We start from the raw sequence: 56,299 nt of genomic DNA on the forward strand, positions 1-56,299 counted from the left end.
GTGCGTGCCGGTCGGGGGTGGTTACGTGTTTATCCAAAGACAGGGCGGTTGTCATTATTCCTGGGCATACTCCATTCCCCGCACGGGAAACAAACCCCCTTCCAATCCACAAACCACCCTTTTTTTTCTTGGAACAAACGGTTAATTTTGCCCCCCCCCCCCCCCCCCTGCCAGAAGCCATCTAAACTCACACCGCATATTTTCCGCCGGCATTAACCAGCCGTACGCTCCCTCGCCGAGACTCCATACCGTGCCTAGCCTCTACCAGCTCAAACCTGCGTTTCAGAACCTCTTGCGACCGCTGGTCCGGCGCCTGTTCGATAACGGCACCACGGCCAATCAGATCACCCTACTGGCAGGCCTCGGTTCGGTGCTGGTAGGTGTAGCGATCAGCGCTTTTGCCCAACACGCCTGGTTGTTCGCCCTGGTTCCCCTGTGGATGCTGCTGCGCATGGCCCTCAACGCCATCGACGGCATGCTCGCCCGCGAGTTCGACCAGCAATCGGCCCTGGGGGCCTACCTCAATGAGTTGTGCGACGTGGTCGCCGACTGCGCGCTGATTCTGCCCTTCGCCCTGATCGCCGACGTCAGCCTGCTGCTGGTGCTGCTGGTGACCCTGCTTGCGGTGTTCAGTGAATACGCCGGTGTATTGGGCCCGATGATCGGTGCATCGCGCCGTTATGACGGGCCGATGGGCAAGAGCGATCGGGCGTTGGTGCTGGGGCTCCTGGCCATGGTTATCGCACTGGGCTGGGCCAGCGCTCCGTGGATCAACGGGGTGTTCGCGCTGATCGCAGTCCTGCTGGCCTGCACCTTGGTCAACCGGGTCCGCCAGGGTCTCAAGGAAGTCCAGGAAAACGCCCCTTCAGCCTAAGGAAGTCGTCATGCGCCAAGCCCAGCACCAGACATTCACTACCCACGACGGCGTGCAACTGTTCTATCGCTACTGGCCAGGCACCCCGGCCCCGGGCGAACCGCGCAACGCCGTGCTGCTGTTCCACCGTGGCCACGAACATTCCGGGCGCATCGCCCATCTGGTGGACGAACTGGACCTGCCCGAAGTGGATTTCTTTGCCTGGGATTCACGGGGCCACGGGCTGTCCCCGGGCGAGCGTGGCGACAGCCCGAGCTTTGCTACCAGCGTGCGTGACGTGCAGACGTTCTGCGATCACCTGCAGGCGACCTACCAGATTGCCGAGTCGAACATGGCCGTGATTGCCCAGAGCGTCGGGGCGGTGATCGTCGCGACCTGGGTCCACGACTACGCCCCCAACATCCGCGCACTGGTGTTGGCGTCGCCGGCGTTCAACGTGAAGCTCTACGTACCGTTCGCCCGTCAGGGGCTGGCCCTGATGCGGCGGTTTCGCGGTAACTTTTTCGTCAACAGCTATGTCAAGGCGCGCTTTCTCAGCCATGACCCGGAACGGGTGGCGTCCTACGACAACGACCCGCTGATCACCAAAGCCATTTCGGTAAATGTACTGCTCGGTCTGTATAACGCCGCCGAGCGAGTGGTCGCCGATGCCCAGGCCATGCAGGTACCCACCCAGCTCCTGATCTCCGGTGCCGACTTCGTGGTGCATCGCCGACCGCAAGAGCAGTTCTTCGAGCGCCTGGGCAGCCTGCACAAGGAAAAACACATCCTGCCAGGCTTCTTCCACGACACCCTCGGCGAGCAGCGTCGCGGTATCGCCGTCGCCAGTGCCCGGCGCTTCATTGTGCAGAACTTCCAGCAACCGCTCGAGCGCCCTTCGCTGTTGGCCGCCGACCGCCTGGGCCTGACGTGCGCCGAATCGGAAGCCCTGGCCGCGCCCTTGCCACACAACTCCCTGGGCGACCGCTACTGGCGCATGACCCGCGCCAGCATGCGCCTGGGCAGTCGACTGTCGAGCGGACTCAAGCTGGGTTTCGACACAGGTTTCGACTCCGGCAGCACCCTGGACTACGTCTACCGCAACACCCCCACCGGCACCTCCGCCGTCGGGCGGATGATCGACCGTAACTACCTGGACTCGATCGGCTGGCGCGGTATTCGCCAGCGCAAACTGCATGTCGAGGAACTGCTGCGCCTGGCGATCGTACAGTTGCGCGAGCAAGGCAGCGCGGTGCGGATCGTCGACATCGCCGCCGGCCACGGACGCTACATTCTCGAAGCCTTGCAGGGGGTTGCCCCGCTGCCCGAGTCAATCGTGTTGCGTGACTACAGCGACATCAATGTGCGCGACGGCGGTGCCTTGATTCGCGAGAAGGGCCTGGAAAACATCGCCCGCTTCGTCAAGGGCGATGCCTTCGACCGCGCCGACCTGGCGGCCCTCGACCCGCAACCGACCCTCGCCGTGGTGTCCGGTCTGTACGAACTGTTCGCCGACAACCAGAGGGTTGGCGACTCCCTCGCGGGCCTGGCGGACGCGGTGCCAGTCGGCGGTTACCTGGTCTACACCGGCCAACCCTGGCACCCGCAGCTGGAGCTGATTGCCCGTGCCCTGACCAGCCACCGGGAAGGCCAGGCCTGGGTCATGCGCCGGCGCAGCCAGGCAGAGATGGACCAGTTGGTCGCGGCTGCCGGTTTTCGCAAAATCACCCAGCGGGTCGATGAATGGGGCATTTTCAGCGTCGCCCTCGCCCAACGCGTGCAGGCATGAGCCACGCCACCACCGGGCAGCGTGAACCCGGCTTGTTGAAGCCCGCGGTGCTCTGGCTGCTGGTGTTGGCACCGTTGTTTTTTGCCACTTACGGCTTTGCCACCTGGGTCACTACCCAGCGCGCCGAGGTCGGCAGCCTGGTATTTGACTGGGAAAACCACGTGCCGTTCTGGGCGTGGAGCATCGTGCCCTATTGGTCGATCGACCTGCTGTATGGCCTGTCGTTGCTGCTACCCGACACTCGCCAGGAGCTCAAGCGTCATGCGTTGCGCCTGCTGACCGCGCAACTGATCGCGGTCAGTTGTTTTCTGCTGTGGCCATTACGCTTCACCTTCGAACGGCCCGAACTCGATGGGGTTTTCGGCTGGCTGTTCGAGGTCCTGGCCGGCTTCGACAAACCATTCAATCAGGCACCCTCCCTGCACATTGCCCTGCTGGTGGTGTTGTGGACCTGCTACCAGCGACATCTATCGGGTCTCTGGCGCGGGTTGATGCATGTCTGGTTTGGCCTGATCGGAGTGTCGGTACTGACCACCTACCAGCATCACTTCATCGATTTGCCCACGGGCGCCTTGCTCGGCTGGCTGTGTGTCTGGCTGTGGCCGCTGGATCGCCCGAGTCCGCTGTGCAGTGCCCGGCTGGCCCGCGACAGCAAGCGCTGGACACTGAGCCTGGGCTATCTGATAGGCGCCGGGGTCTTGTGCCTCCTGGCCTGGCGCATCGGGGGTGGCGGGTTGTGGTTGCTCTGGCCGACGCTGGCCTTGCTGTTGGTCGCGTTGAATTACGCGGTACTGGACGCCAGTGGTTTTCAAAAGCGCGCCGACGGGCGCCTGAGCTGGGCCGCACGCTGGTTGTTGGCGCCCTACCTGGCCGCGGCGTGGCTCAACTCACGCGGGTGGACACGCCGCCATCCGCAGCCCGATCGGGTGCTCGATGGTGTGTGGCTGGGGCGGATTCCGACCCGCCGGGAACTGCAGGACAGCCCGTTCAAGGCAGTGCTCGACCTGTGTGCCGAGTTGTCGCTGGACCCGGGAAACCTGGCCTATCGCTCGCTGCCCGTGCTCGATCTGACCGCCCCCACCACTGCGCAATGCCTGGAAGCTGCGCAGGCCATCGAAGACCTGCGCCAGCACGGTCCGCTGCTGGTCTGTTGCGCCCTCGGTTATTCACGCAGTGCCACTGCGGTAGCCGCCTGGCTGCTGCACAGCGGCAGGGCTGCCACCCTCGACCAAGCGATCCTGCAACTGCAACGGGCCCGCCCGGGCATCGTCCTGCGCCAGGCCCACCGAGTCGCCCTGACACCCTTGTGCTTGAGCACGGAGCCTGCCCATGACCACTGACATGGAACTGCACACGACCGCCAGCCTGCTGCGCCGCGGGGCCTCCCTGGATCAACTGTCCACCGGCCTCGCGCTGGTCGGCGCCTTGCTTGGCTTGAGCCAGTATCTGTTGGCCAGCCCCGGCGCCTGGGCGCTGCTGTGCAGCGCCGCCCTGCTGGTGCTGGGCCTGTTGCAAAAATACTGGGCCCTGCGGGTCGCGTTCGACGCGGAACTGTTCCAGCGCATAGCCGACGGCAATCAACCCCTGGCCTTGCGTACCGAGGCCCTGGATCACGCCCTCGCCGCCCTCGGCCTGCAACCTGCCGCACGGGGTGGCCGCCTGTGGAGCGAACGTACAGGCGGCGCCCTCAACCTGCTACGGCGCCAGGCCCTGCTGGTGGCGGTGCAGGTGCTGCTGACACTGGGTTTCATCCTGGCCGGCCCCTGGCTGGCCTTCGCTGAATAAGGAACTTTCATGCTCGAACCCCTGGTCGCCACCCTCATCACCTCCGCGGCACGCACCATTACTGGCGCCCGTAGCCTGTGGCTCGGTTGCGCGCCGCAAGCGGTGCAGCGCATCTACTTCGCCAACCACAGCAGCCATGGTGACTTCGTGTTGCTCTGGGCCTCGCTGCCACCGGCCCTGCGAAAAATGACCCGCCCCGTGGCGGGTGCCGATTACTGGCAAACCACCCCGCTGCGCCGCTACATCATCAACCGAGTATTCAACGGTGTGCTGGTCGACCGCGAACGCAAGGAGCCGACTGACAACCCCTTGCTGCCGATACTCGACGCCCTGGCCAACGGCGACTCACTGATCATCTTCCCCGAAGGCACCCGCAACCTCGAGGAGGGTCTGCTGCCATTCAAAAGCGGGATCTATCACCTGGCCAAAGCATACCCGGAGGTCGAACTGGTCCCGGTATGGATCGCCAACCTCAACCGCGTCATGCCCAAGGGTCGTTTCCTGCCGCTCCCGTTGTTATGCACCACCCGTTTTGGCGCGGCGTTTACCCTGGAGGCCGATGAAAGCAAAGAGCAATTTCTCCAGCGCAGCCGTGCAGCGCTGCTGGACCTGGCAGAGGAACTGGCCTGACATGGATAGACAAACCCTGATGCTGTTTGGCGGGATTGGCGCTTTCCTGCTGCTCGCCTCACTGATCGGCTGGACCCTCAAGCTGCGCAAGCGCGGCACGCCTGACCCGGTGATCGATAACCTCAACGCGCGGATCAACGCCTGGTGGGTAATGGTGGCAGTGATCGGCATCGCTTTCTGGCTCGGCACCAGTGCGGTCATCCTGCTGTTTTACGCCGTATCCTTCTACGCCCTGCGCGAGTTCATGACCCTCACCCCGACCCGGCGCAGCGACTACCCGGCCCTGGTGGCGGCCTTCTACCTGGCGCTGCCACTGCAGTACCTGCTGATTTACTTCGACTGGTACGGGCTGTTCTCGATCTTCATTCCGGTCTACGTATTCCTGTTGCTGCCGATCCTCGCGTCACTGGGCGGGGACAGCACGCACTTTCTCGAGCGCGCCTCCAAGGTCCAGTGGGGGCTGATGATCGCGGTGTTCTGCGTGTCGCACGTACCGGCCCTGCTGACCCTGGACATTGGTGGTTATGAGGGGCGCAACCTGCTGCTGATCGCCTACCTGGTGATAGTGGTGCAGATGTCGGACGTCCTGCAGTACGTCTGCGGCAAACTGTTTGGCAAACACAAGATCGCGCCCAACCTGTCCCCGTCCAAGACTGTCGAAGGTTTTGTCGGCGGCATCCTCCTGGCTTCCGTGATTGGGGCCGCGCTGTGCTGGATTACCCCGTTCACTGTATGGCAGTCATTCCTGATCGCCCTGCTGATCAATCTGCTGGGGTTTGCCGGCGGCATCGTGATGTCGGCCATCAAGCGCGACCGCGGCGTCAAGGACTGGGGGCACATGATCGAAGGCCACGGCGGCATGCTCGACCGCCTGGACTCGGTGTGTTTCGCCGCGCCGATCTTCTTTCACCTGGTGCGGTATGGATGGACGTGAGTCCGGCGACTCCTACAGACAGCCGATAAAAAAGGGCGCCATCGGCGCCCTTCTTCATTGCGGTGACTCAGTGCTGCAGTGCAGGTTTTTGCTCGCCGTTGATCGGGATGCGTTTGGCTTTCGCCTCTTCCGGCACGATGCGCAGCAGGTCGATGCTCAACAGGCCATTGCGCAGGTCCGCGGCCTTGATCTCGATGTGATCGGCCAGGCGGAACGACAGTTTGAACGCGCGCTGGGCGATGCCCTGGTGCAGGAAGGTCACGCTGTCATTGCTGTCGCGTTTGCCGCCACTGATGGTCAATACGCCTTTTTCGACTTGCAGCTCCAGGTCTTCTTCCTGGAAGCCGGCTGCCGCCACGACAATGCGGTACTGGTCATCACCGTGTTTTTCAACGTTGTAGGGTGGGTAGCTGCTGCCGGGCTCGTTGCGCAGCGCAGACTCGAACAGATCGTTGAAACGATCGAAACCTACCGAAGAACGGAACAGTGGAGCCAGGGAAAATGCGGTACTCATGGTTCAAATCTCCTGAAAACAATCAGCAAGGTTTTTTGTCTCCGCGACCCGAATTCGGCATCGCGTAACCCTTAGATAAGGACCGCTGATTGCATTTCAAGAGGTTTTTTGCAGTTTTTTTCAGGCCGCTTCAGCGACCTGCAAACCCAGCAAACGGGAAACCTGGTCCAGCTCCGTCTCCCGGCGCATGAGGGTAAACAGCTCCACCGCCTCCGGATAATTGCGGGTCAACATCGCCAGCCATTGCTTCAAGCGACCCGGCGATTGACGCGCTGTCATCTGCGCCTTGGCCTGCAGCCAGAACGCCTGGATCAACGGCAACAGCTCGGCCCAGGTCATCTCGACCACCTCTTCACCCGCCCGGGCGGCAGCGATCTGTCGCGCCAGGTCAGGGCGCGACACCAGGCCGCGACCCAGCATGATGTCTTCCACCCCGCTGATCTCGCGGCATCGGCGCCAGTCGTCGACGCTCCAGATATCGCCATTGGCGAACACCGGCACCTTGACCACTTCCTGCACCCGCGGGATCCACTCCCAATGCGCCGGCGGCTTGTAACCGTCCATCTTGGTCCGCGCATGCACCACGATGTGCTCCGCGCCGCCTTCGGCCAGCGCGGTGGCACACACCAGCGAACCGTCCGGGCTATCAAAGCCCAGGCGCATCTTGGCGGTCACCGGGATGTGCGCCGGAACGGCGCGCCGGACATGCTCGACGATCTGGTTGAGCAGCTCGGGCTCCTTGAGCAGCACCGCACCGCCACGGGACTTGTTGACGGTCTTGGCCGGGCAGCCGAAGTTCAGGTCGATCACCTGCGAGCCCAGCTCACAGGCCAACGCCGCGTTTTCCGCCAGGCACACCGGATCGGAACCGAGCAATTGCACACGCAGCGGCACGCCGGCAGCGGTCTTGGCACCGTTGAGCAATTCAGGACCGAACTTGTGGAAATAGGCAGGGGTGAGCAGTTGATCGTTGATCCGGATGAACTCGGTCACGCACCAATCGATACCGCCAACCCGGGTCAGCACGTCCCGCAGGATGTTGTCGACCAACCCCTCCATGGGCGCCAAGGCAATTTGCATGGAAAACACTCAACAAAAATCGTGCGGCAGTTTAGCCGGTTTCGCCGATCAGGGCATGCCGTACCGGTGGACGGTTGTTTCAGACAGACGATTACAGAATCAACCTACATCATTCGAAGAAGCGTCTGATTTAACCCCATCATATCCTCATCTAGCGTGCGTCCTCTCGAGCAAACAAGGACGCATCCGCATGAGGCGCTACAACATCACCGTGGGGGCAAAAACCACAGTCAACGGTACGGTACGGACGGGCTACGGATCCTGGACCATCGATGGCCAGGCTATCGCTTGCGAAGGCGACGAAGTCGAATGCCCGGCATGTGACAGCACCGGCGTCATCGTCTGTGACGGCCCGCACCTGCCGGAACTTATGGGGGGACGCGCGGCTGCCCTGGACGGCGATCTTTGCCACTGCAAATGCGACCCGCCGCCCCGCCTGATTGCCAACCAGACAACGATTATCGCAAGCTGAAGAATGCCCTTGGCATGTCCAGTCGCAGCATCGTTCATCATTGGAAGAAGGCAGGTGTGCCTGGACAACTGCCCGGATACGCCACCCATCTGGGAAAAGTCGCCCGGGCCAGCCGGTACATGAAAGCCGGTGGCTATATAGGTGTATTGATCGGCGGTGTTTCCGGGTACCTGAGCACCCAACAGGTTTGTAGCGACAACCCCGACTCTGTGGCATGTGAGCGTGTCAGGTTTGTTGAAGGCGGCAAGTTTTTGCTCGGGACAGCGGGTGGCTCACTGGGAGCTTACGCGGGTGCCCGCTCGACTTCGTCGATATGCATGGCTCTCGGTATCACTACAGCCATTGGAGGGATCGCATGCGCTGCGGCTCTGATTGGCATTGGTTCTCTAGTGGGGACATCCATAGGTACTGAGGCAGGAGAGAAAGGCGGTGATCTTCTGTATGAAGTAGTACGCCCATGATTGACCTCAACAGTTGGCCACCCCTATACGCACTGATGTACCTCGTCTTGCCGTTCGTTTTTGGAATGATCGGAATGGGTATTGGTCTTTATCTCGCGTACACACGACTGCCCGCCATGTTAGAGGCTTTAAAACATTGCCGGGACGTCATGCTTTGGGCAAACCTCAAAGACGCCGGGCCATTCGGCCGCTTGATCTTGCTTGCCAGAATTAGCGCGACTGTTCTGTTCCCGCGCCTGCTGGTCAAGCGAGGGCTGGCAGATCTGGACGATATCCAGCATTTTCCTTTACGCCTTAGGAAATGGCTCATGGTGATGAATACAATAATCAACATCAGCATCGTCTGGTTGTTGGCCGCCTATGCATTGTGGAACCGTCACTAGATTGCGCCATGTTCCGCAGCCCCTAGACACCCGAGTTATAACTCCAGTACGCATTGAAGGGCCCGTTGACCGCCCCCGCAGTTACTGCGATGTACATCGCATTGGGCATACCAACAGGTGGTGTTTGAGAGTTGGCGTGTAGCGCCGTCGTAGTTGGCGGCGGTTCTTACACAACCGGAAAACTCGGCGATAGGATGGGTGAGGCAATTGGCGAAATCGTCTATGAGAATATCCAGTGAACACTGCTGAACTGGTTGTCGGAAGCCTATGTGGCTTAGTCCTCCTTGGCTTGTCTACTTGTATTGGGATCGCACTGTACCTGGGTTACACCAAGACTGAAGCAATGGCGGCGTATTTCCAGAACAGTTCCTCGCTAATCACTGTCGCTACGCACAAACACACAGGCCCTTGGGGCAAGTTGCAGTTAGTGGGCGGTATTGCCAGCGCTGTTACATTTCCCTGCTTTTTTCTTAAACACGGCCTCGTCAGCGCTGAAGATATAAGCAACTTCCCCCTTCCACTACGAAGAAAACGTGTAGCTCTGCAATGGAGCATTGTTGGATTGATCGTTACCCAGGCTTTACTTGTCGCATTGTGGGATTTAGGGCTGCTCAAGTAACAATTCACATCATCGGGACACTTGCCTGGCTGCAGGTAAAACTGCGGTTACTGGCACGCAATCGACCTTCGGCAAGCGTTTTGACTTTGTCCCTTAATCAACACCTGAAGGTGCCGCTGCCCCCACAACGAGTGTCGGGCAGCCTGGTCAGGTGCTTGTCCATCACCTGCGCACTCATACCACGCCAGGTCGCTGTCTGGCCGGTAAAGCTGGTGGTTTCAGGGCCGTGGCTAAGCTTGGCCTGCGTCCGGAGAGATGCCTGGCACGGGATTACTTGAGGGGGTAATCCCGGATGGACGCGGCGCAATCGAATGGCGAGTAGCGGGAGGCGTTGTCGGCTGAGCGGTGCCCAGGGTGGCACCTGGAGCAGGATCGACCTGACGCTCATAAGTGGCCGTGAAGACGGAGGGGATCAACTGGGCCTTACAGGGGCAGTTGCTGAAGCTGTCCAGCGTGCCCGCCAGCGGTTTGCCGTGACTGACTATGTGCGCAACGCCCCCTACGATTCGATAGGTCTTGCCGTCCTTCCCACACGTGACTCGGTCCCCTTCGCGGGCATGGGCCAGGCCGTACAGCATAATCCTGATATCACCGTCCAGAACGACGCCACCACAGGTGGTCCTGTCTTTCAAACCGATAAAATGACCTTCATTCATTGAGCTTGCTCTCCATTTCGTCCGGTCGAGTCCAGCCTATTGACCGTCAGTTTCATGAACACTTTGGCGGTGGACCTGGGGCAGACAATCACTGGCCATCGGCACACCTTCACGCCTGACAAACACACCAGAATCACACTCAACCGAGCGAAGAAAATAGTACGGCGGACAATAACCAGATCACGAGCCCGAAAACAGGCCGACCCAGTGGAATAGGAAACTTCACCAATAGAAACAATTGGTTTCCTACAGAAATGTTTTCGGAGGAACCAATGACCGACCGAGGTACACCCGATAACAGGTTAGCCGTTTCCAGGCAGGCGCGGAGGATGGAACGGCTGAAAAAAAACGGCACCCAAAGGTGCCGTTGCTCCCCCACCCCCCTCACTTACTTGCGCGCCGCCTCCCACGACTTCAGCAGTTCGGCATAGCTCACGGTCTCGCCCTTGGGTTTCTCGTTGGCCAGTTTCGGTTTCGGCGCGCCCGGTTGGTCAAACCAGTATTGCGCATCGCGCTCCGGGTTCATTTTCGGACCGCAGACCGGTTGGACCTTGGAGCGTTCGAGCCGGGCCATGATGGCGTCCTGGTCCTTGGCCAGACCGTCGAGGGCCTGTTGCGGGGTTTTCTCGCCGCTGGCGGCTTCGGCAATATGGCTCCACCACAGTTGGGCCAGGCGCGGATAGTCCGGCACGTTGGTCCCGGTCGGGGTCCATTGCACACGGGCCGGGCTGCGGTAGAACTCCACCAGGCCACCCAGCTTGGGCGCCAGGTCGGTCATGGCCTGGGAGTTGATGTCCGACTCACGAATCGGCGTCAGGCCGACGATGGTCTTTTTCAGCGACACGGTTTTTGAAGTGACGAACTGGGCATAGAGCCAGGCCGCGAGTTTCTGTTTCTCCGGCGTCGACTTCATGAACGTCCAGGACCCCACGTCCTGATAGCCCAGCTTCATGCCCTCCTCCCAGTAGGGTCCGCGCGGTGATGGCGCCATCCGCCATTTCGGCGTGCCGTCGGCGTTCATCACCGCCAGGCCCGGCTTGGTCATGTCGGCGGTAAAGGCGGTGTACCAGAAGATCTGCTGGGCGATGTTGCCCTGGGAGGGCACCGGCCCGGATTCGGAGAAGGTCATGCCGGCCGCTTCCGGTGGTGCGTAGGCCTTCATCCAGTCGACATATTTCTGTGTCGCGAACACCGCCGCCGGGCCGTTGGTATCGCCACCGCGGGTCACGCTGGAACCGACCGGGTGGCAATCCTCGACGCGAATGCCCCACTCATCCACCGGCAAGCCATTGGGCAGGCCTTTGTCGCCCCCACCGGCCATGGAGAACCACGCATCGGTGAACCGCCAGCCCAGGGACGGGTCCTTCTTGCCGTAGTCCATGTGCCCATAGACCCGCTTGCCGTCGATTTCCTTGACGTCTTCGGTGAAGAACTTGGCGATGTCCTCATAGGCCGACCAGTTCACCGGTACGCCCAGCTCGTAGCCGTACTTCTCCTTGAACTTGGCCTTCAGGTCCGCTCGCTCGAACCAGTCGGCGCGGAACCAGTACAGGTTGGCGAACTGCTGGTCGGGCAACTGGTAGATTTTGCCGTCCGGTGCAGTGGTGAAGGAAAGACCGATGAAGTCCTTGAGGTCGAGGGTCGGCGAGGTGTAGTCCTTGCCTTCATTGGCCATCAGGTCGGTGATCGATTCGGTCTTGCCGTAGCGAAAGTGCGTACCGATCAGGTCCGAGTCGTTGACCCAGCCGTCATAGATGTTCTTGTCCGACTGCATCTGGGTCTGCAGTTTTTCCACCACGTCACCTTCCTGCAGCAGGTCGTGGGTCAGCTTGATCCCGGTAATTTCGCTGAAGGCCTTGGCCAGCACCTTGGACTCGTACTCGTGGGTGGCGATGGTCTCCGAGACCACGTTGATCTTCATGCCGCGAAACGGCTCGGAGGCCTTGATGAACCACTTCAGCTCTTCCAGCTGTTGCTCGGCCGTGAGGGTCGAGGGTTTGAACTCGCTGCCAATCCATTTTTTCGCGGCATCCTCATAGGCATCGGCCCAGGCCGCAACGCTCAACCCGCTGAGTGCCAGCATGGCTGCCACTGAAACGCTATGTCGCAGCTTATTGTTTTTCTCGAACATAGAGACCTCCTGTATTAGGTTTCGGAGCACGATTGCCGATTGTCGGCTAGCCCCAACGCATCACGACCAACAGCCACACCAGGGACAGGCCGGTGGCCACCCAGATGCTCCAGCCGGTAACGCCAATCACCAGCAAATGCAGGTAGGCGCTGCCGAGAAGACCGATAAACAGCCGATCACCACGGGTGGTGCTGATCGGTAGAAAGCCGCGCCGGGCGATGCTCGGCGAACGCAGTTCCCAGGTGGTCATGCCCACCAGCAGCAAGGCGATGGCGCCGAAGAAGAGCGCGGTCGGCAGGGTCCAGTTCATCCACTCCATCATCAGCTCCTCACACTCGGCCCAGGGCAAAGCCCTTGGCCACATGGTTGCGCACGAACCAGATCACCAGCATGCCCGGCAGGATCGTCAGCACCCCGGCCGCCGCCAGCACGCCCCAATCGATCCCCGAGGCCGACACGGTGCGAGTCATCACCGCGGCGATCGGCTTGGCATTGACCGAGGTCAGGGTGCGCGCCAGCAGCAGCTCGACCCAGGAAAACATGAAGCAGAAGAACGCCGTCACACCAATGCCCGAACCGATCAGCGGGATGAAAATCTTGACGAAGAACTTGGGGAAACTGTAGCCGTCGATGTAGGCGGTTTCGTCGATTTCCTTCGGCACTCCGGACATGAACCCTTCCAGGATCCACACCGCCAGCGGCACGTTGAACAGGCAATGGGCCAGGGCCACCGCGATGTGGGTGTCGAACAGGCCGATCGACGAATAGAGCTGGAAGAACGGCAACAGGAACACCGCCGGTGGCGCCATGCGGTTGGTCAGCAGCCAGAAGAACAGGTGCTTGTCGCCGAGAAACCGATAACGGGAGAACGCGTAGGCCGCTGGCAGCGCCACGCTCAGGGAGATCACCGTGTTCAGGCTCACGTAATACAACGAGTTGAGGTAGCCGGTGTACCAGCTCGGGTCGGTGAAGATCACCTTGTAGTTGGCCAGGGTGAAGTCCTGGGGAAACAGGGTCAGGCCACCGAGGATTTCCGTGTTGCTCTTGAACGACATGTTCAGCAACCAATAGATCGGTACCAGCAGGAACAGGATGTAGAGCAACAGAGGCAGCAGCTTGGTCTTGCTCATGTCAGGCCTCAGCGGTTGGCGTCGGAGTGAGTCATGGCGGTATAGAACAGCCAGGACACCAGCAGGATGATCAGGAAGTACACCAGGGAGAAGGCCGCCGCCGGCCCCAGGTCGAACTGGCCGACCGCCATCTGGGTCAGGGTCTGGCTGAGGAAGGTCGTGGCGTTACCCGGCCCGCCACCGGTGAGCACGAACGGCTCGGTGTAGATCATGAAGCTGTCCATGAACCGCAGCATTACCGCGATCAGCAGCACACTCTTGAGCTTGGGCAACTGGATGTGGCGAAACACCGCCCAACTGGATGCCCGGTCGATCCGGGCGGCCTGGTAGTAGACATCCGGAATCGCCCGCAACCCGGAAAAACACAGCAAGGCCACCAGCGAGGTCCAGTGCCAGACATCCATCACCAGCACCGTGACCCAGGCGTCCATGGTGTTGGCCGCGTAGTTGTAGCTGATGCCCATGGCGTTGAGGGTCGAGCCCAGCAGGCCGATGTCGGCGCGGCCGAAAATCTGCCAGATGGTGCCGACCACGTTCCACGGAATCAGCAGCGGGATGGCCAGGATGATCAGCACCAGCGACGACCAGCGGCCTTTGGTTGGCATGGTCAGGGCGATGCCGATGCCCAGGGGGATCTCGATCAGCAGCACGCAGGCGGAATAGATGAACTGGCGCAGCAGCGAGTCATGCAGTCGTGGGTCCAGCAGCACCTGCTTGTACCAGTCGGCCCCGACGAAGTAGCGGCTGGACTGGTCGAAGATGTCCTGCACCGAATAGTTGACCACGGTCATCATCGGGATCACCGCACTGAACGCCACCAGCAGGAACACCGGCAGCACCAGCCACCAGGCCTTGTTGTTCTGCACCTTGTTCATGGCTGCCCCTCGTTGCTGGCGTGCATGGGCAGCAGATAGTCATCGGCGTAGACCATCAGCCACTGGGCCGGAAAGCTGATATAGGCGGTGCCCTGGGGCACCGGCTTGTCTTCGGCCAGGCGCACTTTGAGCGGCACGCCGCCCAGGTTCAGGGTCATGATCTTGTAGGTGCCCAGGTCCTCGACATGCACCACCGTCGTCTGCATCGCCTCATCGAAGGGCTCGTCCCAGACATGCACGAACTCCGGGCGGATGCCGACCTTCAGCGACTTGCCGGCGGCCTCGGCGATGCGCTGCTGCAGGCCTTCGGACAACGGCAAGTCGATGTCCGCGAAACCCACGCCCCCGGGACGTGGGCTGACCTCGATCAGGTTCATCCCCGGGCTGCCGATGAAGTAACCGACGAAGGTATGGCTCGGTCGCTCGAACAGCTCGCGCGGGGTGCCGAACTGGACGATCTGCCCGCCGTACATCACCGCGATCTTGTCAGCGAAGGTCGAGGCCTCGAGTTGATCGTGGGTGACGTAGACCATGGTGATGTTGAACTGCTCGTGGATCTGCTTGAGCTTGCGCCGCAGCTTCCACTTCAGGTGCGGGTCGATCACCGTCAGGGGCTCGTCGAACAGGATCGCCGACACGTCGTCGCGCACCAGCCCACGGCCCATGGAGACTTTCTGTTTTTCGTCGGCGCTGAGGTTGCGCGCCTTTTTCCCCAGCAGCGCCTGCAGGTCGAGGACCTCGGCGATTTCCTGGACCTTGCTGTGTACCCGGGCCTCGGCCATGCCCTGGTTGCGCAGGGGAAAGGCCAGGTTGTCGAACACCGTCATGGTGTCGTAGACCACCGGAAACTGGAAAACCTGGGCAATGTTGCGCTTTTCGGGGGTCAGTTGATTGACCACCTTGTTGTCGAACAGCACCTGGCCTTCGGAGGGGCTGAGCAGGCCGGAAATGATGTTGAGCAGGGTCGACTTGCCGCAGCCGGACGGCCCCAGCAACGCGTAGGCCCCGCCCTGTTCCCAGACATGGTTCATCTCGCGGATCGCGTAGTCCTCAGGCCCCGCCGGGGTGCGGGTGTAGCTGTGGGCGAGGTTGTGCAAGTGAATTTCGGCCATCAGGCAACCCTCGCGACACGTAGCCCGGGCGCCTGCAGCAAGCGCCCCTGGCCGTCGAAGACAAACAGTTTGTGGGTCGGGATGTAGATGCGGATCGGCGCATCGACGTCGTACTCGTGTACCCCGGGCAAGTGCAGTACCAGCAAGAAGTGTTCGTTGCGCACATGCAGGAAGGTTTCCGAACCGCTGATTTCCGCCACCTCGACGGTCACCGCCAGTTCCAGGTCGTCGTCGTTGCTCGGCACCAGGGAGATATGGCTGGGGCGCACACCAAAGCGGAAGTCGCCCTCACCCACCGGGCGCAGGTCGACGTTGAGCGGGAAGTGCACAAAATTGGCAAAGCTGACTTCGTTGCCGGCGATGCGCCCCGGCATCAGGTTGATCGGTGGCTCGGAGAACAATTCGGCGGCCAGCACGGTCTGCGGCTGATGATAGACCTCAGCCGTCTTGCCACTCTGGATCACCCGGCCCTCGTGGAGGATGGTGGTGGTGCCGCCCAGGGCCAGCGCCTCGTTGGGTTCGGTGGTGGCGTAGATGGCGATGGTATGGCGGACCTGGAACAGCTCGCGCATTTCCTGGCGCAGTTCTTCGCGCAGCTTGTAGTCGAGGTTGACCAGGGGCTCGTCGAACAGGATCAGTTCGGCATCCTTGACCAGCGCCCGGGCCATGGCGGTGCGCTGCTGCTGGCCGCCAGACAGTTCCAGCGGATAACGCTTGAGGAACTTGTCGATGCGCAGCATCTGCGCGGTTTCGTGCACCTTGCTCTGGATCAGCTCGGCCGACACCCCGGCCTGACGCAAGGGCGAGGCGATGTTCTCGAACACGGTCATGGTCGGGTAGTTGATGAACTGCTGATAGACCATCGACACGTTGCGCAGGCGCACCGGGCGCTGGGTGACATCGACCCCGTTCATCAGGATGCGCCCGCCATCCGGCTTGTCGAGACCGGCCATCAGCCGCATCAGGCTGGTCTTGCCCGACAGGGTGCGGCCCAGCAGGACGTTGAACGACCCGGGTTCGAAGCGCAGGCTGGCATCATCGATCCAGACCTGGCCCTCGACGGTGCGGCTGACATGCTCCAGCGTTAATGACATGGCTCGGCCTTTTTCTTATTGGAGTCAAGCGACCGAAGTGACAGAGCGACATTCGTGCCAGAAATTCCAAGTGTTTGATCCGCCGTGGGTTTCACGAAAAGGATGAATCTGGCGGGTTCACCGCTGAACAGAAATGAACAACATTGGCAGGACAATTGAACAGTTGCCGAGTTGACTTTGAACAATTGTGAACAACACTCAACCATTACCTCACAGCGTACGTAGGTCCCCTGAAACCGCTGGCGCGGCCCGCGTCCGGCGATCGTGTTTGCCCATAACAAGAACAATAAATGCTTGCCCAGAGACTGCCCGCCATGTCCGCGCCTGCCTCGCCCTTGCCCCACGATGCCATCATCCAGGACTCCTGGCGCCGCTGTCGCGCCTTCGGCCTGCAACATCAAAGCCCCCCGGCCTTCGACCAGCTCCCCGCCGCCGGCATCGCGCGCCTGCTGGAAAGCCAGCACGCGCTGGTGCAGACCACCCACCAGGAAGTGCTGCCCTACTACGAGAACATCCTGAGCAACTCCAATTGCCTGATCATGCTCGCCGACAACCAGGGCCAGGTGCTGACCTCCTGGGGTACCCAGCGTTTTATCGAGCCGAGCCTGAGCCGTGGCTTCAACGCCGGCGCCAGTTGGCGTGAGCAATCCAGCGGCACCAACGCCATCGGTACCGCCCTGGCCTGCGAACAGGCCGTGCACATCGCCCACGATGAGCACTTTCTCAAGGCCAACCGCTTCATGACCGGCTCGGCGGCGCCGATTTTCGATGCCGAGCGGCGGCTGATTGCCGTGCTCGATGTGTCCAGCGACAGCTACCTGCCGCCAGACCACACCCTGGGCATGGTCAAGATGATGAGCCAGACCGTGGAAAACCGACTGATCCTCAATCTGTTCAAGGGGGAGCACTTCCAGTTGGTGTTCAACACCGGCCTGAACAACCTCGACAGTCAATGGGCCGGGCTGCTGATTTTTGATGAAAGCGGCCAGGTGCTCTCGGCCAACCGGCGGGCGGACAACCTGCTGGGCATCAGCTTGTCGCGGGTCAGCATCGACAGCCTGTTCAAGGTGTCGTTGCTGGAGTTGCTCAACCAGCCCGACGGCCTGCCCTTCGCCCTGCAGGCCGCCGGGCGCAACCGTTTCCATTGCCTGCTCAAGCGGCCGTTACAGCGCCCGATGCAGGCACGGGTATTCGCCCAAGCCCCCCTCCCCGCGCCACAGCCCATCAGCCTCGGCACCCTGCACTTTGGCGACAGCCGCGTGGAAAAGGCCGTGCGCCAGGCCGAGCGCCTATTGGAAAAAGACATTCCCCTGTTGATCCACGGCGAAACGGGGGTGGGCAAGGAAGTCTTCGTCAAGGCGCTGCACCAGGCGAGCTCACGCAGCAAACAGGCATTTATCGCCGTCAACTGCGCGGCGATCCCCGCCGAACTGGTGGAGTCCGAACTATTCGGCTATGAAAAGGGCGCCTTCACCGGCGCCAATCAGAAGGGCAGCATCGGCCTGATCCGCAAGGCCGACAAAGGCACCTTGTTTCTCGACGAAATCGGCGACATGCCACTGCCGACCCAGGCCCGGCTGCTGCGGGTACTGCAGGAGCGTTGCGTGCAGCCGGTGGGCAGCAGTGAATTGTTCGCGGTGGACCTGCGCATCATCTCGGCCACCAACCGTTCTTTGCGCGAGCAGGTGCAACTGGGGCGCTTTCGCGAAGACCTGTATTACCGTATCGGCGGCCTGACCCTGGAACTGCCGCCGCTGCGCGAGCGCAGCGACAAGCAGGCGCTGTTCAAGCGTCTGTGGGAACAGCACCGCGAGGCGCTCCAGTGGGCCGGCTTGAGCCCGGAAGTACTGGCCCTGTTCGAACGCCATCCATGGCCCGGCAACCTGCGCCAGGTCAGCAGCGTGATCCAGGTGGCCCTGGCCATGGCCGAAGACCAGCCGGTACGGCCCGAGCATTTACCGGATGATTTTTTTGTCGACCTGGAAATGGAGCCCATCGCGGCGGCTGAGCCGTTGGCAGTGGATGTGAATGACGCCGAGGACTTGAATCGACAGTTGCAGGCGGCCGGGGGGAATATTTCGCACTTGGCACGGCGGCTGGGGGTTAGTCGTAACACCCTCTACAAGCGGCTGCGCCAGTGCGAGAGCTGACCGCTGCGCGGTCAATCGCTAGCAGGCTAGCTCCCACAGGGGAAATTCATTCATCAGGAAAAAGGCAGGCCGGCCGGTAGGCGGCCTCGCCCGCCTTTAGCACTCAACAGGCCGAGCGTCTGCCAATAACGCATCGGGCGTAAAACCTTCGATCAGCGCTTCGCCTTGGTCATATCCAGAGCTTTGTCCGGGCGTCAGCAGCAGGCGTACCCAAGCGGGGTGGTTATCGAAGTGGATCAGGCTGATGGGCTCTTTCAAGTCGGCAGGAAACGCCGGCGTGAGGTGGTGATAGTCACCGGAGCCAACGAAGAAAATTTCCGGGCGCGCATTGGTTGGCACGGCCGCTGGCCAAACGCCGGGCAATCGGCGCCTGACCGGCAAGTCGGCTCCCACAACACAGAAGCCGTCTTGCCGGCGATGGTTTCGGCGCGATTTAGCAATGAAGCAACCAGGCGATTCTCAACTGTATGCGTTGATAAACCAGGTGATCATCGGGATAGCCACAATGTCGATCAGCACGGCACCGCACAGCGGCACGATGATGAAGGCTTTGTACGAGAACACTTTGTAGTGGTCACAAATGGCGCCCATGTTGGCCACTGCATTGGGCGTCGCGCCCAGCCCGTGACCCATGAAGCCCGCGCACAAGACTGCCGCGTCGTAGTTGCGGCCAAACAGGCGGAACAGGACGAACACGCACAGCAAAATCATGATCACCACCTGCACCACCAGAATCACCAGCAGCGGCAAGCCGAGCTTCTCCAGCTCCCAAAACTTCAGACTCATCATTGCCATCGTCAGGAACATGCCCAGGCACACATCGCCGATAGTGCTGACGGCATGGTCGGGCATCTCGATAACCTGAGCACGGTCATTGAGGTTGCGCAGGATGATCGCGACGAACATGGCGCCCACATAGCTCGGCAACACGATACCCAGATGCTGTTGCAAGCTGGAGCCCAGCCAGAACCCAAGCACCATGATCACCACAATGCAGGTCAACAAGCGCAACAAGGTGGCAGCATCCAGCGCGGGCGGCGGGGTGTGGACCACTTCTTCGAACGCCTTGAGGCTACCAACGGCTTCGGCCTTGACCACGAGTTTGTTGCGCTCGATCAACCAGCGCGCCAGCGGGCTACCCAGCAAGCCGCCTGCCACCATGCCAAAGGTTGCAGCTGCCAGCGCTGCAGTGGTCGCACCGACCGCACCGAGGTTTTCAGCAATCGGCCCGAAAGCTGCCGCCGCACCAAAACCGCCTTCCAGTGACACCGCGCCGGCCATGATCCCCAACAACGGGTCGATGCCCAGCAGCTTGGCGACACTGACACCCACCACGTTTTGCACCAGCGCCAGGCCCCAGCACGCACCCAGGTAGATAAACAGCAATTTGCCGCCCTTGCGCAGCAAACCCAGGCTACCCCCCAAACCGACAGTGGTGAAAAACGCCACCATCAGCGGGGTTTGCAGGCTGGTGTCGAGGGTCAGGTTGAGCAGTTGCTGATCACGTAACAGCCAGATCACCAAGGCAAAACCAAAACCACCAATCACCGGTGCAGGAACACACAGGTGACGCAGCCAGTAGCTACGTTTTTTCAGTTGGGCACCCAGGCCCAGCAGGAGCAGCGCGAGAGCGAGGGTGCTCAGCGCATCCAGTTCGAATGTCAGCATGGCGAATTTCTCTTTTTCTTATGATTCAACAAGCGGTTTCAGGGATTTACGGAAAAACTTAATCGATCAGGCTGGCGAGCAGACGCGCGCCAATGCGGGCGGTTCGATTGTCGATATCCAGGCCGGGGTTGAGTTCGGCGATGTCGGCCATGCGCAATTTGCCGCTGGCCTTGGCATGACGTATCAGGTGCTCGACGATCTGCATGTCCACGCCATGGGCAGACGGCGCACTGACACCGGGCGCCTGGCTGGCGGGCAGGACATCAAGGCAGATGGTCATGTAGAGGTGATCGACGTCTTGCAAGAACTCATCGATCAGCGCTTCGCAGGCGGGTATGTCCCAGCTGTTCATTTGCCGGTCGAGGCGGTAACGCACATTCAGTCGCTGCGCCTGCTCAAACAGCGCCTGGGTGTTGTTCAACTGGCTGACACCCAGGCAGCAATAGGTGAACGGCATCTGTGCACGCTGGCAGTACTCGGCTATCTGGCGAAAAGGGGTACCCGAACTGCTTTGTTCACCATGGCGCAGATCAAAGTGGGCATCAAAGTTGAGAACGCCGATCCGCGCATGCGGGGTGGCCTGGCGCAGGTGATCGGCCAGGCCGCTAAAGCTGGCAAAGGCGATTTCATGGCCGCCACCCAACCCCAACGGCAAATGCCCCTGGTTGAGCATATAGCTGACGTGATGAGCGTAAATCTGCTGCGCGCCTTCGAGGTTGCTGTCGGTACAGCTCACATCGCCCGCGTCATACAGCGGCGTATGGCCGTGCCACGCCAGGTTGGCCAACGCCTTGCGCAGTGCTGACGGGCCAAGACTGGCGCCGGTGCGTCCTTGATTACGTTTGACTCCTTCATCACAGGCCAGTCCAATCAGTGCTGCACCCGCAGACTGACCCTCGCAGAAGGGCTTGACCCATTGATGCCAGCGCAGCGCAGCCTGCCCTTCGCCAGCGTCGATACGACCTGTCCACAGGGGTATGTCAGAAACAGCAGTCATGCTTGAAACTCCAGTCAAATTCAGTCGAGCCGGGCGCTCAGGCGCAGGGCCACGTCCTGGGTCCAGCGGATCAGGCGTTCACGGCGGGTGTGCGCCCGGAAGGCAGGAGCCATGAGGCTGATGGCGCCTTGCAGGCGATTGCGGCTGTCGAGCAACGGCGCGCTGACACCCCAAATGCCGTCGTCGATTTCACTCACACTCACGGCATACCCGGCAGCGCGGATATCGGCAAAACTGCGTTGGTACGTGGCGACTTCCTCGCTTTCGACGCCTTGCGCCAAAAGAGCCGACAGGCTTTGCGCCTCATCCATATAGGCCAACAGCACTCTCGCCGACGCACCGACCAACAGCGGCTGGGCCAGCCCTTTTTGGTAGCAGCAACGCAGCGGTTGCGGGCTGTCGACCAGCTCGATGCAAATCGCCTGGCCATTGCTGGGCACCATTAACGCCACGCTTTCCTGGCTTTGCTCGGCCAGGCGCTTGAGTTCCGGCTTGGCGAGGGTCACCAGCACGGCTTCGCGGTCGAATTTCTTGGCCAGTTGCAAACAAGTTGGCCCCGGCAAATAGCGACCCTGTCCGTTCTCTTCGGCAAGCCCCCAGCGCAGCAGGGTCTTGAGATGGCGATAAGTGCTGCTGAGCGGCTGTGCCAGTTGCTCGGACAGTTGTTTGGCGGAGATCGCCTCGCCGGATTGCCCCAGGGTGACGAGGATTTGCAGCAAGCGATCAGTGGGCGTGTTGTAGTTCATATCGGCCTCATGCTCTTGCGGACATGGTGCACCGAGTTTTCCATTAACTGAAACCAGATTCCCACTGAGTGGGAAAAAACCCGCAGATAACGATCAGCGGCCAGCCCTTAGCCTCACGGATGATCTGCCGAATCAATGGCTTGCGATGCCAGTCAAAACAAAACCCGCACTAGGCGGGTTTTGTTTTGCAGCGATGACACCACTCAGTCAGCCAGACGCCAGGTCGTACCGCCCTTGCCGTCTTCCAGCACCACGCCCATGGCGGTGAGCTGGTCGCGAATGCGGTCGGATTCGGCCCAGTCTTTAGCGGCACGCGCCGCCAGGCGCGCGGCAATCAAGCCATCGACTTCAGCCGCGTCGACCCGCCCTTCGGCGCCAGCCTGCAGGAAGTCGTCGGCTTCGAGCTGCAGCACACCCAGCACGCTGGCCAGCTCTTTCAAGCGCGCCGCCAGACCGGCCGCCGCCGCGAGATCGCTCTCACGCAGGCGGTTGATCTCGCGCACCATCTCAAACAGCACCGCGCAGGCTTCCGGCGTGCCGAAGTCGTCGTTCATCACTTGGGTGAACCGCTCGACAAAGGCTTCGCCACCGGCCGCCGCCACCTTCGGCAGGCCTTTCAACGCGTGGTAGAAACGCTCCAGGGCGCCCTTGGCGTCCTTGAGGTTGTCTTCCGAGTAGTTGATGGCGCTGCGGTAGTGGCTCGATACCAGCAGGTAACGCACGACTTCCGGGTGGTACTTGTCGAGCACGTCGCGGATGGTGAAGAAGTTGTTCAAGGACTTGGACATCTTCTCGCCATTGATCCGGATCATGCCGCAATGCATCCACGCGTTGGCGTAGGTCTTGCCGGTGGCCGCTTCGCTCTGGGCGATTTCGTTCTCGTGGTGCGGGAACTCCAGGTCGCTGCCGCCGCCATGGATGTCGAAGGTCTCGCCCAGGCAGCAGGTGGACATCACCGAGCACTCGATGTGCCAGCCCGGACGCCCGGCGCCCCACGGCGACTCCCAGCTCGGCTCGCCCGGTTTGACGCCCTTCCACAGCACGAAGTCCAGAGGATCGTCCTTGGCTTCGTCGACCTCGATCCGCGCACCAATGCGCAGGTCTTCGATCTTTTTGCGCGACAGCTTGCCGTAGCCCATGAACTTGCCGACGCGGTAGTACACGTCGCCATTGCCCGGGGCGTAGGCGTAACCCTTGTCGATCAGGGTCTGGATCATCGCGTGCATGCCCGGAATGTGATCCGTGGCGCGCGGCTCCATGTCCGGCTTCTGGATGTTCAGGCGCGCTTCGTCTTCGTGCATCGCCGCGATCATGCGCTCGGTCAAGGCTTCGAACGACTCGCCGTTCTCATTGGCCCGATTGATGATCTTGTCGTCGATGTCGGTGATGTTGCGCACGTAGGTCAGGTCGTACCCGCTGAACCGCAACCAGCGGGTCACCAGGTCGAACGCGACCATGCTGCGGCCGTGGCCGAGGTGGCAGTAGTCGTACACGGTCATCCCGCACACGTACATGCGCACCTTGTTGCCATCCAGCGGCTTGAAGACTTCTTTGCTCTTGGTGAGCGTGTTGTAGATCGTTAGCACTTTAGTTCCTTGACTGAATCACTGGCCCCAGGAGTCGCGCAGGGTCACGGTACGGTTGAATACCGGAGCGCCCGGTTTCGAGTCCTTGATATCCGCGCAGAAGTAGCCTTCGCGCTCGAACTGGAAACGGTCTTCCGGCTGTGCATTGCCCAACGAAGGCTCGGCACGACAACCGGTGAGGACTTGCAGTGAGTCAGGGTTGATGTTGTCCAGGAAACTGGCACTGTCTTCGGCCTTCTCAGGGTTGGCCGAACGGAACAGGCGATCGTACAGGCGCACTTCGCACTCGACGCTGGCAGCGGCCGGCACCCAGTGCACCACACCCTTGACCTTGCGGCCTTCAGGGTTCTTGCCCAGGGTGTCCGGGTCGTAGGAGCAACGCAGTTCGACGATGTTGCCATCGGCGTCCTTGATCGCTTCGTCGGCGCGGATCACGTAGCTGCCGCGCAGGCGCACTTCACCGCCCGGTTCCAGGCGCTTGTAGCCTTTTGGCGGCTCTTCCATGAAGTCTTCACGGTCGATGTAGATTTCCCGGGCGAACGGCAGGACGCGCACGCCCATGTCTTCTTTCGGGTGGCACGGCAGTTCGAGGTTCTCGACCTGACCTTCAGGGTAGTTGCTGATCACCACTTTCAGCGGACGCAACACGCACATGGCGCGCGGGGCGCTGTGGTCGAGGTCGTCGCGGATGCTGAATTCCAGCATGCCGAAGTCGACCACGCCGTCGGAGCGGTTGGTGCCGACCATTTCGCAGAAGTTACGGATCGATTTTGGCGTGTAGCCACGACGACGGAAGCCCGAGAGGGTCGACATGCGCGGGTCGTCCCAGCCGTTGACGTGCTTTTCATCGACCAACTGCTTGAGCTTGCGCTTGCTGGTGATGGTGTAGTTCAGGTTCAGGCGGCTGAACTCGTACTGGCGCGGCTTGGCCGGCACCGGCAGCGCGTCCAGGAACCACTCGTACAGCGGACGATGGCTTTCGAACTCCAGGGTGCAGATCGAGTGGGTGATGCCTTCGATGGCATCCGACTGACCGTGGGTGAAGTCGTAGTTGGGGTAGATGCACCACTTGTCACCGGTCTGGTGGTGGTGGGCGTGGCGGATGCGGTACATGATCGGGTCGCGCAGGTTCATGTTCGGCGAAGCCATGTCGATCTTGGCCCGCAGCACCCGTGCACCGTCCTGGAACTCGCCGGCTTTCATGCGGGCGAACAGGTCGAGGTTTTCTTCCACGCTGCGCTCACGGAACGGGCTGTTCTTGCCCGGTTCGGTCAGGCTGCCGCGGTATTCCTTGGCTTGCTCAGGGGTCAGGTCGTCCACATAGGCCTTGCCCGCCTTGATCAGCTCGACCGCCCAGTCGTGCAACTGGTCGAAATACTGCGAGGCATAGCGCACTTCACCGGACCACTGGAAACCCAGCCACTTGACGTCGCTTTCGATGGCGTCGATGTATTCCTGGTCTTCCTTGGCCGGGTTGGTGTCGTCGAAACGCAGGTGCGTAACGCCACCGAACTCCTGGGCCAGGCCGAAGTTCACACAGATCGACTTGGCGTGACCGATGTGCAGGTAACCATTGGGCTCAGGCGGGAAACGGGTGACGATCTGCGTGTGCTTACCCGAGTCCAGGTCCGCCTGGATGATCGGGCGCAGGAAATTGACCGGCACGGCTGGGCCGTTCTTGGAATTCGAGGCAGGGTCGACAGTGGGCTTGCTCATAGGATCCTTGGGCGTACAAGTGCGTGGCCTACATGCAGGCCGGACAAAACAAAGCGGCTATCATAGCCGATGCGGTCAAGTGCCTGACAGAGCAGGCCGGAAAACTGCTGCTTTTAATCGAACTCCAATGAAAAAACAGCCTCGAAATTCGCGCCCGGCACGCTAAACTGCGCACCTTGGCCGACGCTGGCCAAACCGGTTGGGGGCCGTGCTGCCCCGAAACCCACGAATTCCTTAAAGAGTAGCGATCATGACTCAAGTCAAACTGACCACCAACCATGGCGACATCGTCCTGGACCTGAACGCCGAGAAAGCCCCGATCACCGTGGCCAACTTCATCGAGTACGTTAAGGCCGGTCACTACACCAACACCGTGTTCCACCGCGTCATCGGCAACTTCATGATCCAGGGCGGCGGTTTCGAGCCAGGCATGAAGGAAAAGAAAGACAAGCGTCCAAGCATCCAGAACGAAGCGGACAACGGTCTTTCCAACGACAAGTACACCGTGGCCATGGCTCGCACCATGGAGCCGCATTCGGCTTCCGCGCAGTTCTTCATCAACGTGGCGGACAACAGCTTCCTCAACCACAGCGGCAAGAACGTGCAGGGCTGGGGCTACGCGGTATTCGCCAAAGTGACTGCCGGCACTGACGTTGTCGACAAGATCAAGGGCGTTTCCACCACCATGAAGTCCGGCCACCAGGATGTTCCAGCAGAAGACGTGATCATCGAGAAAGCCGAGATCATTGAGTGATACTGCTGATTTCAGACTTACATCTGGAAGAGGAGCGCCCGGACATCACCCGGGCGTTTCTGGATTTGCTCGCCACCCGCGCCCGCGCGGCCAGTGCGCTGTACATACTGGGCGACTTTTTCGAGGCCTGGATTGGCGACGACGCCATGAGCCCCTTCCAACGCTCCATCTGCCAGGCCCTGCGCACCTTGAGCGACAGCGGCACGGCCATCTTTCTGATGCACGGCAATCGCGACTTCCTGCTGGGCAAGGCCTTCTGCAAAGCAGCCGGCTGTACCCTGCTGAAAGACCCGAGTGTGGTGCAACTCGCCGGTGAACCGGTGCTGCTGATGCACGGCGACAGCCTGTGTACCCGCGACATCGGCTACATGAAACTGCGACGCTACCTGCGCAATCCGCTGACGCTGTTCATCCTGCGCCACCTGCCCCTGCGCACTCGCCACGCCCTGGCGCGCAAGTTGCGAAGCGAAAGCCGCACCCAGACCCGCATGAAAGCCAACGACATCGTCGACGTGACCCCCGAGGAAATCCCGCGGATCATGCAGCAATACGGGGTAAAAACCCTGATCCACGGCCACACCCACCGCCCCGCCATCCACAAACTCCAGATCGGCGAACTGGCGGCCAAGCGCATTGTGCTGGGTGACTGGGACCGTCAAGGCTGGGCATTGCAGGTGGACGACCAGGGATTCCAACTGGCCGCGTTCGACTTCCCGGTGGCTGCCTTGCCGCAGCTGTAGGAGCGAGCTTGCTCGCGATAGCAGTGGCTCAGGCACCATCGCTGTTGAATGTGCCGGCCCCATCGCAAGCAAGCTCGCTGCCACATCTATGGATAACCCCCTACAAGCAGGTCGCCAAAGCCGCCAACCGACGCGTGGCAACCCAGCTATCTTGCACCACGTAATACTTCAACACCCCTCCCTGCACATCGATAAACGACTCAGCCGACCGGGTATAAACGGTAAACCCACCACCGTCCACCGGCTCCAGATAACCGCTGGCATCCACCCCAAAGACCGCCTCATCCTGCCAGGCAAACTGCACACACTGGGCAACCACCAGGTCAGCCTTGTTCGAAGCGAGCGTCTTGTAGGGGCTCTGGGTACGGGCCTGATTCATCGTCGATCCCGCACACCCGGCCAGTAACAGCCCCGCCAGTGCCACCATACAAATACGCATCATGCTTCCTTAAATGGGAAAAACGCCGACTCTATCACCCCACACCGCCGTCTCGAAGTGCAAAGGCTCTGCTTTACTTCGAGATAAGGCGCGACAGGCCACGGTTATTCACGCACCCTATCGCGCCATTATGGGCGCCGTGCGCCACGTACTCTTTCTGGAAAGCCAATGACCCCCAACGCCGAGCTGTACAAACCATCCACCGACTACGCTGACAAACTGATCAGCCAGATCGGCCAGACCCCCTCCTGGATTGCCAAGCGCATTGGCGTGACCGATAAACGCATTCGCTACATTCTCGACGGCGAACGCACGGTAAAGGGCGAGACCACGCCGATTCAGATGACCTACACCGAACAGTTTGCCCTTGAGTGCCTGGCGGCCGAAGCCAAGGCCAACCGCAAGAAGACTTCCTGACCAGGATCAAGGCCCGGCCAGGGACTGCGCGTATACTTTCACTTTGACCAGGATGATCCATGGCTCCGATCGAATCGCAACACGAACTGGCGCTGCAACGTTTTCTCAATGCCCATCCGGCACTGCGCGAAGAACTGGACCACCTCAATCCGTTGGCCGCCCAGGCCAAAGGCGAGAGCATGGAACACTTTCGCAGCGAGCGTCTGCATGAAGCCTACGAAGCCGAGGCCGAACGCCTGGGCTTGTTTGCCTGGGAACTGACCTTGCAGTTGACCGCCGCTACCCCCGAGGACTTCGCCGCCCAACGGCTGGAGGTGCACAAGGAGGTGGCGCAGATGGCCGGCATGGACTGGCAGGAATACTGCGAACTGCACGGCCTCGAGCGCTAGCCGATGCTGCCTTCCCCTCCCCATCGCGCGCCCACCAGCGGGCTGTTGCACGTGCAGAAATGGCGTGGCCGGATCGGCCTGTGCCTGGTGGCGAGCCTATCGGTCCTGGCAGGCATGACCGACGCCATCGGCTTCATGGCCACCGGCGACTTTGTTTCCTTCATGAGCGGCAACACCACACGCCTGGCGGTGGCGATCAGCGACAGTGACTGGCAACTGACCCTGCGCCTGCTGGTGCTGGTGTTGATGTTTATCGTCGGCAACGCCCTGGGTGTGATCGTCAGTCGCATCGGCAGGCGCCACGCCCTGCCCCTGATGCTGAGTATCGCGGCCCTGCTGTGCGGCGCCGCAGCCTGGCCATTGGAAACACAATTCCCGGCATTGCTGGCGGCGATCCTGGCCATGGGCATGCTGAATGCCGCCGTGGAGCAGGTCAACGGCCTGCCGATCGGCCTAACCTACGTCACCGGCGCCCTGTCACGCTTCGGCCGTGGCCTGGGACGCTGGATGCTCGGCGAGCGACGCGCGGGCTGGCGCGTGCAGTTGATCCCCTGGACCGGGATGTTTGCCGGTGCGGTGCTGGGGGCGCTCCTGGAGCATCAGTTCGGCCTGCAAGCGCTGTACGCCAGCGGCCTGTTGGCAGCCGTGCTGGGCATTGTCTCGCTGAAGATTCCGCGTCGCTGGCATCTGGGCTACATGCCGCGCTGAATCGCCCTTCGCCGCACCGCCGATAAAGCATTATCATGGCCGCAGATTTATCGTCAGAGTTCGCCATGAAGTTTGCCATCGCGCTGTTTTCGGCCCCTCACGCCCCCTCCTCGCGCCGCGCCCTGCTGTTTGCCCAGGCCGCGCTGGCCGGCGGGCACCAGATCGTGCGGCTGTTTTTCTATCAGGACGGCGTCTACAACGCTTCGAGCAGCGTCGTCACACCACAGGATGAGCAGGACGTCGCCCAGCAGTGGCGCACCTTCGTCAGTGAGCAGCAACTCGACGGTGTGGTGTGCATTGCCGCCGCCCTGAGACGCGGCGTGCTGGACGAGACCGAGGCCAAGCGCTATCAGCGCAGCGCGATCAATGTCGACGCGCCGTGGCAATTGTCCGGCCTCGGTCAACTGCACGACGCGGTGCAGGACGCCGATCGCCTGATTTGCTTTGGAGGGCCATGAGCCGTGCCTAAATCCCTGTTGATTATCAGCCGCCAGGCCCCCTGGTCCGGCCCCGGTGCCCGTGAAGCACTGGACATCGTGCTGGCCGGCGGCGCCTTCGACCTGCCCATCGGCCTGCTGTTTCTCGATGATGGTGTGTTCCAGCTGGCCAGCCAGCAGAATGCCAAGGCCATCCAGCAAAAAGACCTTAGCGCCAACCTGCAAGCCCTTGGCCTGTTCGGCGTCGAGGACCTCTACGTCTGTGCCGACAGTGCCCACGCACGTGGCTTGCTGGCGCAGGACCTGAGCCTTGATGAGCTGCAGCTATTGGCCGCCGGGCAGATCTCGGCCGTTATTGACCGCTATGACCAGGTTATTACCCTCTGATGTCGACTTTGCATGTGTTGTCTCATTCCCCCTTCTCCGACAACCGGCTGGACAGTTGCCTGCGCCTGCTGGGCGTCAACGATGGCCTGCTGCTCACAGGGGACGCGGTCTATGCCCTGCAACCCGGCAGCGCGCCGTTCAGTCAATTGCAGGATCGGGCTGACGGCCTGTCGCTGTATGTCCTGGAAGAAGACGTCCAGGCCCGGGGCCTGCCAGTGCCGCAGTGGATCAAGCGCCTTGACTACCCGGCCTTCGTCGAACTGTCGATAACCTACGACAAGGTCAACAGCTGGTTATGAACACCCTGACTGTGGGTACACGCCAGATCGCCCTGGACAAAGACGGCTACTTGCTGGACCTGGCGGACTGGTCGGCGCAAGTCGCCGAAGCGCTGGCGGCCAGCGAAGCGCTGACGCTGAGCGCCGAACACTGGGAAATCCTTGAGCTGCTGCGCGGCTTCTACCAGGAGTTCCAGCTGTCGCCGGCAACCCGCCCGCTGATCAAGTACACCGCGCTCAAGCTGGGGCCGGACAAGGGCAACAGCCTGCACCTGAACCGCCTGTTCAAAGGCACTCCCGCCAAACTCGCCGCCAAGCTGGCGGGCCTGCCCAAACCGACGAATTGTCTATGACCGATTTCGCCCCACTGCTGACCGAAACGCCCGCCGAACACCCGTTTGCCCCCTTCGTGCGCATCCTCGGCAAAGGCAAGCGCGGCGCGCGCAGCCTGACCCGCGAGGAAGCCCGCGAAGCCATGGGCATGCTGCTGGACGACAAAGTCGAGGACACCCAGCTCGGCGCCTTCCTGATGCTGTTGCGGCACAAGGAAGAGAGCCCGGAAGAACTGGCGGGCTTCACTCAAGCCCTGCGCGAACGCCTGCACGCTCCCCCCCTGGCGGTCGACCTGGATTGGCCGACCTACGCCGGCAAGAAGCGTCACCTGCCGTGGTACCTGCTGGCGGCCAAGTGCCTGGCCCAGAACGGCGTGCGCATCTTCATGCATGGCGGTGGCGCGCACACTGCCGGACGCCTGTACAGCGAGCAACTGCTCGGCGAATTGAACATTGCGTTGTGCCGCAACTGGCAGCAAGTCGGTACGGCACTGGACAACGGTGGCCTGGCGTTCATGCCGCTGATGGACTGGGCACCACAACTGCAAAAGATGATCGACCTGCGCAACACACTCGGCCTGCGCTCACCGATTCATTCGCTGGCGCGGATTCTCAACCCGCTGGGCGCGCGCTGCGGCCTGCAAAGCATTTTCCACCCGGGCTATCAGGCTGTGCATCGCGATGCCAGTGGCTTGCTCGGCGACACGGCGATTGTGGTCAAGGGCGATGGCGGTGAAATCGAGATCAATCCGGATGCCGACAGCCATCTGTATGGCACTGCCGGCGGCGAAAGCTGGGACGAAGAATGGCCACAGCTGTCGGCGCAACGTCACGTCAAGCCGGCCTCGCTGGATATCGAGCACCTGAAAGCGGTGTGGCGTGGTGATGTGGTCGACAGCTATCCGCAAATGGCCCTGATTTCGACCATGGCACTGGCCCTGCGCGGTCTTGGCCAGCCCCGTGAGCAGGCGTTTGAAACCGCCGAACAGTACTGGGCTGCTCGCGACAAATCGATTTAACCGATCATTGACGCCCGATCTTTGCGCTTTTAGTTCGAACTCATCGGAATAGACTCGGCTCCAACGATTATTGGTTTGCGGAGTCTTGAGCATGGGTTTACTCGTTGATGGCCACTGGCAGGACAAGTGGTACGAAAGCAGCAAGGACGGCGCGTTCCAGCGCGAACAGGCGAAGCGCCGCAACTGGGTCACGACTGACGGCCAGCCCGGCCCCAACGGCGAAGGCGGTTTTGGCGCTGAAGCCGGGCGTTATCACCTCTACGTTTCGCTCGCCTGTCCGTGGGCGCATCGCACGTTGATCCTGCGCAAACTCAAAGGCCTGGAAGGTCTGATCGACGTTTTGGTGGTCAGTTGGTTGATGCTGGAAAATGGCTGGACCTTCGACACCACTCTCGGATCAACCGGCGACTCACTCGATCACTTCGACTTCATGCACCAGCGCTACACCGCCGACACGCCCGACTACACCGGTCGCGTCACCGTGCCGGTGCTGTGGGACAAAAAGCTCAAACGCATCGTCAGCAATGAATCGGCGGAGATCATCCGCATGTTCAACAGCGCGTTCGATGATTTGACCGGCAATGACCTGGATTTCTACCCGGCACCGCTGCACGGTGAGATCGATGCGCTGAATGAGCGGATCTATCCGGCCGTGAACAATGGTGTGTATCGCGCCGGGTTTGCCACGTCGCAACAGGCTTATGGCGAGGCGTTCGATGAGGTGTTTGCCGAGCTCGATCACCTGGAGCGTGTCTTGGGCGCAAACCGCTATCTGACGGGGGAGTACCTGACTGAAGCAGATGTGCGCTTGTTCACCACGATGATCCGGTTCGATGCGGTGTACCACGGTCACTTCAAGTGCAACCTGCGGCGGATAGCCGATTACCCGAACCTGTCGAACTGGCTACGCGAACTGTATCAATGGCCGGGGATTGCCGAGACAGTGGACTTTACCCACATCAAGAATCACTACTACGTCAGCCACAAGACCATCAATCCGACGGGGGTGGTGCCAAAAGGACCGCAGCAGGATTTCAACGCGCCCCATGATCGGCAGCGCTTGAATGGCCAGGGGGTTTGGCGCAAGGCCTGATGTTGCGGTTTTTTTGAAGGCCCTATCGCGGGCAAGCCCGCTCCCACAGGGGATTTGTGTCCAGCACAAGTCATCTGTGGGAGCGGGCTTGCCCGCGATATTGGCAACGCGGACTTCAGACTTGCGCCTGCGCCCCTTCAAACCACGCCAGTTTCTCACGCAGTTGCACCACTTCGCCCACGATCACCAGGGTCGGCGCATGCACCTCATGCTCCGCCACCAGGCGTGGCAGGTCGGCCAGGGTGCCGGTGAAGACTCGCTGATTGGCGGTGGTACCCTGCTGGATCAACGCCGCTGGCGTGTCCGCGCCACGGCCGTGCTTGATCAACTGCTCGCAGATCATCGGCAAGCCCACCAGGCCCATGTAGAACACCAGGGTCTGGGCCGGTGCCACCAGGTCGCTCCACGGCAGGTCGCTGGTGCCGTCTTTCAGGTGACCGGTGACGAACCGCACGGACTGTGCGTAGTCACGGTGAGTCAACGGAATCCCGGCGTAGGCCGCACAGCCGCTGGCAGCGGTAATGCCCGGCACCACCTGGAACGGGATGCCCTGGGCCGCCAGCTCTTCGATTTCTTCACCGCCGCGCCCAAAGATGAACGGATCGCCCCCCTTGAGTCGCACCACACGCTTGCCTTGTCGAGCCAGATCCACCAGTTGCTGGTTGATCTGGTCCTGGGGCACGGCGTGATCGGCGCGGCGCTTGCCGACGTAGACCCGCTCGGCGTCGCGCCGACACAGTTCGAGAATGGCCGGCGCCACCAGGCGGTCGTACAACACCACGTCCGCCTGCTGCATCAGGCGTAGGGCGCGGAAGGTCAACAGGTCCGGATCGCCCGGCCCCGCGCCCACCAGATACACCTCGCCGGTGGTCACGCTGGCTTTACCGGCCAGCTTGGCTTGCAGCAGTCGCTCGGCTTCAGCGCCCTGCCCGGCCAGTTGCCGGTCGGCTATCGGGCCCTGGAACACGTCTTCCCAGAAGCCACGGCGTTGCTGCACGTCCGGGAACAGGCCTTTGACCTGGTCACGGAAACGCGCCGCCAACCCCGCCAACTGGCCGTAGGTCGACGGAATCCAGGTTTCGATCTTGGCCCGGATCAGCCGCGCCAGTACCGGTGCATCACCGCCGCTGGACACCGCAATGATCAGCGGCGAACGGTCGACGATCGCCGGGAAGATCACGCTGCACAGGGCAGGCGCATCCACCACATTGACCGGCACGCAACGCCGATGGGCATCGGCGGAGACTTGCGCGTTCAAGGTTTCGTCATCGGTAGCGGCAATGATCAGCCCGCAACCGTCCAGGTCAGATTCCTGATAGCCGCGCCCCAGCAGTTCGCCGCCACTGTTTTGCACCAGCTCACGCAACTGGACTTCGATCTCGGGTGCAACGACCCGCAGCAGTGCACCAGCGTCGGCCAGCAGGCGGGACTTGCGCAAGGCAATCTCCCCCCCACCGACCACCAGCACATGGCTGCCGCGCAGGTTGTGAAACAGCGGCAGATATTTCATTTAGCCGATGACCTCAAGGCCACCCATGTAGGGTTTCAGCACGTCCGGCACGCGGATCGAGCCGTCGGCCTGCTGGTAGTTTTCCAGCACCGCCACCAGGGTCCGACCCACCGCCAGGCCAGAGCCGTTCAAGGTGTGCACCAGCTCAGGCTTGCCGGTTTCCGGGTTACGGAAACGCGCTTGCATGCGCCGGGCCTGGAAATCACCGCAGTTGGAGCACGAGGAAATCTCGCGGTATTTGTCCTGGCTCGGGATCCACACTTCCAGATCGTAGGTCTTGACGGCGCTGAAGCCCATGTCGCCGGTGCACAGCGCCAGGGTGCGGTAAGGCAGTTCCAGCAGTTGCAGGACTTTTTCGGCGTTGGCGGTGAGGCCTTCGAGGGCCTCCATCGAGGTCGACGGCTCGACGATCTGGACCATTTCGACCTTGTCGAACTGGTGCTGGCGAATCATCCCGCGGGTATCGCGACCCGAGGCACCGGCTTCACTGCGAAAGCACGGCGTGTGCGCGACGAATTTGATCGGCAGCAGCTTGGCATCGACGATCTCGCCGGCAACGATGTTGGTCAGCGACACTTCGGCAGTCGGGATCAGGTACAGATCGGCCTCGCCTTCGCGGGTGATCTTGAACAGGTCTTCCTCGAACTTCGGCAACTGGCCAGTGCCTTGCAGGGCCGGCGCTTGCACCAGATAAGGGGTGTAGGCCTCTTCGTAGCCGTGTTCGGTGGTGTGCAGGTTGACCATGAACTGCGCCAGGGCGCGGTGCAGACGGGCAATCGGCCCACGCAGCAGGGCAAAACGGGCGCCGGACAGTTTGGCGGCGGTTTCGAAATCGAGCCAGCCGAACTTCTCGCCGAGGGCGACGTGGTCCTTGACCTCGAAATCAAAGGTGGCCGGGGTGCCCCAGCGACGCACTTCGACGTTGCCGTCTTCGTCTGCGCCCACCGGCACCGACTCATGGGGCAGGTTCGGCAGGCCCAGCAGGATGGCATCCAGCTCGGTCTGGATCGCGTCCAGCTCAACCTTGCCGGCCCCCAGTTCGCTGGCCATGCGCTCGACGTCCGCCATCAACGGCGCGATGTCTTCGCCGCGTTGCTTGGCCTGACCGATGGATTTGGAGCGCGCATTACGTTCAGCCTGCAGTGCTTCGGTGCGGGTCTGGACGGTCTTGCGCTGTTCTTCCAGCGCTTCGATGCGCGCAACATCCAGCACAAAACCGCGGGATGCCAGGCGGTCCGCTACGTCCTGAAGGTTGCTACGTAACAGTTTGGAATCGAGCATGTCGGTCTCTCGTTTATCAAAGTTTGGTCAGGGACAGGCCAGCCCAGGTCGCGAGCAGCCCGCCGAATACGCTGATGGCCGCATAGCCCAGGGCCAGCGGTACTTGCCCGCTTTCCAGCAAGCGCACCGTATCCAGTGAAAAGGATGAAAAAGTCGTCAGGCCGCCAAGAAAGCCAACCATCAACCCGGCGCGCACCTCCAGGGGTACTTCCGGGCGAGTCAAAAACAGGCCGTACAAAATGCCGATCAGCAGACAGCCCACGATATTAACGGCCAGCGTCGCGCTATAGAAGTGCCGCGGCCAATTGGCGTTGATCCAGTTGCCGGTGGCAAAGCGCAGCAAGGTGCCGGTTATACCGCCCAACGAGACGGCGGCGATCAGGGCAATCATGTTTTTCTCCGCTGCCGGGGGCTCAGGCGGTCGAGCTGCGCCAGGTGATTGAGCTTCTCGCCGATCTTCAATTCCAGGCCGCGCGGCACCGGCCGGTAGAACGCCTGGGGCTCGAGGGCGTCGGGGAAGTAGTCTTCGCCAGCGGCGTAGGCATCCGGTTCATCGTGGGCGTAACGGTACTCGTCGCCGTAGCCCAGCTGCTTCATCAACTTGGTCGGGGCGTTGCGCAGGTGCAGCGGGACTTCCAGCGAGCCATGCTCGGCGGCACTGCGCATGGCGGCCTTGAAGCCCATGTACACCGCGTTGCTTTTCGGCGCACACGCCAGGTAGGTAATGGCCTGGGCCACCGCCAACTCGCCCTCGGGACTGCCGAGGCGCTCCTGCACATCCCAGGCCGCCAGACACAGGCTCAGCGCCCGCGGATCGGCATTGCCGATGTCTTCGCTGGCCATCCGCACCACGCGCCGGGCCAGGTACAGCGGGTCGCAGCCACCGTCGAGCATGCGGGCGAACCAGTACAAGGCACCATCGGGATTGGAGCCGCGTACCGATTTGTGCAGCGCGGAAATCTGGTCGTAGAAGGCCTCGCCGCCCTTGTCGAAGCGGCGCCGAGTGTCACCCAGCAGGCTTTGCAGCAGGTCGACACCGATCTCGCTGTTATCTTCGGCCAGGTCGGAGGCGTTCTCCAGCAGATTGAGCAAGCGTCGGCCGTCGCCATCCGCTGCCGACAGCAACATCTGGAAGCCCTCGTCGCTGAGGCTCAGTTGACGTTTGCCAAGGCCGCGTTCTTCCGTCAGCGCGCGCTGTACCAGCTTGTTCAGCGCCACCTCGTCGAGGCTCTTGAGCACGTAGACCCGGGCCCGGGACAGCAAGGCGTTGTTCAGCTCGAAGGAGGGGTTCTCGGTGGTCGCACCGATGAAAATCAGCGTGCCATCTTCCACGTACGGCAAGAAGGCGTCCTGCTGCGACTTGTTGAAGCGATGCACTTCGTCGACGAACAGGATGGTGCGGCGGCCGTATTGCCCAGCCTGCTGCTTGGCCACTTCCACCGCCTGGCGGATCTCCTTGACCCCGGCCAGCACCGCCGAAACCGTTTCAAAGTGAGCATCCGAGACTTCCGCGAGCAAGCGCGCCAGGGTGGTCTTGCCCACGCCCGGCGGCCCCCAGAAGATCATCGAATGCAGGGCACCCTGCTCCAACGCCTCGCGCAAGGGCTTGCCGCGGGCCAGCAGGTGTTCCTGGCCGACGTACTCATCCAGGTTCGCCGCGCGCAAGCGAGCGGCCAGTGGCTGAGCGATCGGGGCACTTCGAAACAGATCCATGACTACGTTTGAAACCTCACTGGGGCCTGACGTCGATGTGCTTAACAACACAATCCCTGTAGGAGCGGGCTCGCCCGCGAAAGCGGCGCATCAGTCACATCAATGCTGGATGTGCCGACGCCATCGCGGGCGCTTTGCGGCTGGTTATTCCTGGATCACATCGGCACCCTTGGGGATGTCGAACTTGAACTTGGACGCCGGGATCGGTTCGTTGGCTTTCACGCCAGTGAACAGGATGTTGGTGCGCTGGCCGACGCTGTCGATCAGTTGCATGTCGTTGACCAGGCCGTTACGGAACGACAGGCGCAGATTGTCGAACAGGGTGTCCTTGGTTTTCGGCTTGAGGGTGAAATCGATCACGCCGCCGGCTTCCTTGGCACTGATGTCGAAACTCTGGCTGATCTTCGACACATCACCGGAGAGCAGCAGCGCCGGGGTCTGGGTCAGGCGCTGGTCGAGGGTCTTGATGGTGACCTGCTCCAGGTCCGGGTCCCACAGGGAGACCTTCTTGCCATCGGAGACCATCAACTGCTCCTGCGGCGCATCGGTGTGCCAGTAGAACAGGCCCGGACGCTGCAGCGACATCTGGCCGGTGGTTTCCTGCAACTGGGTACCGCTGCCGTCGAGGGTCAGCTGGGAGAAACGCGCGCTCAGGGTCTGGGACTTTTCCAGCAGTTGAGTCAAACGCGCCACGTCCTTTTCATCGGCATGGGCCGAGAGGGTGGTGAAAGCCAGTACCGGCAACAGCAACATGCGGATAAGACGCATGGGAGTCCTCATAGAGATTCGTTTGAATGACGCGCCGCGTGAGGTCACGCGGCACTGATCAGTCGCGCACCGGGCCAGGGGCCAGGACTTCACGCGAGCCGTTGGTATTCATGGAGGTCACGACCCCGGCCATTTCCATGGCTTCGATCATGCGCGCCGCGCGGTTGTAGCCGATCTTGAGTTTGCGCTGCACCGCCGAGATGGAGGCGCGACGGCTTTCGAGCACGAACTGCACGGCTTCGTCGTAGAGCGCATCGGTTTCGGCGTCATCGTCACCACCGCCGCCACCATTTTCAAAGCCGCTGCCGGCTTCTTCGACACCGGCGAGGATGTCGTCGTTGTATTCCGGAGCGCCGCGCAGTTTCCAGGCCTCCACCACCCGGTGAACCTCGTCATCGGAAACGAACGCACCGTGCACCCGGATTGGCAGGCTGGTGCCAGGCGGCATGTAGAGCATGTCACCGTGGCCCAACAGTTGCTCGGCGCCGCCCTGGTCGATGATGGTCCGCGAGTCGATCTTGCTCGACACCTGGAACGCCATGCGCGTCGGGATGTTGGCCTTGATCAGACCGGTGATCACATCCACCGACGGACGCTGGGTCGCGAGAATCAGGTGGATACCGGCCGCCCGGGCTTTCTGCGCGATACGGGCGATGAGTTCTTCAACCTTTTTGCCGACGATCATCATCATGTCGGCGAATTCGTCGACCACCACCACGATGGTCGGCAGCTTGGTCAGCAGCGGTGCTTCGTCGTGAATGCTTTCGCGGTTGTACAACGGGTCGGTCAACGGTGTGCCGGCCTCTTGCGCCTCGCGCACCTTCTGGTTGAAGCCGGACAGGTTACGCACCCCCATCTTGGCCATCAGCTTGTAGCGCCGCTCCATCTCGGCCACGCTCCAGCGCAGGGCGTTGGCCGCGTCCTTCATGTCGGTGACCACCGGGCACAGCAGGTGCGGAATGCCTTCGTAGATCGACAACTCGAGCATTTTCGGGTCGATCATGATCAGTTTGGCGTCTTCCGGGCCGGACTTGAACAGGATCGACAGGATCATCGCGTTGACCCCCACCGACTTACCGGAACCGGTGGTACCGGCCACCAGCAGGTGAGGCATTTTTGCCAGGTCGGTGATGATCGGCTTGCCGCCGATGTCGTGGCCCAGGGCCAGGGTCACTGGCGACTTGAAGTTGTCGTATTCCGGGGTCGACAGCACTTCGGAGAAGCGCACGATCTGCCGGTCTTCGTTGGGAATCTCGATACCGACCGTGGTCTTGCCCGGAATCACTTCCACCACCCGCACACTGGTCACTGCCAGCGAACGCGCGAGGTCTTTGGCCAGGTTGGAAATACGGCTGACCTTGACCCCCGCCGCGGGCTGGATTTCGTAGCGGGTAATCACCGGGCCCGGGTGAATCGAGTCCACCGAGACCTCGACCCCGAATTCCTTGAGTTTGATTTCCAGCAGATGCCCTACCGCCGCCAGCGATTCAGGCGAATAGTTGAGTTGTTTCTTTTCCGCCGGGTCGAGGATCGAGATCGGCGGCAAGGTGCCTTCCACGGCGCTGTCGACGAACAACGGCGCCTGTTTCTCTTTCTCGACGCGCTTGCTCGGGGCAGCGGGTTTCGGTGGTGCCGGGGCGATGACTGGCGGGACCTGTTTCTCGCGTTCGGACATGTGCTTGCTCAGGGCCTGCTCGCGCTCGATCAAGCGCTCCTTGACCTTGGCCTGCTCGCGTTTGTCGGTCACGGTCGGTGCCACTACGTCATGCACCCGATCATCCACTTCACGCAGTTGTGCAACCAGTTGCTTGCGCTCGGTACGCGCGGCCCACCAGCGATTGGCGGCGCCCTGGAACAGTTCGAACAGGTCGAGGGTGATCTTGCCGGTGAGGTCCATCACCTTGAACCACGACAGGTCGGTAAACACGGTCAGGCCGAACAGGAACAGGGCGATGAACATCAGGGTGCTGCCCTGGATGTTCAGTGCATTCTTGGCCAGGTCGCCCAGGCTTTCACCCAGCGCGCCACCCGCACCAGCCGGCAAGCCGGTGGGGGCATGGAAATGGATGTGGGCCAGGGCCGCGCCCGACAACACCAGGAACACCAGGCCGATCAGGCGCCAGGAGAACAGCCAGCCGCTCCACTCCCACGGATCGTGGCGCTGGCGGAAGATCTGATAGGTCTTGATCGCCAGCAACAGCGGGAAGATATAGGCGAAATACCCCAGCACCATGAACAGGATGTCGGCGCTGTAGGAGCCCGCCGGGCCGCCGAAGTTCTGCACGTCGTCGATCTTGCTGTTGTGGCTCCAGCCCGGATCGTCCTTGCCGTAGGTCAGCAAGGCCATCATCAGGAACAGGCACAGGGCCCCGATGGCAATCAACGCACCTTCCTTGAGTCGGTAGTGCAGGTGTTGACGCCAAAGCGGAACGACTGGTTTAGGTGCTGCGGTGGATTTCTTCAAAACGCTTCTTTTCCTGCGCCAGGGGCGCGTCCATCTGTTGAATGACTATAAAAAACTGCCCAATCCAGGCAGGTAAAAAAGTGTACAGGCGCAACTGGGACTACTTTTAACACTGCGCCCGGGTTTTTATAAACACGGCACGCTGTGCTTTTTTGCGTAAGACATTGTTACAGCGTTGCATTGTACGGGTTTGTACGGCCGATGACATGCTTCAAGTCCATGGCTACAGCATAGCCAGAAGTCTCTGGCGTGCGATTCAATTTGAGCATGCATTGTCTTTTGTGACAAAGGCTTATGAGGTGTTTTTATGAGCGATGCGAAGCATTCACGCCTGATCATTCTGGGTTCCGGTCCTGCCGGTTACAGCGCTGCCGTTTATGCCGCCCGCGCCAACCTCAAACCCGTGGTTATCACCGGTATGCAGGCCGGTGGCCAGCTCACCACCACGGTCGAAGTCGACAACTGGCCCGGTGACGTCGAAGGCCTCACCGGCCCGGCACTCATGGAGCGCATGCAAAAACACGCCGAGCGTTTTGATACACAGATCGTCTACGACCACATCCATACCGCCAAGTTGCAGCAGCGCCCGTTCCAGCTGATTGGCGACAGCGCCACCTATACCTGCGATGCGTTGATCATCGCGACTGGCGCCTCGGCGCAGTACCTTGGCCTGCCGTCGGAAGAGGCCTTTGCCGGCAAGGGGGTCTCGGCGTGCGCGACCTGCGACGGGTTCTTCTACCGCAACCAGGTGGTCGCCGTGGTGGGTGGTGGCAATACGGCGGTTGAAGAGGCGTTGTATCTGTCCAACATTGCAAAGGAAGTGCACCTGATTCACCGCCGCGATAAGTTGCGCTCGGAAAAGATCCTCCAGGACAAACTGTTCGAAAAAGCCGCCAACGGTAATATCCGCCTGCACTGGAACCAGAACCTGGACGAAGTCCTCGGTGATGCCAGCGGCGTGACCGGCGCCCGCCTGCGGGACAGTCTCACCGGGCAAACCCGCGAACTGCCCCTGGCCGGGGTCTTCATTGCCATTGGCCATAAACCCAATACCGAGCTGTTCCAGGGCCAACTGCCGATGCATGATGGCTACTTGAGGGTCGAGGGTGGAAGTGAAGGTAACGCCACCGCCACCGCGATTGCCGGGGTGTTTGCCGCCGGCGATGTGGCCGACCATGTGTACCGCCAGGCGGTGACTTCTGCCGGCGCGGGTTGCATGGCGGCGCTGGACGCTGAAAAATACCTCGACGACAACTGACTCGGATGATGGGCGGCAGCCCGGCGCTGCCGCTGCCCTCCCCTACTGCAAGCTGGATACCATGCTGACCTGGTTACAACGCGACTCCCTGAATTTCCCTCCGCTGGAAAAAGCCATGCGCGAGCCCAACGGCCTGCTCGCCGCCGGGGGCGACCTGTCTGCCGATCGCCTGGTCCAAGCCTACCGTCACGGTTGCTTCCCCTGGTTTTCCGAAGGCCAGCCGATCCTGTGGTGGTCCCCGGATCCGCGCACGGTGTTGTTTCCCGACGAACTGCATATCTCGCGCAGCCTCGGCAAACTGCTGCGACAACAGCGCTACCGGGTGACGTTCGACCAGGACTTCGCCGCGGTGATCAGCGCCTGCGCAGCGCCCCGGGACTATGCCGACGGCACCTGGATCACCGGCGCCATGCAGGACGCCTACCGGGAACTGCATGCCCGTGGCCACGCCCACAGCGTCGAAGTCTGGGACCAGGACATGCTGGTGGGCGGCTTGTACGGCCTAGCCATGGGCCAGCTGTTTTTCGGCGAGTCGATGTTCAGCCGCGCCGACAACGCCTCCAAAGTGGGCTTTGCGAGCCTGGTGCAGCACCTCAGGGAGGCAGGTTTTGTCCTCATCGACTGCCAGATGCCCACCGACCACCTGCACAGCCTGGGAGCCCGCTCGATCCCGCGCCGGGAGTTTGCCGATTATCTGGCCCGCCACCTCGATCAGCCCAACCGCGCCACATGGGTTTATCAGGCGACTTTGACGCCTGTGGCTTACACTTAATTGAACGGCTTACCCCCGAGGGTTGATCCATGACCGAGTTGGCGCGTCTCAAGTTTTATGCCACTCAACCCCATTCCTGCAGTTATCTGCCGCAGGAGCAGGCGACCACGCTGTTCCTCGATCCTAGCCAGCCCATGGATGTGCATGTCTACGCAGACCTGTCGGAAATGGGTTTTCGGCGCAGCGGCGATCACCTGTACCGGCCCCATTGCCAGAACTGCAATGCGTGTGTGCCTGCGCGCATCCCGGTGGCGCAATTTACCCCCAACCGGCAGCAGAAACGCATTTTCAAGCGCAACGCCGATTTGCAGGTACGCCCAGCCAAACCAGGGTTCAGCGAAGAATACTTCGACCTTTACCAGCGCTACATCGAACAGCGGCATGCCGATGGCGACATGTACCCACCCAGTCGCGATCAATTTTCCACCTTCCTGGTGCGCGACCTGCCCTTTTCCCGGTTCTATGAGTTCCGCCTGGAGGGCCGACTGCTGGCCATTGCCGTGACCGACCTGCTGCCCAACGGTTTATCCGCGGTCTACACCTTCTACGAACCTGCAGAAGAGCGCCGCAGCCTGGGGCGCTACGCGATCCTCTGGCAAATCGGCGAAGCCAGCCGCCTGGGGCTGGATGCGGTGTACCTGGGGTACTGGATCAAGAACTGCAAAAAAATGAACTACAAGACCCAATATCGCCCCATAGAGCTGCTGATTAATCAGCGCTGGGTGGTTCTGAACTAGGGTCAACCCTAAAGCCCTTGGCTTAAACCCCATTTTTCGGGCACAATGCACGCCGCTTTTGCCTGGCGCAGTTGCACCGGGCCATTCATTGGACACCGAGGGCTTTACTGCATGTCGAAAGAAGACAGCTTCGAAATGGAAGGCACTGTCGTCGACACCCTGCCCAACACCATGTTTCGTGTGGAGTTGGAAAATGGGCACGTCGTAACCGCGCATATCTCCGGCAAGATGCGCAAGAACTACATTCGTATTCTTACCGGTGACAAAGTGCGCGTCGAGCTGACGCCCTATGACTTGAGCAAAGGGCGCATCACTTACCGCGCTCGCTAATCAAGTCAATACAAAACGCCCGGTTTATGCCGGGCGTTTTTGTTTGCGCCTTGTTTGTCTTTAGCTTTTTGAGCATATCCGTTGCTGCGGTTAAGGCCTCTGGTGGGTTCGCTTCTACAGCGACTCACTTTTCCAGACGCCGAAAAGCAAAAAGGCGCCTCCCGGCGCCTTTTTGCTTTACCACAATCAACCGTCAGGCCATTTCCGCCGTGGTCTCGAAATCGAAGGTCAGCTCGCCGTCCTTGATATCGATATGCACCACCCCACCATGATCGGCCAACTCACCAAACAGGATCTCCTCCGCTAGCGGACGCTTGATCTTGTCCTGGATCAAGCGAGCCATTGGACGAGCGCCCATTGCCGAGTCGTAGCCACCTGCCGCCAACCAGCTGCGTGCGGCATCGGTCACTTCCAGCTGCACGCGCTTGTCTTCCAACTGCGCTTGAAGCTCGGTAAGGAACTTGTCCACCACACTTTTGATGACCTCATGACTGAGGCGACCAAACTGGATAATGGTGTCCAGACGGTTACGGAACTCCGGCGTGAAGCTCTTCTTGATCACTTCCATCGCATCGGACGAGTGGTCCTGATGGGTGAAGCCGATCGACGCACGGGCTGCAGTTTCGGCGCCGGCGTTGGTCGTCATGATCACGATCACGTTGCGGAAGTCAGCCTTGCGCCCGTTGTTATCGGTGAGCGTACCGTGGTCCATGACCTGCAGCAGCAGGTTGAAGACTTCCGGGTGCGCCTTCTCGATCTCATCGAGCAACAACACGCAATGCGGCTGTTTGGTGATGGCTTCGGTCAACAGACCGCCCTGGTCGAACCCGACGTAACCCGGTGGCGCACCGATCAGACGCGATACGGTGTGACGCTCCATGTACTCGGACATGTCGAACCGCACCAGCTCGATCCCCAGCGCCTTCGCCAGTTGGCGAGCCGCTTCGGTCTTGCCGACACCGGTCGGACCTGCGAACAGGAACGAACCCACTGGCTTGTCCGGCGACTTGAGACCAGCACGGGACAGTTTGATCGCAGTCGACAGCGAGTCGATCGCGGCATCCTGGCCAAATACCGTCAGCTTGAGGTCACGCTCAAGGTTGCGCAGCAGCTCCTTGTCGGAACTGGTGACATGCTTGGGCGGAATCCGCGCGATTTTCGCCACGATGTCCTCAACCTGAGGCACTTCGATGCGTTTTACGCGCTTCTCGACCGGCTGCAGACGCTGGTAGGCGCCCGCCTCGTCGATGACGTCGATGGCCTTGTCCGGCATGTGCCGGTCGTTGATGTAGCGCGAGGCCAGTTCGGCAGCGGCGCGCAAGGCTTCATCACTGTATTCGATGTTGTGGTGCGCCTCGAAACGCCCCTTGAGGCCGCGCAGGATGCCAATGGTGTCCTCCACCGAAGGCTCCGAGACATCGACCTTCTGGAAACGTCGTGCCAGGGCGCGGTCTTTTTCGAAGATCCCGCGAAATTCCTGGAAAGTGGTCGAACCGATGCAGCGGATATCACCCGACGACAGCAGCGGCTTGAGCAGGTTCGAAGCGTCCATGACGCCGCCAGAGGCAGCACCCGCACCAATGATGGTGTGGATTTCGTCGATGAACAGAATGGCCTGTGGACGTTTTTTCAGTTCATTGAGCAGCGCCTTGAAACGCTTCTCGAAATCGCCGCGGTACTTGGTACCGGCCAGCAGTGCACCGAGATCCAGGGAGTAGACCACGGCATTGGCCAACAGATCAGGTACCTGGTTATCGACAATGCGCTTGGCCAGGCCTTCGGCAATCGCGGTTTTACCCACGCCTGCCTCGCCCACCAACAACGGGTTGTTCTTGCGCCGGCGCGCGAGAATCTGCGCCACTCGCTCAACTTCCATTTCACGCCCGACCAGCGGGTCGATACGACCCTGGCGTGCCAGTTCGTTGAGGTTGCTGGCATAAGCGTCCAGCGGATTGCTTGAAGAAGAAGATTCACCACCCTCTTCGTCCTGCATATCTTGCTCACCTTCAGAGTGATCGCCATGCCCTGGCACCTTGGAAATGCCATGGGCGATGTAGTTGACGACATCGATGCGGGCAACGCTCTGCTGTTTCAGCAGGAACACCGCCTGACTCTCTTGCTCACTGAAGATTGCGACCAGCACGTTGGCGCCGGTCACTTCACGCTTGCCCGAGCTCTGCACATGGAAGACAGCACGTTGCAGCACACGCTGGAAGCCCAGGGTTGGCTGGGTTTCACGATCCTCGTCATGAACGGGGATCAAAGGCGTGGTGGAGTCGATGAACTCCTGCAGGTCGTGCTTGAGTTTGTCGAGGTTTGCGCCGCAGGCACGCAAAACGGTGGCGGCTGCCTCATTATCCAATAGAGCCAACAGGAGGTGTTCGACGGTCATGAACTCATGACGTTTCGAACGCGCCTCCTTGAAGGCGAGATTGAGGGTGACTTCGAGCTCGCGGTTTAACATAGCTTCACCTCATACCCAAGTGGTCGGCGTTAACCGTCCTTCTCGATTTCACAGAGTAGCGGATGCTGGCTTTCCCTGGCGTACTGGTTGACCTGCATGGCCTTGGTCTCGGCGATGTCGCGGGTAAACAATCCACATACTGCCCGTCCTTCTGTGTGGACGGCCAGCATTACCTTGGTCGCCAGCTCACGATTCAGGTTAAAAAACACCTCGAGCACTTCGACGACGAAATCCATCGGTGTGTAGTCATCATTGAACAAAACCACCTTGTACATCGGCGGTGCCTGTAAGGCAGGCTTTGCCTCCTGTACAGCAATGCCTGCGGAATCGTCGTCGTGTGAATCCGGGCGATCCTGATTGAATGTTAGTCGAATCTGGCTGATTGCATGCATGGAAAGAAAGGTTCGTCAGTTGAGCTGAATACAGTGGTGGGGGCGGTCCCAGAGCTTTTCAACTCTGACTGTCCGGTCGCCTTGACTATCGGCAAATCAGTGTTACAACCAATAGAGCCCACAGTGGGTAAAAAAGGTCCGTGCCGTCAAACCCTATTTGCAGGATTTGACCAGGATCAACTGGATGATACTCCAGTGATGGAGTCTGTTGCAGAGGGAGTTGGGTATGTCAGGCGTCAAGATCAATGGCAAGGTCAAGTGGTTCAACAATGCCAAGGGTTACGGTTTCATCATCGAAGACGGCAAAACGGAAGATCTGTTCGCCCACTTCTCGGCGATCCAGATGGAGGGCTACAAGACCTTGAAGGCCGGCCAAGCGGTGAGCTTCGAGATCATCCAGGGCCCCAAGGGCCTGCACGCCGTGAATATCGGCGCCGCCACAGAAACCAGCGCAATCGACACCTCCCCGCAGGAACACCCCGTTACCGCCTGAGACCCCTACCGACTGCAGGTTTCCCACAAAAAAAACCGGCCGGCTCAATCACTTGAGCCGGCCGGTTTTGTGTTTAATGCCGCTCAGCTCACATGTGCGAGATCAGGGCATCACCAAACGCCGAAGAAGACAGCAGCTTGGCGCCTTCCATCAGGCGTTCGAAGTCATAGGTCACGGTCTTGGCCGAGATGGCGCCGTTGGTGCCCTTGATGATCAGGTCGGCCGCTTCGGTCCAGCCCATGTGACGCAGCATCATTTCTGCGGAAAGGATCAGCGACCCCGGGTTGACCTGGTCCTTGCCGGCGTACTTGGGTGCGGTACCGTGGGTGGCTTCGAACATGGCCACGGTGTCGGACAGGTTGGCACCTGGCGCGATACCGATACCGCCGACTTCAGCCGCCAGAGCGTCGGACAGGTAGTCGCCGTTCAGGTTCAGGGTCGCGATCACGTCGTATTCCGCCGGGCGCAGCAGGATCTGCTGGAGCATGGCATCGGCGATGGCATCCTTGACGATGACGTTCTTGCCGGTTTTCGGGTTCTTGAACTGCATCCACGGACCGCCGTCGAGCAGGGTCGCGCCGAACTCTTCGGCCGCCACTTCGTAGGCCCACTCCTTGAAGGCACCTTCGGTGAACTTCATGATGTTGCCTTTGTGGACGATGGTCAGCGAGTCGCGATCATTGTCGACCACATATTGCAGGGCCTTGCGCGCCAGACGCTTGGTGCCTTCCAGGGAAACCGGCTTGACGCCGATGCCGCAGTTTTCGTCGAAACGAATCTTGGTGACACCCATTTCCTCTTTCAGGAACTTGATGACCTTGGTCGCTTCCGGCGAACCGGCTTTCCACTCGATACCGGCGTAGATGTCTTCCGAGTTCTCACGGAAGATGGTCATGTCGACGTCACCAGGCTTTTTCACCGGGCTCGGTACACCTTCGAACCAGCGCACCGGGCGCAGGCACACATACAGATCCAGCTGCTGACGCAGTGCAACGTTGAGGGAACGGATACCGCCACCGACCGGCGTGGTCAGCGGGCCCTTGATGGAAACCACGTAATCCTTGACTGCGTCCAGGGTTTCCTGAGGCAGCCAGGTGTCCTGATCGTAAACCTGAGTCGCTTTTTCCCCGGCATACACTTCCATCCAGGAAATCTTGCGTTCGCCGCCGTAAGCCTTCTTAACAGCAGCATCGACAACCTTGATCATGACCGGGCTGATATCAACACCAATACCATCACCTTCAATGAAAGGGATGATCGGGTTGTTAGGAACATTGAGAGAATGGTCTGCATTGACGGTGATTTTGTCGCCGACTGCTGGAACCTGAATCTTCTTGTATCCCATGCTGAACTCCGTTGTGTGGATTGAACATCTGGCTGCGTTCGAGCGTACCCCAGTTGAATCTGCACGGGAACCTCATGTTCCACTGATCTGCCGCCAAGCTACCCAGTTCGCGGCCTACAAGCATGAAAGCAAAGGGGAAACTGCCAAACTCAAGCACGTGGAGCGACTCTACGCCGCAGCACCGGGTGCGACCTTTAGACCAATGGACGAGACCAGAGGTGTATGAACCATCGGCGTTTTGCCAGCTACCTATGTATAATGCCGCCGCTGACCACAGAGTCACGACGGCCGAGCCCTCTACTACAAGAGTTTCGGCCCGAAAAGCCGGGTTGTTACCGCAACCCGAGCGCTTGACGCTCGACTGATGCACCCAACATCACCGCGACGAAATCTCGACATTCGGCTCATGGATGACTTTGAACGAACGCGCTTACCCGGCGCCCCTCGAATTTCCGCGCACGCTTTTAGCAAAGAAGAGAGTTAATCCGAATATGCCCACCCGCTCGAAGATCATCTACACCTTCACCGACGAAGCTCCCGCCCTCGCCACCTATTCCCTGCTCCCGATCGTAGAAGCCTTTACCGCTTCCGCCGATATTGCCGTGGAAACCCGCGATATCTCCCTTGCAGGGCGCATCCTGGCAAGCTTCCCCGAGCAACTGGGTGACAAAGCCGTAGCCGACCACCTCGCCGAACTGGGCGCCCTGGCCGTTACGCCTGAAGCCAACATCATCAAGCTGCCGAACATCAGTGCTTCGGTACCGCAACTGCAAGCCGCGATCAAAGAACTGCAAGCCCAGGGCTATGCACTGCCGGACTACCCGGAAACCGTGACCAGCGATGCCGACAAAGACGCCAAGGCTCGTTACGACAAGGTCAAGGGCAGCGCGGTAAACCCGGTTCTGCGCGAAGGCAACTCCGACCGCCGCGCGCCGCTGTCGGTCAAGAACTACGCTCGCAAGCACCCGCACAAGATGGGCGCCTGGGCCAAGGACTCCAAGTCCCACGTTGCGCACATGAGCACCGGCGATTTCTACGGCAGCGAAAAGGCCGCCCTGATCGACGCCGCTGACGCCGTGAAAATCGAACTGATCGCCCAGGACGGCACCTCCACCGTCCTGAAGGCAAAGACCACCGTACAAGCCGGTGAGATCCTCGATTGCGCGGTCATGAGCAAAAACGCCCTGCGCAGCTTCATCGCCGCCGAGATCGAAGACGCCAAGGCCAAGGGCGTGCTGCTGTCGGTCCACCTCAAAGCCACCATGATGAAGGTTTCCGACCCGATCATGTTCGGCCAGATCGTTGCCGAGTTCTATAAAGACGCCCTGGCCAAGCACGCAGACGTGCTGGCACAGATCGGCTTCAACCTGAACAACGGCATCGGCGACCTGTACGCTCGCATCAAGGCCCTGCCGGCCGACCAGCAAGCGCAGATCGAAGCCGACATCCAGGCGGTCTACGCCGCTCGCCCTTCCCTGGCGATGGTCAACTCCGACAAAGGCATCACCAACCTGCACGTGCCAAGCGACGTGATCGTCGACGCATCGATGCCGGCCATGATCCGTGACTCCGGCAAAATGTGGGGCACCGACGGTCAACTGCACGACACCAAGGCCGTGATCCCGGATCGCTGCTACGCCACCATCTACCAGGCAGTGATTGAAGACTGCAAGTTCAATGGCGCCTTCGACCCAACCACCATGGGCAGCGTGCCAAACGTTGGCCTGATGGCGAAGAAAGCCGAAGAGTACGGCTCCCACGACAAGACCTTCCAGATCAAGGCTGACGGTGTGGTTCGTGTTTCCGACAGCGCTGGCCGCACCCTGCTGGAGCAACCGGTTGAAGCCGGCGACATCTTCCGCATGTGCCAGACCAAGGACGCGCCGATCCAGGACTGGGTCAAACTGGCCGTGAACCGTGCCCGCGCCAGCGCCACCCCAGCGATTTTCTGGCTGGACCCAATGCGCGCCCACGATGGCGTGGTGATCGAGAAGGTCCAGGCTTACCTGAAGGACCACGACACCGCCGGCCTGGACATCCAGATCATGGCACCGGTCGACGCCATGAAGTTCACCCTGCAGCGCACCCGCGAAGGCAAGGACACCATCTCGGTGACCGGCAACGTGTTGCGCGACTACCTGACCGACCTGTTCCCGATCATGGAACTGGGCACCAGCGCCAAGATGCTGTCGATCGTGCCGCTGATGAACGGTGGCGGCCTGTTCGAAACCGGCGCTGGCGGTTCGGCCCCCAAGCACGTGCAACAACTGCTGGAAGAAAACTTCCTGCGTTGGGATTCGCTGGGCGAGTTCCTGGCCCTGGCCGCGTCCCTGGAACACCTGGGCGTAACCTACAACAACCCTAAAGCGTTGGTGTTGGCCAAGACCCTGGACCAGGCTACCGGCCAGTTCCTCGACAACAACAAGTCGCCATCGCGCAAAGTCGGCAACATCGACAACCGCGGCAGCCACTTCTACTTGGCGCTGTACTGGGCACAAGCACTGGCCGCCCAGAGCGAAGACACGGCCCTGCAAGCGCAGTTCAGCCAACTGGCCAGCACCCTGACCGAGAACGAGGCAACCATCGTTGCCGAGCTCAACGCCGTCCAGGGCAAGCCAGTGGACATCGGCGGTTACTACCACGCCAATGCCGAGCTGATCAGCCAGGCCATGCGCCCGAGCAACACCTTCAACGCGGCGATTGCTGCGCTGGTGTAAGGTTGTAAGGATGCAAAGAAGCCCCGGCCTAGTGCCGGGGTTTCTGTTTGTGGCGATGACACCTATCTATTTGCCAAAACCGAACCAATGTGGGAGCGAGCTTGCTCGCGATAGCGATATATCATTCAGCATTGGTGTGAACTGATCCGCCGCAATCGCGAGCAAGCTCGCTCCCACACTGTTTTTTATTCCAATACCAGAAACCGAGGAAGCTGCATGGATTGGCTACCCCACATCACCGTCGCCACCATCGTCGAGGACAACGGCCGTTTCCTCATGGTTGAAGAGCACAAAGCCGGGCGCAACGTACTGAACCAGCCCGCCGGCCACCTGGATCCGGATGAGACCCTGACCGAAGCCGCCGTACGCGAAACCCTCGAAGAGACCGGCTGGGACGTCGAGCCGACCGGCGTGGTAGGCATTTATCTCTACACCGCCCCCAGCAACGGCGTGACCTATCAACGGGTCTGCTTTATCGCCAAAGCCATCAAGCACCACCCCGATTACCCACTGGACGACGGCATCGTCGGCGCCAAGTGGCTGACTCGGGACGAATTGCTAGCCCAGCGCGAAAGCTGGCGCAGCGAGCTGATCATCCGCTGCATCGACGATTACCTGCAGGGAAATTGCTTCAGTCTCGAACTGATCCGTCCTTCTCTTTAGCCTTGCGGGCGCCAGCCTGTTAGAATCGCGTCCTTTTTCAAGACACTCATTAAATTCCCATGCGTGATCCAGCCCCTTCTGACACCCAATCGAAGCGCGTCATTGTCGGCATGTCCGGCGGCGTGGACTCTTCCGTTTCCGCCCTACTGCTGATCGAGCAGGGTTACCAGGTGGAAGGCCTGTTCATGAAGAACTGGGAAGAGGACGACGGTACGGACTATTGCACCGCCATGGATGACCTGGCCGACGCCCAGGCCGTGTGCGACAAAATCGGCATCAAGCTGCACACCGCCAACTTCGCCGCCGAGTACTGGGACAACGTGTTCGAGCACTTCCTGGCCGAGTACAAAGCCGGTCGCACCCCGAACCCGGACATCCTGTGCAACCGTGAGATCAAGTTCAAGGCGTTCCTCGACTACGCCATGATGCTCGGCGCCGACCTGATCGCCACCGGCCACTACGTGCGCCGCCGCGACATTGATGGCCGCACCGAACTGCTCAAGGGCCTGGACCCGAACAAGGACCAGAGCTACTTCCTGCACGCCGTCGGCGGTGAACAGATCGCCAAGACCCTGTTTCCGGTCGGCGAACTGGAAAAACCGCAAGTGCGCGCAATCGCCGAGAAACACGACCTGGCCACGGCCAAGAAGAAAGACTCCACCGGCATCTGCTTTATCGGTGAACGGCGCTTCAGCGACTTCCTCAAGCAATACCTGCCGGCCCAGCCAGGCGAAATCAAGACCACCGAAGGTGAAGTGATCGGCCGCCACCACGGCCTGATGTACCACACCATCGGCCAACGCCAGGGCCTGGGCATCGGCGGCTTGAAAGACGCCGGCGACGAGCCCTGGTACGTGCTGGTCAAGGACCTTGAGCACAACGAGTTGATCGTTGGCCAGGGCAACAACCACCCATGGCTGTTCTCCGGCGCCCTGCTCGCCTCCGAGATCTACTGGGTCAACCCGGTCGACCTGAGCCAGCCGCGCCGCCTGACCGCCAAGGTCCGCTACCGCCAGAACGACCAGGCCTGCACCCTGGAACAAACCGCGACCGGCTATCGCGCCACCTTCGATGAGCCGCAACGCGCCGTCACGCCTGGTCAGTCCGTGGTGTTCTATGACGGTGAAATCTGCCTCGGTGGCGGCGTCATCGAAGTTGCAGAACCCTGGAGCAGCAAGGCATGAGCCCCACTCAGGAGCAATTGACCGCGCTGGGCGGGGTCTTCCTGGCCGCCGTGCTGGTGGACAAGATCGCCAAGACCGGCCAGGTCAGCGAAGCCGGCCTGACCTGCATGCTCGGCAGCCTGCTGATCCGCGACCCCAAGGACACCCTGGAAGTCTACGGCGGCGACGACCTCAACCTGCGCGAAGGCTATCGCGCGTTGATCGGCGCCCTGGAGCGCGACCCCAGCACCCTGCAACGCGAGCCGCTGCGCTACGCCCTGTCGATGCTCGGCCTTGAGCGTCAACTGGCCAAGCGCGAGGACATGCTCGCGGAAATCGGCAAGCGCCTGCCCCAGATCCAGTCCCAGGTTGAACATTTCGGCCCGGCGCACGAGAACGTGATTGCCGCCTGTGGCGCTTTGTACCAGGACACCCTGAGCACTCTGCGCCAGCGCATCCAGGTACACGGCGACATGCGCAACCTGCAGCAGCCCAGCAACGCCTCGAAAATCCGCGCCCTGTTGCTGGCCGGGATCCGCTCGGCACGCCTGTGGCGGCAACTGGGTGGGCACCGCTGGCAGTTGGTGATCAGCCGTCGCAAATTGCTCAAAGAACTTTACCCATTGATGCGCAACGAATAAGTCGCATCAAGGGTCCTGTACACCGTGTTAGGCGTAATACGCTGGTCAGTTGGCAACGGACCGGCGGATTTTTTCATGTATGATACGCGCCCCATTTCGTTGCCCGACTGTCCGAGAACACCCCATGCAGCTCTCTTCGCTCACTGCGGTTTCCCCTGTTGACGGCCGCTACGCCGGCAAAACCCAGGCCCTGCGGCCGATTTTCAGCGAATACGGCCTGATCCGTGCTCGCGTCCTGGTGGAAGTGCGCTGGCTTCAACGCCTGGCCGCTCACGCCGCCATCCCTGAAGTGCCCGCCTTCTCCGCGCAAGCCAACGCCGTTCTCAATGAACTGGCCGAGAACTTCTCGCTGGAGCACGCCGAGCGCGTCAAAGAGATCGAGCGCACCACCAACCACGACGTCAAGGCCATCGAATACCTGCTCAAAGAGCAAGCGGCCAAGCTGCCGGAACTGGCCAACGTCAGCGAGTTCATCCACTTTGCCTGCACCAGCGAGGACATCAACAACCTGTCCCACGCCCTGATGCTGCGCGAAGGCCGTGATGACGTGATGCTGCCGCTGATGCGCCAGACCGCTGACGCCATCCGTGAACTGGCGATCCGCTTCGCCGACGTGCCGATGCTGTCGCGCACCCACGGGCAACCGGCTTCGCCGACCACCCTGGGCAAAGAGCTGGCCAACGTGGTGTACCGCCTGGAGCGCCAGATCGCCCAGGTCGCTGCCGTGCCACTGCTGGGCAAGATCAACGGCGCCGTAGGCAACTACAACGCGCACCTGTCGGCCTACCCGCAGATCGACTGGGAAGCCAACGCCCGCGCCTTCATCGAAGACGAACTGGGCCTGGGCTTCAACCCGTACACCACCCAGATCGAGCCGCACGACTACATCGCCGAACTGTTCGACGCGATTGCACGCTTCAACACCATCCTGATCGACTTCGACCGTGACATCTGGGGCTACATCTCCCTGGGTTATTTCAAACAGCGCACCATCGCTGGCGAAATCGGTTCCTCGACCATGCCGCACAAGGTCAACCCGATCGACTTCGAAAACTCCGAAGGCAACCTGGGTATCGCCAACGCACTGTTCCAGCACCTGGCGAGCAAACTGCCGATCTCCCGCTGGCAGCGCGACCTGACCGACTCCACCGTACTGCGCAACCTTGGCGTGGGCTTTGCCCACAGCGTGATCGCGTACGAAGCCAGCCTCAAAGGCATCAGCAAGCTGGAGCTCAACGCGCAGAAAATCGCCGCTGACCTGGACGCGTGCTGGGAAGTATTGGCCGAGCCGATCCAGACCGTGATGCGCCGCTACAACATCGAAAACCCGTACGAAAAGCTCAAAGAATTGACCCGCGGCAAGGGCATCAGCCCTGAAGCGCTGCAGACTTTCATCGATGCACTGGACATGCCTGCCGAGGCCAAGGCCGAGCTGAAACTGCTCACCCCGGCCAACTACATCGGTAACGCAGTCGAGCAAGCTCGACGCATCTGATCGACCGCTTGACCCGTTTGAGACGCCCGGCAGCGCCGGGCGTTTTTATTCCCGTCTGAAAAGTGCTTTTTTTCAATAGGTTACACATGAATCCTGATATTCCTCTGCAACTTCTGGGCGGCATCACTGCACGCGAGTTCCTGCGCGACTACTGGCAGAAAAAACCGCTGCTGATCCGCCAGGCAATCCCTGACTTCGAAAGCCCGATCGACGCCGACGAACTGGCCGGCCTGGCCCTGGAAGAAGAAGTCGAATCGCGCCTGGTCATCGAGCACGGCGAGCGCCCTTGGGAATTGCGTCGCGGCCCGTTCGCCGAAGACGAGTTCAGCAAGCTGCCGGAGCGTGACTGGACCCTGCTGGTGCAGGCTGTCGACCAGTTCGTACCAGAAGTCAGCGAACTGCTGGAAAACTTCCGCTTCCTGCCGAGCTGGCGCATCGACGACGTGATGATCAGCTTCGCCGCCCCAGGTGGCAGTGTTGGCCCGCACTTTGACAATTACGATGTGTTCCTGCTGCAAGGCCATGGCCAGCGCAACTGGAAAATCGGCCAGATGTGCGACTCCGAGAGCCCGCTGCTGCAACACGCCGACCTGCGCATCCTGGCCGACTTCGAAGCCACCGACGAGTGGGTCCTGGAGCCGGGCGACATGCTCTACCTGCCGCCACGCCTGGCCCACTGCGGCGTCGCCGTGGATGACTGCCTGACCTACTCGGTAGGCTTCCGCGCGCCGAGCGCCGCTGAAGTGCTGACCCACTTCACTGACTTCCTCAGCCAGTTCCTGCCTGATGAAGAGCGCTACACCGACGCCGACGCACAACCGGCCGCCGACCCGCACCAGATCCAGCATGACGCACTCGACCGCTTGAAAGGCCTGCTGGCCGAGCACATGAGCGACGAGCGCCTGTTGCTGACCTGGTTCGGCCAGTTCATGACCGAACCGCGCTACCCTGAGTTGGTCGCAGGCCCGGAAGACGTGACCGAGGACGACTTCCTTGGCGCCCTGGAACAAGGTGCGGTGCTGATTCGCAACCCGAGCGCGCGCCTGGCCTGGTCCGAAGTCGACGACGACCTGCTGCTGTTTGCCAGCGGCCAGAGCCGTTACCTGCCGGGCAAGCTGCGCGAGCTGCTGAAAATGATTTGCGCCGCCGACGCGCTGCACGTCGACAACCTCGGCCATTGGCTGAGCGACGAAGACGGCCGCGGCCTGCTGTGCGAACTGGTCAAGCAAGGTAGCCTGGGGTTTGCCGATGAATAAGATTCGCGTACGTGTCGCAGACTGGCAAAAGGATAACGCCGAGATCCGGCGCATTCGTGAAGCGGTATTCATCGCCGAGCAATCGGTTCCACCCGAGCTGGAATGGGATGCCGACGACGCAAGCGCCGTGCATTTCCTCGCCCTTGAAGGCGACTTTCCGATCGGTACCGCCCGCCTGCTGCCCGACGGCCACATTGGCCGGGTCTCGGTGCTCAAGGACTGGCGCGGCCTGAAAGTCGGCGACGCCTTGATGCAAGCGGTAATCGGCGAAGCCGAGGCGCGGGGGCTCAAGCAGCAGATGCTCAGCGCCCAGGTGCAGGCCACGGCGTTCTATGAGCGCCTGGGCTTCAAGATTGTCAGTGAAGAGTTCCTGGAAGCCGGGATTCCTCATGTCGACATGGTGCGTGACTCGGCCTGAAACCGGGCTGTGGCCATCGCGGGCAAGCGGAGCGCCGCCCGGCCC

Annotated in this window: 57 protein-coding genes and 1 pseudogene; 33 read left to right on the plus strand and 25 right to left on the minus strand. The window is 61.0% G+C overall.

What is annotated here, in order from left to right:
* The first annotated feature begins 250 nt into the window (after positions 1 to 250).
* From H7995_RS06360 to H7995_RS06385, 6 genes are read left to right on the plus strand one after another with little or no spacing between them, the layout of a single operon-like run.
* The gene (locus tag H7995_RS06360; RefSeq protein ID WP_182341066.1) at positions 251 to 874 is read left to right on the plus strand and encodes a CDP-alcohol phosphatidyltransferase family protein; all 624 of its coding nucleotides are present in this window, start codon (positions 251 to 253) and stop codon (positions 872 to 874) included.
* A 10-nt stretch (positions 875 to 884) separates the two neighbouring features.
* A complete protein-coding gene (locus H7995_RS06365; protein WP_185818134.1) occupies positions 885 to 2,642 on the plus strand; it encodes a bifunctional alpha/beta hydrolase/class I SAM-dependent methyltransferase in 1,758 nt (585 codons plus the stop codon).
* Positions 2,639 to 3,982 carry a phosphatase PAP2/dual specificity phosphatase family protein gene (locus H7995_RS06370; protein WP_182341072.1) on the plus strand — a complete coding sequence of 448 codons (1,344 nt, stop codon included), beginning with the start codon at positions 2,639 to 2,641 and terminating at the stop codon, positions 3,980 to 3,982. The genes H7995_RS06365 and H7995_RS06370 overlap by 4 nt, the downstream gene beginning before the upstream one ends.
* Complete coding sequence (locus H7995_RS06375) at positions 3,972 to 4,427, plus strand: hypothetical protein (protein ID WP_182341075.1); 456 nt, start codon at positions 3,972 to 3,974, stop codon at positions 4,425 to 4,427. The genes H7995_RS06370 and H7995_RS06375 overlap by 11 nt, the downstream gene beginning before the upstream one ends.
* A 9-nt stretch (positions 4,428 to 4,436) precedes the next feature.
* A complete protein-coding gene (locus H7995_RS06380; RefSeq protein WP_182341078.1) occupies positions 4,437 to 5,057 on the plus strand; it encodes a lysophospholipid acyltransferase family protein in 621 nt (206 codons plus the stop codon).
* A gap of 1 nt (position 5,058) precedes the next feature.
* Positions 5,059 to 5,991 (plus strand): phosphatidate cytidylyltransferase, encoded by a 933-nt coding sequence (locus H7995_RS06385; protein WP_182341081.1) that lies wholly within the window; start codon positions 5,059 to 5,061, stop codon positions 5,989 to 5,991.
* A gap of 67 nt (positions 5,992 to 6,058) precedes the next feature.
* Here the strand turns inward: H7995_RS06385 and H7995_RS06390 are convergent, their stop codons facing one another.
* Both H7995_RS06390 and H7995_RS06395 read right to left on the minus strand, forming a co-directional pair.
* Positions 6,059 to 6,505, minus strand: a complete 447-nt coding sequence (locus tag H7995_RS06390) for an Hsp20 family protein (RefSeq protein ID WP_095171347.1) — start codon at positions 6,503 to 6,505, stop codon at positions 6,059 to 6,061.
* A 120-nt stretch (positions 6,506 to 6,625) separates the two neighbouring features.
* Positions 6,626 to 7,585: a tRNA dihydrouridine synthase gene (locus H7995_RS06395; RefSeq protein WP_166591450.1), complete on the minus strand. Its 960-nt coding sequence runs from the start codon at positions 7,583 to 7,585 to the stop codon at positions 6,626 to 6,628.
* Between H7995_RS06395 and H7995_RS28435 the strand changes: the two genes are divergently transcribed.
* The 3 genes from H7995_RS28435 (at position 7,584) to H7995_RS06410 (ending at position 9,520) form a co-directional block, all read left to right on the plus strand.
* Positions 7,584 to 8,057 carry a PAAR domain-containing protein gene (locus H7995_RS28435; RefSeq protein ID WP_244647643.1) on the plus strand — a complete coding sequence of 158 codons (474 nt, stop codon included), beginning with the start codon at positions 7,584 to 7,586 and terminating at the stop codon, positions 8,055 to 8,057. The two genes, H7995_RS06395 and H7995_RS28435, sit on opposite strands and share 2 nt — an antisense overlap.
* A 457-nt stretch (positions 8,058 to 8,514) precedes the next feature.
* Positions 8,515 to 8,901, plus strand: coding sequence for a hypothetical protein (locus H7995_RS06405; RefSeq protein ID WP_185818135.1), 387 nt, complete (start codon positions 8,515 to 8,517; stop codon positions 8,899 to 8,901).
* Between the two features lie 235 nt (positions 8,902 to 9,136).
* The gene (locus H7995_RS06410; RefSeq protein ID WP_185818136.1) at positions 9,137 to 9,520 is read left to right on the plus strand and encodes a hypothetical protein; all 384 of its coding nucleotides are present in this window, start codon (positions 9,137 to 9,139) and stop codon (positions 9,518 to 9,520) included.
* A gap of 230 nt (positions 9,521 to 9,750) precedes the next feature.
* On the opposite strand, the gene H7995_RS06415 is transcribed toward H7995_RS06410, so the two are convergent.
* The 7 genes from H7995_RS06415 to H7995_RS06445 form a co-directional block, all read right to left on the minus strand.
* Positions 9,751 to 10,176, minus strand: coding sequence for a PAAR domain-containing protein (locus H7995_RS06415; RefSeq protein WP_166591442.1), 426 nt, complete (start codon positions 10,174 to 10,176; stop codon positions 9,751 to 9,753).
* Between the two features lie 388 nt (positions 10,177 to 10,564).
* Entirely contained in the window at positions 10,565 to 12,307 is a 1,743-nt protein-coding gene (locus tag H7995_RS06420; RefSeq protein ID WP_166591441.1) for an ABC transporter substrate-binding protein, read from the minus strand.
* A gap of 46 nt (positions 12,308 to 12,353) precedes the next feature.
* Positions 12,354 to 12,626: a DUF2160 domain-containing protein gene (locus tag H7995_RS06425; RefSeq protein WP_166591440.1), complete on the minus strand. Its 273-nt coding sequence runs from the start codon at positions 12,624 to 12,626 to the stop codon at positions 12,354 to 12,356.
* Between the two features lie 10 nt (positions 12,627 to 12,636).
* Complete coding sequence (locus H7995_RS06430) at positions 12,637 to 13,437, minus strand: carbohydrate ABC transporter permease (RefSeq protein ID WP_095171355.1); 801 nt, start codon at positions 13,435 to 13,437, stop codon at positions 12,637 to 12,639.
* An 8-nt stretch (positions 13,438 to 13,445) separates the two neighbouring features.
* On the minus strand, positions 13,446 to 14,312 hold the full coding sequence (locus H7995_RS06435) for a carbohydrate ABC transporter permease (RefSeq protein ID WP_166591439.1): 867 nt from the start codon (positions 14,310 to 14,312) through the stop codon (positions 13,446 to 13,448).
* Complete coding sequence (locus H7995_RS06440) at positions 14,309 to 15,424, minus strand: ABC transporter ATP-binding protein (protein ID WP_185818137.1); 1,116 nt, start codon at positions 15,422 to 15,424, stop codon at positions 14,309 to 14,311. The genes H7995_RS06435 and H7995_RS06440 overlap by 4 nt, the downstream gene beginning before the upstream one ends.
* A complete protein-coding gene (locus H7995_RS06445; protein WP_185818138.1) occupies positions 15,424 to 16,518 on the minus strand; it encodes an ABC transporter ATP-binding protein in 1,095 nt (364 codons plus the stop codon). The genes H7995_RS06440 and H7995_RS06445 overlap by 1 nt, the downstream gene beginning before the upstream one ends.
* Positions 16,519 to 16,832: 314 nt before the next feature.
* On the opposite strand from H7995_RS06445, the gene H7995_RS06450 reads away from it, so the two are divergent.
* Entirely contained in the window at positions 16,833 to 18,668 is a 1,836-nt protein-coding gene (locus H7995_RS06450) for a sigma-54-dependent Fis family transcriptional regulator (protein ID WP_166591468.1), read from the plus strand.
* Positions 18,669 to 18,872: 204 nt separating this feature from the next.
* Here H7995_RS06450 and H7995_RS28440 read toward each other — a convergent pair.
* The 6 genes and pseudogenes from H7995_RS28440 to H7995_RS06480 form a co-directional block, all read right to left on the minus strand.
* Positions 18,873 to 19,001, minus strand: a pseudogene (locus tag H7995_RS28440) (arginase family protein); the annotation flags it as partial.
* Between the two features lie 126 nt (positions 19,002 to 19,127).
* Positions 19,128 to 20,336 (minus strand): sodium/glutamate symporter, encoded by a 1,209-nt coding sequence (gene gltS, locus H7995_RS06460; RefSeq protein WP_185818139.1) that lies wholly within the window; start codon positions 20,334 to 20,336, stop codon positions 19,128 to 19,130.
* A 58-nt stretch (positions 20,337 to 20,394) separates the two neighbouring features.
* Positions 20,395 to 21,333 carry a formimidoylglutamase gene (gene hutG, locus H7995_RS06465; protein WP_166591436.1) on the minus strand — a complete coding sequence of 313 codons (939 nt, stop codon included), beginning with the start codon at positions 21,331 to 21,333 and terminating at the stop codon, positions 20,395 to 20,397.
* A gap of 20 nt (positions 21,334 to 21,353) precedes the next feature.
* Positions 21,354 to 22,079, minus strand: a complete 726-nt coding sequence (locus tag H7995_RS06470) for an IclR family transcriptional regulator (protein ID WP_166591435.1) — start codon at positions 22,077 to 22,079, stop codon at positions 21,354 to 21,356.
* A gap of 203 nt (positions 22,080 to 22,282) precedes the next feature.
* A complete protein-coding gene (gene cysS / locus H7995_RS06475; protein WP_185818140.1) occupies positions 22,283 to 23,665 on the minus strand; it encodes a cysteine--tRNA ligase in 1,383 nt (460 codons plus the stop codon).
* An 18-nt stretch (positions 23,666 to 23,683) separates the two neighbouring features.
* Positions 23,684 to 25,381, minus strand: a complete 1,698-nt coding sequence (locus H7995_RS06480) for a glutamine--tRNA ligase/YqeY domain fusion protein (protein ID WP_166591433.1) — start codon at positions 25,379 to 25,381, stop codon at positions 23,684 to 23,686.
* Positions 25,382 to 25,631: 250 nt separating this feature from the next.
* Between H7995_RS06480 and H7995_RS06485 the strand changes: the two genes are divergently transcribed.
* Together H7995_RS06485 and H7995_RS06490 are read left to right on the plus strand one after the other, a co-directional pair.
* The gene (locus tag H7995_RS06485; protein ID WP_095171372.1) at positions 25,632 to 26,135 is read left to right on the plus strand and encodes a peptidylprolyl isomerase; all 504 of its coding nucleotides are present in this window, start codon (positions 25,632 to 25,634) and stop codon (positions 26,133 to 26,135) included.
* A complete protein-coding gene (locus tag H7995_RS06490; protein ID WP_166591432.1) occupies positions 26,132 to 26,875 on the plus strand; it encodes a UDP-2,3-diacylglucosamine diphosphatase in 744 nt (247 codons plus the stop codon). The genes H7995_RS06485 and H7995_RS06490 overlap by 4 nt, the downstream gene beginning before the upstream one ends.
* 100 nt (positions 26,876 to 26,975) lie before the next feature.
* Here the strand turns inward: H7995_RS06490 and H7995_RS06495 are convergent, their stop codons facing one another.
* The gene (locus tag H7995_RS06495; RefSeq protein WP_166591431.1) at positions 26,976 to 27,314 is read right to left on the minus strand and encodes a hypothetical protein; all 339 of its coding nucleotides are present in this window, start codon (positions 27,312 to 27,314) and stop codon (positions 26,976 to 26,978) included.
* A 168-nt stretch (positions 27,315 to 27,482) separates the two neighbouring features.
* On the opposite strand from H7995_RS06495, the gene H7995_RS06500 reads away from it, so the two are divergent.
* From H7995_RS06500 to H7995_RS06540, 9 genes are all read left to right on the plus strand, one after another.
* Positions 27,483 to 27,731: a hypothetical protein gene (locus H7995_RS06500; protein ID WP_095171377.1), complete on the plus strand. Its 249-nt coding sequence runs from the start codon at positions 27,483 to 27,485 to the stop codon at positions 27,729 to 27,731.
* Positions 27,732 to 27,790: 59 nt separating this feature from the next.
* Entirely contained in the window at positions 27,791 to 28,120 is a 330-nt protein-coding gene (locus tag H7995_RS06505; protein WP_166591430.1) for a DUF6388 family protein, read from the plus strand.
* Between the two features lie 3 nt (positions 28,121 to 28,123).
* On the plus strand, positions 28,124 to 28,828 hold the full coding sequence (locus H7995_RS06510; RefSeq protein WP_166591429.1) for a YoaK family protein: 705 nt from the start codon (positions 28,124 to 28,126) through the stop codon (positions 28,826 to 28,828).
* A 65-nt stretch (positions 28,829 to 28,893) separates the two neighbouring features.
* Positions 28,894 to 29,286, plus strand: a complete 393-nt coding sequence (gene tusD, locus H7995_RS06515; RefSeq protein ID WP_166591428.1) for a sulfurtransferase complex subunit TusD — start codon at positions 28,894 to 28,896, stop codon at positions 29,284 to 29,286.
* Between the two features lie 3 nt (positions 29,287 to 29,289).
* Positions 29,290 to 29,652, plus strand: coding sequence for a sulfurtransferase complex subunit TusC (gene tusC, locus H7995_RS06520; protein ID WP_166591427.1), 363 nt, complete (start codon positions 29,290 to 29,292; stop codon positions 29,650 to 29,652).
* Entirely contained in the window at positions 29,652 to 29,951 is a 300-nt protein-coding gene (tusB, locus tag H7995_RS06525) for a sulfurtransferase complex subunit TusB (RefSeq protein WP_166591426.1), read from the plus strand. The genes tusC and tusB overlap by 1 nt, the downstream gene beginning before the upstream one ends.
* Complete coding sequence (locus tag H7995_RS06530) at positions 29,948 to 30,283, plus strand: TusE/DsrC/DsvC family sulfur relay protein (RefSeq protein ID WP_166591425.1); 336 nt, start codon at positions 29,948 to 29,950, stop codon at positions 30,281 to 30,283. The genes tusB and H7995_RS06530 overlap by 4 nt, the downstream gene beginning before the upstream one ends.
* Positions 30,280 to 31,281 carry a glycosyl transferase family protein gene (locus tag H7995_RS06535; RefSeq protein ID WP_166591424.1) on the plus strand — a complete coding sequence of 334 codons (1,002 nt, stop codon included), beginning with the start codon at positions 30,280 to 30,282 and terminating at the stop codon, positions 31,279 to 31,281. The genes H7995_RS06530 and H7995_RS06535 overlap by 4 nt, the downstream gene beginning before the upstream one ends.
* 91 nt (positions 31,282 to 31,372) lie before the next feature.
* Positions 31,373 to 32,374: a glutathione S-transferase family protein gene (locus H7995_RS06540; protein WP_185818141.1), complete on the plus strand. Its 1,002-nt coding sequence runs from the start codon at positions 31,373 to 31,375 to the stop codon at positions 32,372 to 32,374.
* 115 nt (positions 32,375 to 32,489) lie between these two features.
* Here the strand turns inward: H7995_RS06540 and cysG are convergent, their stop codons facing one another.
* The 6 genes from cysG to ftsK form a co-directional block, all read right to left on the minus strand.
* On the minus strand, positions 32,490 to 33,884 hold the full coding sequence (gene cysG / locus H7995_RS06545; protein WP_166591422.1) for a siroheme synthase CysG: 1,395 nt from the start codon (positions 33,882 to 33,884) through the stop codon (positions 32,490 to 32,492).
* Positions 33,885 to 35,165, minus strand: coding sequence for a serine--tRNA ligase (gene serS / locus H7995_RS06550; RefSeq protein ID WP_166591421.1), 1,281 nt, complete (start codon positions 35,163 to 35,165; stop codon positions 33,885 to 33,887).
* A 16-nt stretch (positions 35,166 to 35,181) separates the two neighbouring features.
* On the minus strand, positions 35,182 to 35,556 hold the full coding sequence (crcB, locus tag H7995_RS06555; protein ID WP_166591420.1) for a fluoride efflux transporter CrcB: 375 nt from the start codon (positions 35,554 to 35,556) through the stop codon (positions 35,182 to 35,184).
* Positions 35,553 to 36,878: a replication-associated recombination protein A gene (locus H7995_RS06560; protein ID WP_166591419.1), complete on the minus strand. Its 1,326-nt coding sequence runs from the start codon at positions 36,876 to 36,878 to the stop codon at positions 35,553 to 35,555. The genes crcB and H7995_RS06560 overlap by 4 nt, the downstream gene beginning before the upstream one ends.
* A gap of 144 nt (positions 36,879 to 37,022) precedes the next feature.
* Positions 37,023 to 37,646 carry an outer membrane lipoprotein periplasmic chaperone LolA gene (lolA, locus tag H7995_RS06565; protein WP_166591418.1) on the minus strand — a complete coding sequence of 208 codons (624 nt, stop codon included), beginning with the start codon at positions 37,644 to 37,646 and terminating at the stop codon, positions 37,023 to 37,025.
* Positions 37,647 to 37,704: 58 nt separating this feature from the next.
* Positions 37,705 to 40,110, minus strand: a complete 2,406-nt coding sequence (gene ftsK, locus H7995_RS06570) for a DNA translocase FtsK (protein WP_185818142.1) — start codon at positions 40,108 to 40,110, stop codon at positions 37,705 to 37,707.
* A 307-nt stretch (positions 40,111 to 40,417) separates the two neighbouring features.
* On the opposite strand from ftsK, the gene trxB reads away from it, so the two are divergent.
* The 4 genes from trxB (at position 40,418) to infA (ending at position 43,207) form a co-directional block, all read left to right on the plus strand.
* Positions 40,418 to 41,368, plus strand: a complete 951-nt coding sequence (gene trxB, locus H7995_RS06575; protein ID WP_166589917.1) for a thioredoxin-disulfide reductase — start codon at positions 40,418 to 40,420, stop codon at positions 41,366 to 41,368.
* 61 nt (positions 41,369 to 41,429) lie between these two features.
* Positions 41,430 to 42,140: a leucyl/phenylalanyl-tRNA--protein transferase gene (aat, locus tag H7995_RS06580; protein WP_166589918.1), complete on the plus strand. Its 711-nt coding sequence runs from the start codon at positions 41,430 to 41,432 to the stop codon at positions 42,138 to 42,140.
* Between the two features lie 29 nt (positions 42,141 to 42,169).
* Positions 42,170 to 42,877 (plus strand): arginyltransferase, encoded by a 708-nt coding sequence (locus H7995_RS06585; protein ID WP_166589919.1) that lies wholly within the window; start codon positions 42,170 to 42,172, stop codon positions 42,875 to 42,877.
* 111 nt (positions 42,878 to 42,988) lie between these two features.
* Positions 42,989 to 43,207: a translation initiation factor IF-1 gene (gene infA, locus H7995_RS06590; RefSeq protein ID WP_002553999.1), complete on the plus strand. Its 219-nt coding sequence runs from the start codon at positions 42,989 to 42,991 to the stop codon at positions 43,205 to 43,207.
* Positions 43,208 to 43,400: 193 nt separating this feature from the next.
* Here infA and clpA read toward each other — a convergent pair whose 3' ends face one another.
* Together clpA and clpS are read right to left on the minus strand one after the other, a co-directional pair.
* Complete coding sequence (gene clpA / locus H7995_RS06595) at positions 43,401 to 45,671, minus strand: ATP-dependent Clp protease ATP-binding subunit ClpA (RefSeq protein WP_095165219.1); 2,271 nt, start codon at positions 45,669 to 45,671, stop codon at positions 43,401 to 43,403.
* A 29-nt stretch (positions 45,672 to 45,700) separates the two neighbouring features.
* Positions 45,701 to 46,063 (minus strand): ATP-dependent Clp protease adapter ClpS, encoded by a 363-nt coding sequence (gene clpS, locus H7995_RS06600; protein WP_093421263.1) that lies wholly within the window; start codon positions 46,061 to 46,063, stop codon positions 45,701 to 45,703.
* A gap of 226 nt (positions 46,064 to 46,289) precedes the next feature.
* On the opposite strand from clpS, the gene cspD reads away from it, so the two are divergent.
* Positions 46,290 to 46,556 carry a cold shock domain-containing protein CspD gene (gene cspD / locus H7995_RS06605; RefSeq protein WP_166589920.1) on the plus strand — a complete coding sequence of 89 codons (267 nt, stop codon included), beginning with the start codon at positions 46,290 to 46,292 and terminating at the stop codon, positions 46,554 to 46,556.
* An 88-nt stretch (positions 46,557 to 46,644) separates the two neighbouring features.
* Here the strand turns inward: cspD and icd are convergent, their stop codons facing one another.
* The gene (icd, locus tag H7995_RS06610; RefSeq protein WP_007905029.1) at positions 46,645 to 47,901 is read right to left on the minus strand and encodes an NADP-dependent isocitrate dehydrogenase; all 1,257 of its coding nucleotides are present in this window, start codon (positions 47,899 to 47,901) and stop codon (positions 46,645 to 46,647) included.
* 491 nt (positions 47,902 to 48,392) lie between these two features.
* On the opposite strand from icd, the gene H7995_RS06615 reads away from it, so the two are divergent.
* From H7995_RS06615 to H7995_RS06645, 7 genes are all read left to right on the plus strand, one after another.
* Positions 48,393 to 50,618: an NADP-dependent isocitrate dehydrogenase gene (locus H7995_RS06615; protein ID WP_185818143.1), complete on the plus strand. Its 2,226-nt coding sequence runs from the start codon at positions 48,393 to 48,395 to the stop codon at positions 50,616 to 50,618.
* A 216-nt stretch (positions 50,619 to 50,834) separates the two neighbouring features.
* Positions 50,835 to 51,281, plus strand: coding sequence for an NUDIX hydrolase (locus H7995_RS06620; RefSeq protein ID WP_166589922.1), 447 nt, complete (start codon positions 50,835 to 50,837; stop codon positions 51,279 to 51,281).
* 59 nt (positions 51,282 to 51,340) lie between these two features.
* Complete coding sequence (gene mnmA / locus H7995_RS06625) at positions 51,341 to 52,465, plus strand: tRNA 2-thiouridine(34) synthase MnmA (RefSeq protein WP_166589923.1); 1,125 nt, start codon at positions 51,341 to 51,343, stop codon at positions 52,463 to 52,465.
* Complete coding sequence (gene hflD / locus H7995_RS06630; protein WP_095165225.1) at positions 52,462 to 53,085, plus strand: high frequency lysogenization protein HflD; 624 nt, start codon at positions 52,462 to 52,464, stop codon at positions 53,083 to 53,085. Before mnmA ends, hflD begins: the two co-directional genes overlap by 4 nt.
* Positions 53,086 to 53,209: 124 nt before the next feature.
* On the plus strand, positions 53,210 to 54,580 hold the full coding sequence (gene purB / locus H7995_RS06635; protein ID WP_166589924.1) for an adenylosuccinate lyase: 1,371 nt from the start codon (positions 53,210 to 53,212) through the stop codon (positions 54,578 to 54,580).
* An 86-nt stretch (positions 54,581 to 54,666) separates the two neighbouring features.
* Entirely contained in the window at positions 54,667 to 55,836 is a 1,170-nt protein-coding gene (locus H7995_RS06640) for a ribosomal protein uL16 3-hydroxylase (RefSeq protein ID WP_166589925.1), read from the plus strand.
* Positions 55,829 to 56,254, plus strand: a complete 426-nt coding sequence (locus H7995_RS06645; RefSeq protein ID WP_182341103.1) for a GNAT family N-acetyltransferase — start codon at positions 55,829 to 55,831, stop codon at positions 56,252 to 56,254. The genes H7995_RS06640 and H7995_RS06645 overlap by 8 nt, the downstream gene beginning before the upstream one ends.
* The last annotated feature ends 45 nt before the right edge of the window (positions 56,255 to 56,299 follow it).

This window comes from Pseudomonas kielensis, assembly GCF_014236655.1.
Taxonomy (GTDB): domain Bacteria; phylum Pseudomonadota; class Gammaproteobacteria; order Pseudomonadales; family Pseudomonadaceae; genus Aquipseudomonas; species Aquipseudomonas kielensis.

Coding starts and splice junctions, on each gene's coding strand:
- H7995_RS06365 (WP_185818134.1), top strand. CDS start 885: ATGCGCCAAGCCCAGCACCAGACATTCACTACCCACGACGGCGTGCAA.
- H7995_RS06370 (WP_182341072.1), top strand. CDS start 2,639: ATGAGCCACGCCACCACCGGGCAGCGTGAACCCGGCTTGTTGAAGCCC.
- H7995_RS06375 (WP_182341075.1), top strand. CDS start 3,972: ATGACCACTGACATGGAACTGCACACGACCGCCAGCCTGCTGCGCCGC.
- H7995_RS06380 (WP_182341078.1), top strand. CDS start 4,437: ATGCTCGAACCCCTGGTCGCCACCCTCATCACCTCCGCGGCACGCACC.
- H7995_RS06385 (WP_182341081.1), top strand. CDS start 5,059: ATGGATAGACAAACCCTGATGCTGTTTGGCGGGATTGGCGCTTTCCTG.
- H7995_RS06390 (WP_095171347.1), bottom strand. CDS start 6,505: ATGAGTACCGCATTTTCCCTGGCTCCACTGTTCCGTTCTTCGGTAGGT.
- H7995_RS28435 (WP_244647643.1), top strand. CDS start 7,584: ATGGAAAACACTCAACAAAAATCGTGCGGCAGTTTAGCCGGTTTCGCC.
- H7995_RS06395 (WP_166591450.1), bottom strand. CDS start 7,585: ATGCAAATTGCCTTGGCGCCCATGGAGGGGTTGGTCGACAACATCCTG.
- H7995_RS06405 (WP_185818135.1), top strand. CDS start 8,515: ATGATTGACCTCAACAGTTGGCCACCCCTATACGCACTGATGTACCTC.
- H7995_RS06415 (WP_166591442.1), bottom strand. CDS start 10,176: ATGAATGAAGGTCATTTTATCGGTTTGAAAGACAGGACCACCTGTGGT.
- H7995_RS06420 (WP_166591441.1), bottom strand. CDS start 12,307: ATGTTCGAGAAAAACAATAAGCTGCGACATAGCGTTTCAGTGGCAGCC.
- H7995_RS06425 (WP_166591440.1), bottom strand. CDS start 12,626: ATGGAGTGGATGAACTGGACCCTGCCGACCGCGCTCTTCTTCGGCGCC.
- H7995_RS06430 (WP_095171355.1), bottom strand. CDS start 13,437: ATGAGCAAGACCAAGCTGCTGCCTCTGTTGCTCTACATCCTGTTCCTG.
- H7995_RS06435 (WP_166591439.1), bottom strand. CDS start 14,312: ATGAACAAGGTGCAGAACAACAAGGCCTGGTGGCTGGTGCTGCCGGTG.
- H7995_RS06440 (WP_185818137.1), bottom strand. CDS start 15,424: ATGGCCGAAATTCACTTGCACAACCTCGCCCACAGCTACACCCGCACC.
- H7995_RS06445 (WP_185818138.1), bottom strand. CDS start 16,518: ATGTCATTAACGCTGGAGCATGTCAGCCGCACCGTCGAGGGCCAGGTC.
- H7995_RS06450 (WP_166591468.1), top strand. CDS start 16,833: ATGTCCGCGCCTGCCTCGCCCTTGCCCCACGATGCCATCATCCAGGAC.
- gltS (WP_185818139.1), bottom strand. CDS start 20,336: ATGCTGACATTCGAACTGGATGCGCTGAGCACCCTCGCTCTCGCGCTG.
- hutG (WP_166591436.1), bottom strand. CDS start 21,333: ATGACTGCTGTTTCTGACATACCCCTGTGGACAGGTCGTATCGACGCT.
- H7995_RS06470 (WP_166591435.1), bottom strand. CDS start 22,079: ATGAACTACAACACGCCCACTGATCGCTTGCTGCAAATCCTCGTCACC.
- H7995_RS06480 (WP_166591433.1), bottom strand. CDS start 25,381: ATGAGCAAGCCCACTGTCGACCCTGCCTCGAATTCCAAGAACGGCCCA.
- H7995_RS06485 (WP_095171372.1), top strand. CDS start 25,632: ATGACTCAAGTCAAACTGACCACCAACCATGGCGACATCGTCCTGGAC.
- H7995_RS06495 (WP_166591431.1), bottom strand. CDS start 27,314: ATGCGTATTTGTATGGTGGCACTGGCGGGGCTGTTACTGGCCGGGTGT.
- H7995_RS06500 (WP_095171377.1), top strand. CDS start 27,483: ATGACCCCCAACGCCGAGCTGTACAAACCATCCACCGACTACGCTGAC.
- H7995_RS06505 (WP_166591430.1), top strand. CDS start 27,791: ATGGCTCCGATCGAATCGCAACACGAACTGGCGCTGCAACGTTTTCTC.
- H7995_RS06510 (WP_166591429.1), top strand. CDS start 28,124: ATGCTGCCTTCCCCTCCCCATCGCGCGCCCACCAGCGGGCTGTTGCAC.
- tusD (WP_166591428.1), top strand. CDS start 28,894: ATGAAGTTTGCCATCGCGCTGTTTTCGGCCCCTCACGCCCCCTCCTCG.
- tusB (WP_166591426.1), top strand. CDS start 29,652: ATGTCGACTTTGCATGTGTTGTCTCATTCCCCCTTCTCCGACAACCGG.
- H7995_RS06530 (WP_166591425.1), top strand. CDS start 29,948: ATGAACACCCTGACTGTGGGTACACGCCAGATCGCCCTGGACAAAGAC.
- H7995_RS06535 (WP_166591424.1), top strand. CDS start 30,280: ATGACCGATTTCGCCCCACTGCTGACCGAAACGCCCGCCGAACACCCG.
- H7995_RS06540 (WP_185818141.1), top strand. CDS start 31,373: ATGGGTTTACTCGTTGATGGCCACTGGCAGGACAAGTGGTACGAAAGC.
- cysG (WP_166591422.1), bottom strand. CDS start 33,884: ATGAAATATCTGCCGCTGTTTCACAACCTGCGCGGCAGCCATGTGCTG.
- serS (WP_166591421.1), bottom strand. CDS start 35,165: ATGCTCGATTCCAAACTGTTACGTAGCAACCTTCAGGACGTAGCGGAC.
- crcB (WP_166591420.1), bottom strand. CDS start 35,556: ATGATTGCCCTGATCGCCGCCGTCTCGTTGGGCGGTATAACCGGCACC.
- H7995_RS06560 (WP_166591419.1), bottom strand. CDS start 36,878: ATGGATCTGTTTCGAAGTGCCCCGATCGCTCAGCCACTGGCCGCTCGC.
- lolA (WP_166591418.1), bottom strand. CDS start 37,646: ATGCGTCTTATCCGCATGTTGCTGTTGCCGGTACTGGCTTTCACCACC.
- trxB (WP_166589917.1), top strand. CDS start 40,418: ATGAGCGATGCGAAGCATTCACGCCTGATCATTCTGGGTTCCGGTCCT.
- aat (WP_166589918.1), top strand. CDS start 41,430: ATGCTGACCTGGTTACAACGCGACTCCCTGAATTTCCCTCCGCTGGAA.
- H7995_RS06585 (WP_166589919.1), top strand. CDS start 42,170: ATGACCGAGTTGGCGCGTCTCAAGTTTTATGCCACTCAACCCCATTCC.
- infA (WP_002553999.1), top strand. CDS start 42,989: ATGTCGAAAGAAGACAGCTTCGAAATGGAAGGCACTGTCGTCGACACC.
- clpA (WP_095165219.1), bottom strand. CDS start 45,671: ATGTTAAACCGCGAGCTCGAAGTCACCCTCAATCTCGCCTTCAAGGAG.
- clpS (WP_093421263.1), bottom strand. CDS start 46,063: ATGCATGCAATCAGCCAGATTCGACTAACATTCAATCAGGATCGCCCG.
- cspD (WP_166589920.1), top strand. CDS start 46,290: ATGTCAGGCGTCAAGATCAATGGCAAGGTCAAGTGGTTCAACAATGCC.
- icd (WP_007905029.1), bottom strand. CDS start 47,901: ATGGGATACAAGAAGATTCAGGTTCCAGCAGTCGGCGACAAAATCACC.
- H7995_RS06615 (WP_185818143.1), top strand. CDS start 48,393: ATGCCCACCCGCTCGAAGATCATCTACACCTTCACCGACGAAGCTCCC.
- H7995_RS06620 (WP_166589922.1), top strand. CDS start 50,835: ATGGATTGGCTACCCCACATCACCGTCGCCACCATCGTCGAGGACAAC.
- mnmA (WP_166589923.1), top strand. CDS start 51,341: ATGCGTGATCCAGCCCCTTCTGACACCCAATCGAAGCGCGTCATTGTC.
- hflD (WP_095165225.1), top strand. CDS start 52,462: ATGAGCCCCACTCAGGAGCAATTGACCGCGCTGGGCGGGGTCTTCCTG.
- purB (WP_166589924.1), top strand. CDS start 53,210: ATGCAGCTCTCTTCGCTCACTGCGGTTTCCCCTGTTGACGGCCGCTAC.
- H7995_RS06640 (WP_166589925.1), top strand. CDS start 54,667: ATGAATCCTGATATTCCTCTGCAACTTCTGGGCGGCATCACTGCACGC.
- H7995_RS06645 (WP_182341103.1), top strand. CDS start 55,829: ATGAATAAGATTCGCGTACGTGTCGCAGACTGGCAAAAGGATAACGCC.